This is a genomic window from Pseudomonas phytophila (assembly GCF_025643095.1).
GTDB lineage: Bacteria > Pseudomonadota > Gammaproteobacteria > Pseudomonadales > Pseudomonadaceae > Aquipseudomonas > Aquipseudomonas quasicaspiana.
Map to the genome: position 1 here is coordinate 6,465,344 of NZ_CP081201.1, position 57,671 is coordinate 6,523,014.

The window sequence follows — 57,671 nt, forward strand, 5'->3', positions numbered from 1 at the left end:
TCCGTGAAGCCGTACCGGTGATCCGCAAGAACACCACTCAGGTAAACGGCACTCCGGCCAAAATCCTCGCGGGCTCGGTGACACCTGAAGGCATGGACGGTGGCTTCGCTGATCGGCTGATCGACGCAGGCATGCTAGACCTCGTTGACGGGTTATCGATTCATCCTTACGCCCACTGCGCCGCCGACGGGCGCAACAACCCGGAAAGCTGGGTGCAATGGCTGCGCGATTATGAACAACACGTTCGCACCAGGGCCGGGCGCATCGTGCCGATCTACATCACGGAAATGGCGTGGCCCAGCCATAAGGGTCCATGCGGGAATACCCAACAAACCCAGGCGGCGTACCTGGCGCAGATTCTGTTTTTCACCCGCACCGTCCCGAACATCAAAGGCCTTTGGTGGTATGACCTGATCAATGACGGGCCAGACAGAACCGACCAAGAGCATAACTTTGGCCTGCTCAATCAGGACCTGTCACCCAAGCCAGCTTATGGGATGGTCAAAGCCATCGCCGACGTGATCAGGCATTTCACCTGGGACGCGCAGGCCAGCACTCAATCTGCCGACGCCTACCAACTGCACTTCGACAGGGGTGATGAACATGTCATTGCCGCCTGGAATGTCGGCGGGCCACGCCTGGAGCAGATCACCACTCAGCGCCCGCTGAGAGGCCCGGTCATGTTCGTCGACACGGCTGACCCGGCCAAAGGGCAAATATCCGGCGAGGCCTTCTGGCACTGTCAGGACGGCAGTTGCGCTGTTCCCGTCACCCTCACCCGCTTTCCGAAAATCATCAGCCTGAACTCCGAGACAGTGGCGCCACAGCGCCGCTGATCTCGTGCCCTGCTCCGCCTCCAGACCGGATGACGTAACGCAATGGACTTCAGAAAAGACATCAATGGACTGCGCGCCATCGCGGTGATCGCCGTGCTGCTTTACCACTTCAATCCCGACTGGTTACCCGGCGGGTTTGCGGGCGTGGATATCTTCTTCGTAATCTCCGGCTACCTGATCACGGGCATCATCCTGCGCAGCCTGCATGCGGGAAACTTCAGCCTGCTGACGTTCTATGCATCCCGAGCGCGACGGATAGTCCCGGCGCTTGCGGCGCTGTGCTTCGTGCTCCTGTTGGCGGGCTGGTTCTACTTGCTGCCGCAGGACTACAGCGAACTGGGCAAACACATCGCTGCCAGCCTGGGTTTCGTATCGAACTTCATTTACTGGTTCGAAGCCGGATACTTCACTCCGGGCGCCCACGAGAAATGGTTACTGCACACATGGTCGCTGTCGGTGGAGTGGCAGTTCTACATGATCTATCCGCTGGTATTGCTGGCGCTGAGCCGAGTCATTGCATTGCACCGACTGCGCTGGCTGATCCTGATCGCCTGTCTGGGCGGGTTTGGCTTTTGTGTATTCGCGTCGTTCAAATGGCCGGAGCCATCGTTCTATCTGCTGCCGACACGCGCCTGGGAGCTGCTGGTCGGCGCGGCCGCGTGTGCGTTCCCCATCAAGCTCCAGACGTCGCATCAACGCGCTCTGGAGCGCGTAGGGCTGGGGCTGATGCTGGCGAGTTTCCTTGCCCTCTCCGAGAAGGACGTATGGCCAGGTTATCTGGCGTTGCTACCGGTGCTGGGTACCCTGGCCGTGATCATTGCAGCGCGACAAGACTCGTTCCTGACCGCCAACCGATTCTCACAATGGACCGGCAAACTATCTTATTCGCTGTACCTCTGGCACTGGCCGGTGGTGGTGTTCATGAGTTACTCGGGTTATCTGGGCGAAACGTCCAGCCTGGTGTTGGGCATACTCTGCGCCTTTGGCCTGGGCATGGCGTCTTATCATCTGATTGAAAAATCCCCCTCAGCAGTTTTCGGAAGACGACGCTGGAGGTACGCCACTGTCAGCGCGTTGATCGGCTCGGTATTTGTCGCCGCAGGGGCGGTAAATGCTACGGAAGGTGCGGTTTCGGCGCTGCGCTCGGTGAGCATTTCCGACAAGGCGCGCTTTGTTCAGGATTACGCCAATCGGCAGAAGAATCTGTATGAAACCTACTGGCTCAAATGCGACGCCTTTTCAGCATTCACCGAGCGCGGCCTGTCCGCCATTGATCCGTCCTGCACAGAGAAACGCGGGCACGGTGGCGTCTTTCTGTGGGGCGACTCTCATGCCCAGGCGTTGTCCCTGGGTTTACGAACCTTACTGGCACACGACACACCGTTCTATCAGGTCGCTTCGGCCGGCTGCAAACCCAGCCTGACTCAGGACAATGGACGCGCCACCGCGCCACGCCTGACCTGCAACTATTCCAACCGGACCGCGCTGCAAAGTATTCGCGAGCTGCGCCCGGATGTCGTGGTGATCGCCCAGAAGGATCAGCACGACAAAACCCGCTGGAATGACATCGCCACTCGCCTCAAGCGTTACGGGGTCAAAAACATCGTCCTGCTGGGCCCGTTACCGCAATGGAGCCCTTCCCTGCCAAGTGTCATCGCCAACCGGCACTGGAAGCAGAACGAATCGCACATAAGCGACCCGGCGCTGGATCAGAGCGTCATGGCCGCTGACCGGGCAACCCACAGCCAGATTGATCCTGAGGCGATCGACTTTGTATCGCTGATCGACAAACTCTGTATCGCCAACGCCTGTCTGGCGCGGCTGCAGGATGACTCGCTGCTGCAAATCGACTCCGGGCACCTCAGTGAAGAAGGCTCGCTATACATCGTGAAAAACTTTGTTCTGCCGGAGCTGAACAAGCAGATTTCTCAATAGCCGCCTGTGCAAAACCAGCCCGCCTGCCCCTTATCAGCGCGGGCTTTTTTGCGTGTTGCGAAAATCTTCACGTGACCGCCACGTTTGGCTGCTAACTTGGGCTCAGGCCATTTTGCACGGAGGCAGAGTCGAGCATGTTTTTACGCAACCTGTGTCATGGAATATTACTGACGGCGTTAGTCCTGACCAATGCAGCGCACGCAGAGGTTTACCAGGCTGGAGGCACCCAATGGCGGCCATTCAGCTATGAAGACAAGCAAGGCAATCTGCGCGGCATATCCACCGACATCGTCCGCCGCGTTCTGCAGCAAGCCAATATCGAGGCGCAGTTCGTTTCTTACCCGGTCAATCGGCTGCAAGCCATGCTCGGCAGGAACGAGCTCGATATGAACTACGCCGACTCGGTGCAGTGGAACAGCCCCGAAGAACTTCAACATTTTGTGTTTTCCGAACCCTACCTGCGCGTCAAGGAACACCTCTACGTGCTCAAAGGGAGCCCAGCCGCCAAAGTCCCTGTGGATAAGTTACGTGGCCTGACTATCGGCACCGTCCGGGGCTATACCTACCTGACCATGGACCCGTCCTTTGCGGACAAGCACCTGGTCGAACTGGAAACCTCGGAAGACCCTGCTCTGCTTAAACTGCTACTGGCAAGACGCGTTGACGCCATCGCAATGGTCGATGATCTGTTCGATTACCTCGTCGCAGAACAAGGCATGGACCCGAATCTGTTCGAGCGTGGCGCGAGCCTCAGCGATTCTGCGATCAGCATCAAGCTACAGCCGGAACTTGTGACCCTGCTTCCGGGTATAAATAAAGCAATTCAAGCAATGATCAAGAGCGGCGAAGTGGCTCGGATTCGCACGTCATACCTCTCCTCTCATGCAACAGACGGCTGCCATTCCGAAGCCGTAACCTGTTGAAATTCCGAAACGATCACCAAATCCGAATTAAGTTCAAATGTCCAAATTTATCAAGGACATAGCTTTAAACAATTCATGAACGGCAAGACTCGTCTTTACGCTAAGGCTCTCAGAACAACCAAAAACAGAGAGAGACCTGTGATGCCCATACCTCGCTTCCACGTCGCAGTGAGTCTGATCGGAGCAAGCCTGATGGCAAGCTCCGCAGCCTACGCTGACAACCTGACCCGTGATAATGGCGCCCCTGTTGGCGACAATCAGAATTCCCAAACCGCGGGTGCGACCGGCCCGGTCCTGTTGCAGGACGTACAACTGCTGCAAAAACTCCAGCGCTTTGATCGCGAACGCATCCCTGAGCGCGTCGTGCACGCGCGCGGCACTGGTGTCCACGGGGAGTTCGTTGCGTCAGAAGGTGCATCTGACCTGAGCAAAGCCAAAGTCTTCAGCAAAGGTGAACACACACCGGTATTCGTGCGGTTCTCCTCAGTGGTACACGGCAATCACTCGCCGGAAACCCTGCGTGACCCGCGCGGCTTTGCAACCAAGTTCTACACCGCAGACGGCAACTGGGACCTGGTCGGCAACAACTTCCCGACGTTCTTCATCCGTGATGCCATCAAGTTCCCGGACATGGTGCATGCGTTCAAACCTGACCCGCGCACCAACCTGGATGACGACTCGCGCCGTTTCGATTTCTTCTCCCACGTGCCGGAAGCTACTCGCACTCTGACCTTGCTGTACTCCAACGAAGGCACTCCCGCCAGCTATCGCACCATGGATGGCAACGGCGTTCACGCTTACAAACTGGTGAATGCCAAAGGCGAAGTGAACTACGTGAAGTTCCACTGGAAAAGCCTGCAAGGCCTGAAAAACCTTGATCCAAAACAGGTTGCCGAAGTCCAGTCCAAAGATTACAGCCACCTCACCAATGATCTGGTGGATGCGATCAAGAAAGGGGATTTCCCGAAATGGGACCTCTACGTTCAGGTGATCAAACCTGAAGACCTGGCCAAGTTTGATTTTGACCCACTGGATGCCACCAAAATCTGGCCGGACGTTCCAGAACGCAAAATTGGCCAGATGGTTCTGAACAAGAATGTGGATAACTTCTTCCAGGAAACCGAACAGGTCGCGATGGCTCCAGCCAACGTCGTGCCAGGCATTGAGCCTTCGGAAGACCGCCTGCTGCAGGGCCGCGTGTTCTCCTATGCAGATACTCAGCTCTACCGCGTCGGCACCAACGTCTTCAGCCTGCCGATCAACGCGCCAAAGGTTAAGGTCAACAACGGCAATCAGGACGGTTCGCTGAACAGCGGCAACACCACAACCGGCGTCAACTATGAGCCAAGCCGCCTCAACCCGCGCCCTGCTGTTGAGGCCGCTCGCTACAGCCAGCTACCGCTGTCAGGCACCACGCAACAAGCGAAGATTCAGCGCGAGCAGAACTTCAAGCAAGCGGGCGACCTGTATCGTTCGTACAGCAAAAAAGACCAGCAGGACTTGATCCAAAGCTTTGGTGAGTCGCTGGCCACCACCGATACCGAAAGCAAAAACATCATGCTTTCGTTCCTCTACAAGGCTGATCCGGAATACGGCACTGGCGTGACCAAAGTTGCCAAGGGCGACCTGGACAAGGTCAAACAACTCGCTGCCGCACTGAAGGACTGATCAACACCTCGCTCGCTTCAGCTGTCTGGCTGGAGCGAGCCGGGCCTTCCAGAGGATTCCACCATGCGCAGAACCCTGTTCGCGTTGCTGCTGTGCCTCGCCGCCGGCACCGCCAGTGCCGCCACGACCGAAACAACAAACGAAACAACAAACGAAGCAACTACCACCGACACTCAGGCGCAATTGCGTGCGCTGTTTTTCCAGGCCGCGCGTGACGGCCGACAGGACATGCTCAACGAATTCATCAACGCTAAATTTGATCTGAACGTTCAGGACGAAAAGGGTTACACCGCACTGATCCTCGCGGCCTATCACGGCCACCAGGAAACGGTGACGCAACTTCTGAATGCAGGTGCTGACCCTTGCGCCAAGGACCTCAGAGGCAATACCGCGCTGATGGGTGCCATCTTCAAGGGTGAACTGAGTATCGCCCACCAACTGGTTGCCGCCAATTGCGCGCCAGACCAACGCAACAACGCTGGCCAGACCGCAGCGATGTACGCCGCCCTGTTCCACCGCAAAGACATCCTCGACTCCCTCGCCGCCAAAGGCGCAGACCTTAACGCCACAGACTCCATGGGGAATCAGGTGCAGAACCTTGAACGAGGCGAGTTTCAGCCGTTGCAGCCGTCGCGGTGATACCCGCGCTGGAGCGGATGACATGCGCAGCAAACACAGACCCGTAGGAGTCGCCCCTGTGTCCCTGACACCACGCTGTCGCGCAGCAAACAGAGGGCTGGTGGGACTGGATTTATCCGGGAAGACGGCATTCTTGGCGATAAAAATGCTGCGGATATAATGGCCTCTTCCCGAATAAATTCGGTCCCACCGCTTCTTTGTGAATTCAGATAGTTACGTGTTGTTTGATGAGACCGGCTTCAGCCGCGAGGACTTTGGAGCCTCCGACGAATCTTCTTCACCGAAAACACCGTCCTCCCGGCTAAAGCCCGCCCCACGTCAAACCGCCGTATTGATACGTCCGATCTTGAACTTCGCCTCAAAATAACCACCCGGCTGCTCACCGATCTGCAACCGACCGGCGCATGGCGCGAGAATCGACGTTTCCATTTTCATCGCTTCTATCACCGCAACGACCTGCCCCGCCTCCACCGACTCGCCATCTTCGACGACCCAGCTGTGCAGGTTGCCCGCAACCGGCGTCATGACTGCCTCCGGGTCGGCTTTTTCCTCAGCCACCGCTTCAGGAGCAGGCTCTGCGGAGTTCATGCTGACCCCACGCAAAAGCGCAGCGGGCAGGCCCAGTTCGTGGCGCTTGCCGTCGATTTCGACAAACGTGCGCAGCACCCCTGGATCGGCCGACGCAGCACTGCGCGGCGCAATCGTGACGTGTTCAGCAAAGTCAGTCTCGATCCAGCGGGTGTGAACGGCGAACGTATCGGGCGCCGTAAAATCGTCGTGCGCCATCACGGCTTGATGGAAAGGCAACACGGTGGCTACGCCTTCCACACGAAACTCGGCAAGGGCACGGCGCGCACGGCGGATAGCCTGTTCGCGGGTCGCGCCGGTGACGATCAGCTTGGCAATCATTGAGTCGAAGTTAGGCGACACCCGCGAGCCTTGCTCGACACCGGTCTCCAGGCGAACACCCGGACCCGACGGCGGCTGGAACAGCTCGATGGTGCCCGGTGTCGGCAGGAAACCATTACCGGCATCTTCAGCGTTGATACGAAATTCGAAACTGTGACCGCGAGGTGTTGGCGTGCCTTCAAAGGACAGAGGCAAGCCATCAGCCACCCGCAGTTGCTCGATCACCAGGTCGATACCGCTGGTTTCTTCGGTGACCGGATGCTCGACCTGCAGACGGGTATTCACCTCAAGGAACGACAAGGTGCCATCTGCGCTGAGCAGGAACTCCACAGTACCGGCGCCGACATAACCGGCCTCAGCGCAGATGTTGCGCGCCGAGTCATGGATACGCTGGCGAAGGGCGTCATCGAGATAAGGTGCTGGCGCCTCTTCGATGAGCTTCTGATTGCGCCGTTGCAGCGAGCAATCACGCGTGCCGACTACGACGACTCGACCGTGGCGATCGGCGATGATCTGCGCCTCGATGTGCCGAGGTCGGTCCAGAAAGCGCTCCAGGAAGCATTCACCACGCCCGAATGCAGTAACCGCCTCACGCACCGCCGACTCATACAGCTCGCTGACTTCTTCCAGCTTCCACGCCACTTTCAGACCGCGCCCGCCGCCGCCGAACGCCGCTTTGATCGCAATCGGCAGTCCGTACTGCTCGGCAAACGCGACCACTTCGCTGGCATCCTTCACCGGACCTTCAGTCCCCGCCACCAAAGGCGCACCGACTTTCAGGGCAATACGCCGCGCTTGCACCTTGTCACCCAATGCGTCGATGGTGCTCGGATCAGGACCGATCCAGGTCAGACCGGCATCAATCACGGCGCGGGCGAAATCCGCCCGCTCCGAAAGAAAGCCATACCCCGGGTGCACCGCATCAGCACCGGCCCGTGCAGCGACGGCCAGCAGCTTCTCGATGTTCAGGTAGGTATCGGCACCTCGCTCACCGTGCAAACCATAGGCCTCATCGGCCTGGCGCACGTGCAACGCGTCTATATCGGCATCGGCATACACCGCTACTGAGGCGACCCCGTAGTCGCGGCAGGCGCGTACGATGCGGACAGCAATTTCGCCACGGTTGGCAATCAGAACCTTTTTCATGAGTTATCAGTCTCGTCTGAAAGAGCCGGGCACACGGGCTCGAAAGCACCCAGCGGGTTGAAGCGAATGCGGGAGTTGACCGGAATCTGACCAGCAAGGTCCAGGTGATAAGGCGCGACAACGGCGATGACCGGGTAGCCGCCCGTCAGCGGGTGGTCCGCCAGAAACAGCACCGGCTGACCACTTGGCGGGACCTGAATCGCACCGACGGTGGTGCCCTCGCTGGGCAGCTCGCCAGTGATGGTCCGTTCCAGTGCGGTATCGCCCGCCAATCGAATACCAATTCGGTTCGATTGCGGCGTCACGCGCCAGGTCTGTTGGCCAAGCAAGGCTTGAGCGTCGGCAGTGAACCAGTCACTGCGCGGGCCCATGACCACATCCAGGGTAATGATCTGATCAGCGCTCGGCATATCGAATGCCTGTTGCTCGCTCACCGACACAGCCTCTCCACCTGATCGTTGCTGAATTGCCAGGCACTCACCCGAGACCAACGGAGCGGGCCCCACATGAGCAAGGGTGTCGGTGGACAGACTGCCCAACACGGGCTCACGGGCAAAGCCACCGCGAACCGCCACGTAGTTGCGCAGCCCGGCAGTTAGCGAACCGATGCTGACCTGATCACCGTCCTGCAACATAAACGGCGCGTAGAGCGCCGGGCGCAGCAGATGACCTTCGGCAGTACGCACTTCCAGCGCTGCCGTTGCACCCGTAACCGCCGCCACGGCCTGGCCATGGCAGGTAAACGTCAGGCCGGCCATCAGCACTTCAAGACAAGCATTGGCAGGATCGTTACCCACTGCCCGGTTGGCCGCACGCAACGCGCCGCGGTCCATCGCCCCGGAGGCCGATACGCCCTGCCCCGCACGCCCGGGACGTCCTAGATCCTGAAGCAAGGTCTGCAGCCCCGGCGAAACCACTTCAAGATAATCCCCGGTCAACGGCGACGGCTGCACACGGTTCGGTGCCGCCACAGAAACCGTCTTGTTCACCAACGGACCGGCGTCGTGAAAGCGAACGCGATAGCCCGGCTGAAGCAGCGCCGGTTCATCGCGCTCCAGGTCCCACATTTTGGCTTCGGTAACACCAATGATCTGCCAGCCACCAGGGCTGGCCTGTGGATAAATACCGCTGAAGCCACCTGCAAGCGCAACCGCACCAGCCGGAATACGGGTTCGCGGCGTGCTGCGGCGCGGCACCACGAACTCGGCGCCGCCGCTCAGGTAAGCAAAACCTGGGGCGAAACCACAGAAGGCCACTTTGTAATCGCTGCCGGTATGTCGCTGAATCACTTCTTCGGTACTGATACCGAGCTCGCGGGCGACATCATCCAGATCCTCGCCGTTGTAATGCACTGCGATGTCGATCAGCTTGCCAGCCTCGCGAACTTTGCCGTGGACGTCGCGCACAGCAATTTGCGCCGCCAACGCCTGACTGCTGATCGCGCTCGGACGAAAATGCACAAGCACTGTCCGGGCTGCCGGAACGAGCTCCTGTACACCAAAAATGGGCTCCTGCTGCAAGGAGTCGAACAGGGCGAGGGTCTCGTCCAGATTCTCCAATTCAACCAGAAGCGCGTCTAGGCTGGCCGGGTAGAAACGCATGATCAACTCCTATACGTGGTAATGGCCGTCAGGGACATCAGTGATGAACATATGGCCCGGCGCATGGGATACGGCAAAAGGCACCCGAGAGGCCATGACCACGGCCTGAGGCGTCACACCGCAGGCCCAGAACACCGGAATCTCGCCGGGCTTGATGGTCACTGCGTCTCCGAAATCCGGACGGGAAATGTCCTTGATACCCAGCAACGCAGGCTCGCCGACATGCACGGGCGCACCGTGCACGCCGGGATAGCGCGCAGTGATTTTCACGGCATCGGCAACGCGGTCGGCGGCGATAGGCCGCATCGAAACCACCATCTCGCCTTGCAGACGGCCAGCGGGTCGGCAGATACGATTGGTGCGATACATCGGCACGTTGCAGTTCTCGCTGATGTGCCTGATGTCGATGCCCGCATTCAACAGATCGGTTTCGAACGTGAAGCTGCAGCCGATGAGGAAGGTCACCAGATCGGTGTGTTGCGCCCAGATATCACGGACATCAGTCACCTCTTCAGCCAGTTGCCCGTCGCGCCAGACCCGGTACAACGGCAGGTCGGTGCGCAAGTCGGCCTGATCGGCCAGAAAGGTGCTGTGGCTACCCGGTTCGGTCACGTCGAGGATCGGGCAGGCCTGCGGGTTGCGCTGGGCGAACAGCAGGAAGTCATACGCCCATTCCCGGGGTAACGAAATCATGTTGGCTTGCGTCATCCCCGGCGCGTGCCCGGCAGTGGGTGAAACCGTCCCTTCGCGGTAAAGGGCGCGGGCGGCAACGGCAGCTTCACGGGCTTCTTTTATCGAGTTCATGTCAGCCTCAGGTGAATGCACGAATGGTGATATCTGCCTCAAGCAGATGCTTTCTCAGGGCGCGCGCGATGCCTACAGCGTCAGGACTGTCGCCATGCACACAGATCGAATCAGCCTCAAGGTGAATCAGCTCGCCGTTCTCGGTTTCGATGACGCCTTCATGCACCAGGCGCAGCATACGCTTGGCGATTAGCTCGGGATCATGCAACACCGCACCGGCTTTCGAGCGGGATACCAGCGTACCTGCGCTGGTGTATGCACGATCCGCGAACGCCTCAGACACGCAGGAAAGACCGGCATCACGGGCCCAGCCCAGCAGGCTGGAATTGGCCAGACAGACCAGTTTCAGCGTCGGATCAATGCGCAGAATCGCCTGAATGACTGCCGCCGCCTGCTTCGCATCACCTGCAATGGTGTTGTAGAGCGCGCCGTGGGGTTTCACATAGCTCACTTGAGTACCGGCGCTTCGGGCCAGGCCTTGAAGCGCGCCGATCTGATAAATCACATCGGCAGTCAGTTGCTCGGCAGGTACGTCCATGTTGCGCCGCCCGAACCCGACAAGGTCCGGGTAGGCCACATGAGCCCCGACCGCAACCCCACGAGCGGCAGCCGCCTCTAGGGTGCGCAGTATTCCAGCCGGATCACCCGCGTGAAATCCACACGCCACGTTGGCGCTGCTGACCACTTCAAGAATCGCCGCATCGTCGCCCATGCTCCAGGCACCGAAGCTCTCTCCAAGGTCGCTGTTAATATCTATGTTTGGCATTTCTTGACTCCTTGGCCTCTGATATCGGAATCAGACCACATTGAGGAAGGCGAAGACCGGCCCGATGGACTTGATCGCCATATACCAGGTCAGCAGGCAGGTCAGGGCACCGAGTAGCAGCAGCCAGCGCGGGTAATGGTAGCCGCCCATCATGTCCGACCGGCGCCAGCCCACGTAGATAAAGAGGCTCAATCCAATTGGCAGAATCAGGCCGTTGAAACCGCCCGCGAATAGCAGAAGTGCGGCTGGTGCAGTACCCATCAGCACGTAGACCAGCAGCGATACGGCAATGAATACCGTCGTGGCGCGGTTACGACCCTGTTCAGTGATGTCCGGCTTGAATACCGAGATAAAGGAGATGGAAGTGTAAGCGGCACCGATTACGCTGGTGATTGCTGCGGCCCAGAGTATCAATCCAAATGCACGCAGGCCGAACTGGCCAGCCGCAGCCTGAAAGGCTTGGGCTGCCGGGTTGGCACCTTGACCCGAAGTGTCGATGACCACACCACTGGCAACCACACCGAGGATGGCCAGAAACAGCACGTAACGCATGAGACCTGTGACCAGGATGCCACTCAAGGCTGCTCTCGTAACCGCCTCAAGGTTTTCTTCGCCGGTTGTGCCCCGGTCCAGCAGGCGGTGTGCCCCAGCATAGGTGATGTAACCACCGACAGTGCCGCCGACAATGGTTGTGATCGTGGCGAAATTGATCTGATCAGGGAGTACGGTCTGGTATAGCGCTTCACCCAGCGGAGGGTTAGAGGCGAACGCAACGAACACCGTCAGACCAATCATTATCACGCCTAGCCAGACAATCATGCGATCAACAGCAAGGCCGGCGCGATGGGAGGAAAATATTCCGATGGCCAGCAGTGCGCTCAAGCCACCGCCCCACTTGGCATCAAGGCCGAGCAGCGCATTCAGACCCAGCCCGGCACCCGCGATATTACCGACGTTGAACACCAGGCCACCGAAGATCACCAGTACCGCCAGCAGATAACCACTGCCAGGAATCGCCTTATTGGCCAGCTCAGCGGCGCGCATGCGAGTCAGGGTGACTATTCGCCAGATATTAAGCTGTACGACGAAGTCGATCAGGATCGACGCGAGGATACCGAACGCAAATGCGGCACCCATTTTTGCCGTGAAGGTAGCGGTCTGGGTGATGAACCCGGGCCCGATAGCGGAGGTTGCCATCATGAAGATCGCGGCGACTAACGACGCCCGCCGCGTCTTTGTGAACTCTAGCGTGGTCTGTGTCACGGCATCATTCCTACAGTGAGAGATGTTGCCAACAGAGCAATGTGTGTGCCAACACTCAACAAATGCCGCTTAAGTGTAGGTTTAACAACGAAACATTGTTGAACAATCCATCATTAATGAGTGGACGATATGCACCACTTCGTTACGCGATCACTCATGAATGCTACTTAATGAAGCGCGTAACGAGCTTCTTCCTTGCCACACCGTCAGGTCTCATGGAATATCGGCGCGGCTTTTATCATCATGGAACCCTTATGAAAGATGCGCCTGCTCTTCCCAACCGCACCCTGGGAGAGTCCATTACCCAGGAAGTCCGAAGAATGCTGGTCGAGGGTGAGTTAATCCCCGGTCAACGTCTCTCCGAGGCTGCGCTGGCAGAAAGCCTGAACATCTCTCGCAATACCCTGAGAGAAGCCTTCAGGGTGCTGACCCGTGAAGGGCTGCTCAAGCACGAACCCAACCGTGGAGTAACGGTTGCGGAACCCGACATGGCATCCATCATCGACATCTACCGTGTGCGGCGCTTCATCGAGTGCAAAGCCATCGCGCAAGGTTATCCACTGCATCCCGGAACGCTGCACATGCGCGAAGCAGTTGAGGCCGGCATACAGGCCCGGGAAGCCAAAGACTGGAAAGCAGTCGGCACCGCCAACATGATGTTCCACCGGGCCATCATCGAACTGGCAGACAGCCCTCGTCTGGTGGTGTTCTACGGACAGATCTCGGCTGAATTGAGACTGGCTTTCGGGCTGCTCAATAACCCGCAGCTGTTGCACCTGCCGTTTCTCGACATGAACGCCTCGATTCTGCGATGCCTTGAAGAAGGCCGTGCAGACGAGGCGTCTACCATGCTCGGGGCATATCTGGATCAGTCGGAACGAGTGGTGCTGGCGGCTTATGAACGGACGATGAGCCGGTAGGTAGATAGACTTACAGCTTTAAATCAAAGGCTGAGTAAACCAGGGTCACTCCTCGTCCTGACTCTTGCTGGCCCGATACCGGCCAGGAGACATTCCGAACCATCGCTCACAGGCTTTATTAAACGCACTCTGATTTTTAAACGCGACCCGGTAGCTAATTTGTTTAAGCGACAAAATACTGGTAGTCAGCAGTTGATGGCTCTGCTGCATCTTGACCTGATCTATCAGCTTCTTGACATTCTGCCCTTCCGGTTCCAGCGCCTTAGTGAGTTGATAAGGCGTCAATTGCATGGTGTGCGCAATATCTTCGATGGTCACGGGGCGATTCTGGCTCAAGTGTTGAAGCACTGTGCTCTTGGTGCGCGCGCTCACATTGTCGATGTTGATCGTGTTCTGCTGCATCGCCAGATAATCATTATGGATAGCCTGAAGCAGCACATTGCCGGTAGCTATCGGCAAGTCGCCATCTTCACGTTTGAAGGTGAGCGCGTTCACCTCGGACCTGAATTTCAAATTCGGCCCGAACAGCTTTTTGAGTTGCGTAGTATCGCTGGGCTCGTCGTAAGTAAACTCGGCACATAAAGGCGTGATTTTTTTACGGGGTGCCAACCAGTGGAGCAGTCCAAGGGTAATGGACGCCGCCGCATCAATGAAAGGTCTCGGCAACTCCGGCTCTTTGGAGTTTTCCGCAAAGCCTATGAGCTTGAGGGTACTGCCCTGCCTGTCCAGGTACATGCAAAAACCCGAACTCACGACAGAGTGGAAATCCACGATATATTTCAAGGCATCGCTTATTGTCGAACTCGACATAATCGCGTATCCCAGAAAATCCAGATTGCCCGGATGAGCGTTGTCGTAAGCGAGAAGGCCGATGTCATCACTGGCACCCATCTTTTGCGCCAGCATAAATAACTTGCTTAACTCTTTTACTGGAACCTGTCGTCCTTCGAGATCAATACCTGACAGTTGAAGATCTGGACGCTCCCGTGCACTTTCACTGTCGTTGATTGAGGCAAAGACGGCTTCAGCAAATGCTTGAGCCAAAGAAGAGGAAATAAACTGCATAACTGCTCATCGTCGAATGGGTTTTTCCTGCGTATTTTCCATAATCCATTATTACCTGTGGCTGGCCAGTAACGCCTTTATCGCCGCGCGGGTGGCGACCTCTGCATCGCATGCCCGGCCACCGGCGATTCTAGAGCCTTTCATACTGAGAATGCCAGACCATGAGATTCTCCCGAATAAAACTCCGTCACGACATTGGCAATATCATTTCATGACGATATCAATATGATACTCCTCCACCGTTTCGACCTTGCGCACACCGACGGTACTATTAAGGATCGCATGACATCAGGCACCTGATCTTATAAAGCATCACGCCTTTGTTTTCTTATCCTCAGAGGGGAAATTCTTATCCTCACCGTTCAAGCGCTGTAAGTTTACCTTTTAAAAAGGTAAACATCTCAGTGCTTCTCAAAAAACCTGACGCGATATTTTTTAACTGTCCTGGCGCATTTTTTGAGCGGCGGAACTGTATAAAACATTACGAATAGCTCGGCAGGGCAGGCATTTCTTGAGAAACGGGGGCGGGCTTATGTTGGGTGAGGATCTGACGAGCAACATTCTATATCTGCTGGACGAGATCAGTGAGCGAGCTGAAGGTTTGGATATCGTGCAACAGCTTGACGTACTGGATGCTCTCACAGCACTTCTGTCCGCCACAGAAGGATTAAATGTCCAGCTACGTGCCTTAAATGCTCACACCGTAACGAACGCCAAACCGCGTCGACATCTACACTTGGTAAAATGAAGGCACCTGCTCAAGCCTTTCGTTTGAGAAGCCTATTCATCTTGTAATGCGGCACTGATCCAGCGATCAAGGCTGGCACCATATTAGGGCACTTATTCACCGCAACCGAATATAGGCCCGTTTCTGCACTTCCATTGGGCAACGCATAAGTTTTCTCGACACTCATTGTTTTTTAACCTAGACAACACGCTGGCGTACCGGCCTCCCCTCTTATAGGACATTTATGAATTTTTTAAAACACGCCAACTTTTCCGGAAAATTGGCGATTGCCTTTGGTGCATGTGCTGTTATCACCCTGGCGGTGGGAGGGCTGGGCATGAGTGCGGTCAACAAGTTGTCCGACGCGCTGGAATCTACATTTTCAAATAACTTGCTCTCCGTCGCCAATACTAACGAAACGATGTCCGCGCTGACCACTCACAATCGTGGCCTCTATCGACTGCTGGATGCCAAAGACAGCACGACAGCAGAGAAAATGCGTTCCAGTATTTCGGCGGAACTGGAACGAGCGCAAAAGGTTTATGCGCTGTATCGCAATACACCGTTGGAAGATGATGAAAAGGCTGCTGGGGATCAGTACGACAAGGTGATGCCGTCCTATACTTCCGAAACTCAGAAGATATTTGATCTGCAGCAACAAGGTAAGTCGGTAGAAGCACGCGCTCAGCTCAACCAGTTATCTGAAGGCGACTTTAACAGTGCCCGAAAACTCCTTCAGATCATGATTGACTCGAATAAACGACAAGTCAAAGAAGGCTCTGAGGCAGCGAAGGAACTCAAATCCACTTCCACGCTGTTGCTGTCCAGCGGAATTATCATTGCATTCCTGGTGGCAATTATCCTGGGCGTCATGATTATCCGCATGATCACTCGCCCACTGGCGCAAGCGGTAAACAGTGCACAGCGTATCGCCAAGGGGGATTTGACTGAGACGATTTCCACGGGCCGTACCGATGAAGCCGGGCAACTCCTCAAGGCAATCAGCCTGATGCAGGGCAGCTTGAGAACCACTATTCGTGAGATCGCCAGCGCTTCCGATCAACTCGCGTCAGCCGCCGAAGAGTTGAGTGCGGTAACAGAAGAAAGCACCCGCAGCCTGATACGCCAGGACAGTGAAATTCAGCAAGCAGCGACCGCCGTGAATCAGATGACCGCAGCGGTGGAAGAAGTTGCACGCAACGCAGTGTCCACCTCAGAGGTCTCAAAAACCGCAGCACAAGACGCGGTTGATGGTCGCGAGCAAGTAAACGATACCGTCAAGGGTATTGGCACGATGGTCAGGGAAATCACCAAATCCACTGACTCTGTATCCGAGCTGGCGACCAACGTCAGGGATATCAGCAAGGTACTTGAGGTCATCCGAAGCATTGCCGACCAGACCAATCTGCTGGCCCTCAACGCTGCAATCGAAGCTGCACGAGCGGGTGAACAAGGCCGCGGATTTGCCGTGGTGGCGGACGAGGTGCGTGCATTGGCCCATCGAACCCAGGCGTCGACCGTTGAGATTGAAGGCATGATTGGAACCGTTCAATCAGGGGCCGATGGCGCGGTAGAAGCCATGAGTAAAAGTCTGGCCATGGCGAATGGAACCCAGAAGCTGGCTGAGAGCGCCGGTACGGCCCTTGAGAAAATCACCAACGGCGTCGCGCAGATCAACGAGCGGAATATGGTCATTGCTTCTGCTTCAGAAGAGCAGGCCCAAGTGGCGCGTGAGGTCGATCGCAACCTGCTTAATATCCAGGATCTTTCAACCCAGTCTTCGGCCGGCGCCAACCAGACCAGCGCTTCCAGTCAGGAGCTGTCGCGCCTCGCCACCTCTTTCAATACGCTGGTGGCGCAATTCAGGTTCTGATGGCTCAAGCGGCTCAGAAAGATGATGAGAGGCTAAAACTTTCTGAGCCACTGCCCCGAATCCCGACACCCCGTTCAAACTGAAAATGGCGCGCCCGGAGGCTGATGATCAGAACAGCCCGCCCAGAGAAATCGTCGCGCCACCTCCAGCCTGCAGCCCCACATTAAGGCCAGCGGCGGTGATCACGCCTTTGGCCGAACGCAGCAGGCGCACCGTGCTGTCGTGAGGCAGGAGAATGCTGCCCATCGGCGTCATCTTGGCGGCGACCATGGCCAGCAGCCCGGGGTCCAGACCGAACAGCATGGCAGAGCCGCTGGCCCCACCGACCAGACCCACGCCCGCTTCAATGAACACGCAAGGCCCCAGGAAGTCCTCACGGAGCAGACCGCGGGCAGCGATCGAGTCTGCAACCAGCACCTGACCGAACGCCGGAAAATCTTCGCTTGCTCCCGCTGCACCGACGCTCTTGCCCCGCACGTGCAAGTTGACCTTGCCGAACCGCGGCAGGCGCGCGCCGACGCCCAGGCCGACCCCAACCGAGCCATAGCGAAACTGCTGGTCGACCCCCTTGGGGTCGGTCAGGGTCAGTGCGCCGCCAGCGGCGGCCGCGAACACTACGGTCAATCCACCGCCGCTGGCAGTCTTGTAGCGCCAGTCACTTACAGTCACAGGTAATGGGATTTGCATTTGAATATCCTATATAGGCCGCGTCATACGGCGCCGACGAATCCATGCGGCTGCGTGGTAGCCGCCCCCTGCGATGAATACGATAGCCAACAGACCCGAGAACAGGCTCGCGCCCCAAAGCGCGCCCTGGTCTTCAATGATCGCGGTACTGGAGGGCGCTTCCGCGTTGTAGAACACCGTCACCGAGTCGCCCACCGCGTAGCCGAATATAAACCCGCTTTCGGGGTAGCTGACCGTCTTGCCCGTAGCATCGGTGAAATCAATTTGTGGGTGACTGCCGCCGGAGTTCAGGGCGCTGACATGCCCTTGCGCACGTTGCGCCTGAGCCAGAAAGCCCAGCCGATCTTCGACCAGCCACACAGTCAGGCACAGCAGACACAGGCCCAGCGGAATAAAAATCAGCGCGCGGAGCAGATCGCCCCGCCCGGAAGATGACGTCTTGGTCATCGCAGGTCCCTTGCACAGTCCGTAAACGCCGGTTATTACAATGATCCGGCGGGAGTCTGTCAATCGGACAGGGAAGAATTGCGCCTGGCGCTGTCCAGCGCACCGGGCTCGCTTTTTTCCTCAATACACCAATCGGTACTCATGGGCTCATCGCCGGAGCAGGCCATGCTCGCGCTGCCTGAAGGGCCCATCTATTCGTAACGCATGACTGATGGACGCCGCTACATCCAAAGCCTTTAGAGCCAGGCTCAGGCCTCTGAAATCACCGCGCGACGCTTCTGGCGCTGCGACTCCAGCCAGATCACCAGGAACAGCAAACTACCGCCGGCGATCAGCAAGCTGAGCAGCCAACCCAGGCTTTCGGCCAGTTGGGTAAAGAACAGGGTGTACAACTGGATGATCAAAAACGTTGAGCCATACCCCACCAACATGCCGAATCGCTGGCGCAGTCCCACCGTCAACACGCCGAGGCTAACCAGTGCCCAAAGCACGTTGAACATCAGCAACTCACCCTCCTCGGCAAGATGCCACGGACCGTCGATCAAGTCGTAGCTGCCAAACAGGGACAACAGCCACAAGGACATTTCGCCAACAAACAGGCCACAGGAAATCCATACCTTGGCAAACCCGTTGTAGCGGGCAAGCAATCCGGCCTCACAGCGCAGATGCAACCCCCCCGCAGCCACAAGCACCGCCGCAGCGCCGAGAAACCGCAGCGGATAGTTCATGCCAAACCAGTAGGCACCCCAGCCGGACACATATCCGCTGCGGCCACCGAACCAGACGAAGAACAACACACTGCACAATGTCAGCAGTAACACATTGCCCAAGGTATAGCTGAGCACCAGCAGGACAACGAGGTCGATCAGGAGCAGCGCCGGCCAGTTGCCCGAGCCGTCCGAATAGATCATCCCCACCACAAAACTCACGCCGATCAGGGCAAAGCCGCCGAGCAGTTCGGCGGTGCTGCCAATCATCCTCAAGCCTTTACCGTGCAACCAGCGCCCGACGACGAACAGGCCCAAGGTCAGCACTGACAAGCTGATCGCCAATTTGGGCAGGGTGAACGTCAGGTGCTCACGCATAAATAACACCAGACCGGCCGCCAGGCTGATCGCACCGAACGTCAGAAACCAGCGCCCGAGTGAGCGCCAGTCCCATCGGGTCAAGGGATACAGCTCACCGATGCGGCTGTGGGCGACGGGATCGATCTGCCCCTCGCGTAGCCATTGATCAAGGGCATCACGGACCTGTCGATTGCGACGATCCTGGCTCATGACCGATCCTCCTTTGCACGAAGCGCCGCGCGCTCAAACAACCAGCCCAGCAAAATACCCACAACACCGGCCGCCGCGAAAAAAGCCGCGACACTCAGGCGGTCCCAGGCGTGTTCGTAAAAGCGTGTGTAGAGGTTGATACCCAGAAACACCACACCAAACCCGGTGAAGCTAGGGTGTTTGAAACGAGCACCGATCACCAACTGGCTGATGGCCCCTGCGGTGAATAGCAGTATCAAGAGCCCCGATTGGGAATAGCTGTAGTTTTCAAGGCTGAGGAACCACAGCGAGCAGTTGAAGTAGAGCAGGCCGAAAATCACATACAAGCGCCCGAAACCGCTGAAGTGGCGCAACACCTTCTCTTCAGCCTGCTGGTGCCAAAGCCCCAGAAGCGCTGCCAATCCGGCAACTACTGCCATGGCTCGCGGGTCCTGAATATCGAACACATATGACCCGCTACCCGCATAACTTTCCCAAGAGCCAAAGCCGTGAAAGGCGCACAGCAGCCCCAGAAACAATGGCCAGCGCAGGTGATAACGATAGGCCGTTGCCACACTCAGCAAGGCGGTGACCAGCAGTGCCAGAGGGATGCGATCATACCCGCCCCCGTCGGAGCCAACTCCACTGAGTAACAGGCTGCCGCCGATCAGCATCAGGCCGATGGTCAAAATGGCAACACCAGCTACCGGCATACGCCCGGCTGGATCACGCGCCAGGCGTACCCCGACCCACCACAATGTCACACCGGCGATAGAAAACAGCACAACACCGAGGGCGACCGACTCGCTGAGATAACTCACGCCCCCCAGAATCGCCATACCAATCAACAACACCGCACCGATGCCCAGCCATTGCAGCACTGTGGATAACAACTGGTCGGGACGCTGATAAGGCGCGCTCAGCCGCTCTTGGGTTTGCTGGTCAATCAAGCCTCGGTGCTGCCAGTCGGCAATGTTCTGAACCATTAACTGCTGAGTGGTTTTTCTCATGGGGTTCAGGTACCGCTCCATTGTTTGGATGATGTGGGGTGTTGGGGCATAGGCTGGTGTTTACCCTGATCATCCAGGGCCGGGCCAAGGACGTCGACACACGTGGTTACCAACAACATAGTTTGACACAGCCCATCCAGTAAACCGGGGCCTGTAGCTTGATCCTGGATCCATACAACAGCAACATAGACTGACACAGACACGTCACATTTCAAATACGACGCTCGATTGGTAACAACATAGATTGACACAACAGCAACGGCGTTCATTCATGCCGGAACGCTATGCGAGAGCGACTTGGCACTCACCTGTGTGGGAGTGAGTTTTTCAGCACAGGCTCAGTGCGATGTCTAAATCTGTACGCACCCTTCGACCGGCCCCCATCAGCACATAAACTGTGTTTTTTGTTAGAAACAAGCAGTTGTGGGTGAAAGAAACACCCAGTGTTGTTTTGACCCAATCACCAGGTGCGAAGCGACCTTTACTGTCTTGGATAACGGTCGAAGCGTAAACGAGAGCAGGAATTAGCTCCCTGTCCGTAATGGCTTTCCGCTGACTTGTTGTGACGTCGAGATCCAATATTGCCCAATCAGCAACAAGACAATAGGCACGGGAAGGGAAATGCAGGCGGGCGATCGCTACAGCATCTGGTGTGGTGATTTGGCATCCGTCTATTTTCTCACCATCAGAAAGCACTGAAATATAATCTGCCAAATTCATGACTACCTCCTGCCGATCAAAAAACCCGATTCGAACGAGAAGCATCACTCAGCTTAGCTGCCAGCGGATCATCAGGTTCCGATGCCGACGGATAGCAGCAGGGTGACATCATGGCTGTTTCGTCTTCTCCCTTCATCTCACTGAACGGGATGATTTCTATCGAGCTGTCACCGGATAGAGTGGTTTGCGCCAGTACCCAGCTATGCCATTGCCGTGCGTGTATCTTTCTCAGCGGTAGGTGCCGATGTGGGTGAAACCTAGTGCTTCAATGGATGCCCGTGGATGCCGTATCGGCAAGGCAACCCCGGTATAGGCGCCTGAAATCCATGTTACTCAAGGAGCGGTAGATGCCGTTTGGCTGCGGCTGAATCAAAATGACATGCCCTCCGACACTTGAATCAGCATTTCTTCGACTAGATGTGTGCCAAAGGTTGAAGCGACCATCGACGATGGGCTTTCTCCCAAAAAGCGGGCTTTTGGTTTGGAAAGCCATTGTTTGGCCTTAACTTTGTCACCGAAGATCACCTCGGCCATGGCGGTAATATGTACAAACCGGAAAAGGCGATCGCTCACAGGCAGGGTTAAGAGCTGATTGGCTGACAGTTTTGTTTTTAGCGTTTTGGGTTGAATGATTCTGTCGCGTTCTTCGTCGCTTAGGGTTCCATCATCACAGAGCACCTTGATCAGGCTGGCCGAGAAGCCAGCTACTATCATGTCGTGAATGTCCAGATCCGAAGCATTGACGGAGATATGAAGAAGCGCCTCCAGACGCGTGCGGTAAGCATGATAGGCATCATGACGCAGGACGCCAGCAAACATGGGCCGCACTGATGCTGCATTGTCCATGGGCGTCAGCACTAATGTGCCATTCGCTACCGTTAGCTCCAGGTCGTCCCCAACACCTAACCCCATTTGGTCAAGCAACTCTGGAGGTAGGTCAATGATGATGTCGCCAGTACCGTCCTCAGTATTCTGGCACTTGACTATCCAACGCTCGCTCATGATTGTCCGCCCCTCATCCGCGATTAGAGAATGACACACATCATTATGCTCGGGCGCAGAGCTGACCAAAGGAACGTGCACTCCTCCGGTAGACATGCACTGCCGCTGCTCGAACGCCGGATAGCGAGTGCAACAGCAAAAAATGGGGCAATGGCTTTGCCGCCTTTCCACCGTCACATGGTTACGAGCTTGAGCGTGATCTGGCAACTACACGAAAAGGATATGACATGAACCCTGATGAGCTTTATGTTTCCGTCGACGTCGAGACTTCTGGACCTATACCAGGCGAATACAGTCTGCTTTCCATTGGAGCTTGTCTTGTAGCCCAACCTGAAACGTCCATCTATCTTGAACTACGACCTGACAGTCCGAAACACGACCCCGAAGCGCTGGCAGTATCGGGGCTGAGTTTGGAGAAGCTGGAGCGCGATGGCCTCGCTCCGCAACAGGCGATGCTGACATTTGATAAGTGGCTGAAGTCGTCCTGCAAAACGGGGCAAAAGGTCATTTTCGTAGGACTCAATGCACCGTTTGACTGGTCATTCGTCAACTACTACTTTCATAAATACTTGGAAACCAACCCCTTTGGTTTTACCGCTATCGACATGAAGGCCTACTTTATGGGCGCTGTAGGTTGCAGCTGGCAGGAAACAAAATCATCTAAAATGACCGCTGCGCTGAAGCCACTCAGCGAGCCGAACCATAACGCATTGGATGATGCTCGCTTTCAGGCAGAGCTATTCGCCCTGATGCTAGCGGGTAAAGCTAAACGCTGACCTGCCTTCCACCCTCACGGACTTAAAGCTCATCTGACCCAGGTTGCCTCTACATATCTGCCGTCCCTGAACGACCACGCCTTGATACCTTCGGGTTTTTCGGACTTGCCGACAATAACGGCTATCGGGCGCGGCAGATCCTGCGTGTAACGTGCAGCAAATTTTGAGAAGCTGCCGATATCTGCCGGAGAGATCACCGGAACGAATTGGGGATGCGTATGCCAATACCCCACTAGACGTAACCCTTGTTCGTTGGCAGCCTGGATCTCCTGGCGGCAACGCTCCGCATCCAACTCTAGCCAAGACCAGCCTGACCGATCGGCGCGATGAGGCACCGTGGCCAAGGCCAGCAGCAACCCTTTCGGATCAACCGGGTTGACAAATAACTGTCCCCCTCGCTCCACGCCAAAAAGGCCCTGCCGATGACTAACCAAGATGTCCGCGACAGCTTGGGACACCAATAGCTCGGAATTCACCTCCGGCCATCGCCAGCGCCATGCGATATCCGTCATACCGTTTCGTCCTTATCTTCCGGCCATCCACGCTCGAGTAGGATTTGCTGCGCCCCCTCTGGCAGTTTGGGCCCTTGGTATTGGCCTCCCAGGCTCAGCACATCTTCAGGTCTGTAAATGCTGCTGATCCAAGATGCAGTGGCGATGTTGCCAGTCAATGCGCGTAGGGCCGTGTGCGACACCATAGAGGCGATATTGGTCATCCCCAGTGAGCCACCTGGGATGAAGCTCTCCCCACAGGCGGGCAGCGGAACAACACCTCCTCCCGGCCATTCTGTGAATCTATGCACGAAATCGCCGACGTCCGTGAATAGATGACGGCCATCAAAGGTGCCGGCTGGTGCAAATAGCGCATGACCTACTTGGGTATGCGGTTCGCTCCAGGCTTGTACAAGCCCCCAAGGAGCACCGCTGGATTTGACTCGCCATACAGTGACTTCCGACTGCCAGTCTGCTGTCGTGATCACCACCAGATCTGCGTTATCGAACACTTCTGGTTTGCTGCTCATTACCACTTCGGCAAAAGTCGAATATGCGGTGCATTCTGTCGTTGGAAGATCTAACAGAATCTTGCCCCTTAACGCTGAAGCTTTCAGTCTCCCTAGACTATCCGCTCCCAGAACGTGCCTCCCCAGATTGGCTGACACCAAGGTGTCAGGATCGATGAGAGTAAGGTGGCCAACACCGGATCGTGCCAACTGTATTGCTACCGCACTGCCTAGCGAGCCAACACCAACGCAAACTACCCGAGCATTTTCGAGGCGCTGTGCTGTGCCGCTTATATCGCGGGACAGAATGGACGCTCGATCAAGCACGTCCAGGGTAGTTGCTCGAACGAGCGCCGGTGGATGTGCATTTGCGATAGCTGGCCGGCGCCGCGCTGTACGCAGGCCAAACTTTGCCCCCCGCTCCTGCTGTACGCCGAGCGAGTGCACATTCAGGCAATATGTTGGAGCATCTGCCCCTCCTGGAAGCTCCAGAACAATCCATCGACTCGCCAACGTTCCATTCTGCTCAAACCATGCCAGCAATTGCTCGGCATCGTCGGGTTTAAGGTGGGGCGTTAGCCACGGCAATAAATCTTCTGGATCCGGGGTGCGGATATCCGGATAAGTCTGAAGCTTGACGTAAAAACCGGGAGTTTCGGCCGCGCGAATGACAGCGGAACGCCCGACAACCCGTCGGTAATGCCCTTTGAGTGCAGCTACGTTCGATGCTAACCAAACCGTTTCCTGACCGGATGGCACAGCCCGGCGCGGATCGCTGAGTGCAAACAACTGCGAGGCAGCCTGAGGTCGATCCAACAGTAAAAGGTTCTGGAATGACTGACCGTGCTGAAAAGACCAGTAGGTAGTGATCTCATTCTGAAATTCGATATCGCGCGTTGCCTGGCTTGATCCCAGCTTGGACAACGAAACGATCTGTGCCAAGCGAGCAAGGCTGTCCTCTACCACAACCTCCGGGGAGCCCATGATGGGGCGTTCCTGAAAGCCATGAAGGCAAAGCCCCGACCTGGTGGCATGCGGCCAAACCAGCCATGGAGAGGGTTCGACGTTCAGCCGCAAAAGCCCACGGGGAAAATTGGAGGGGAAACCAATACGCAGTCGCCGCTCCTGCCCCGTGTAATCGATGGGCAAGGGAAAGTAAAAGGACGCCGCTTCGTCAGCCCGCATGGGTGCGGGCTGGAGCAATGCATCGGCAGCGTCCTGACCTAGGGTATTTCGCAGTGCGGCGATTCCGCGCTGCAATGGCGTCGTAATAGGATCAACCAAGGCGTCCAACTGGCTTTACGCTCGACTGAGAGGTTGCGCCACCGCTGGCCCCTCCGAAGAGCGAACCCATCGAAGCAGAGTTTCGAGTAGTGCCATCCGGTCGGCCGGGCATGGTCCAATTCGCAGGGATCTCATTGTTCACTGCCGTAATGAGTGCCGGTGCAATACCGAAATTCTTTTTCACTGCTTCGGCAAAGGAATCATTGGATTCAAAACTTTCCAAACCCAGTGATACGGATGCACTGGCGTCCGCATGCCACTTGGCAAATGCTTGGCGATAGCCTTGCCCTTCGCCTGGTCGATTCCACTTTTCTGCAAAGTTTTCGCCGTTATCGGCAGGGTTGCAGACAAAGCAATCGTTTCCTCTATGCGCGATGTGCTGCGGCATTCTGCGGACGATTTCCAAAATTGCATCGAGCGGAGCCAAAGGCTTCGACTGCGATTCCTTCACGACATCCAGATATGCGTGAGTGGCCAGGGTGGTGATGACCGCAGATATGGGGCGAGTATCAGCGCTCCTTGTGTTGATGGCCCATTCATCGCGATGCCGCTTGAGCAGCTTTATGGTCGCACGCAGGGGATCTTGATCGATGTAATCCTGATAATGCGGCAAAGGATCTTGTGTCGCGGCATCGAGCATTCGCTGGCTTTTGGCGACTACCAAGCTTTCCAGAGAGATTTCCTGGGCGGAGGCAACCTGTAACCAATTCGAGTACGGGATAGGGCTGCTTGCTTTCCACCCTGTGACCCGATCTGGAACCTCCAGCTTTCCCTCGCCGTTTGCTTCGCCATTTCCGTTGATCGCGCGGGCAGGCGTGACATCGATGTGGAAGCCTGGATTTTCGTCGGCATAAACGATGCGGATGCCCCGACGTAACTGCTTAACTTCTTCCTGAACGCGGGAGCCTTCCCTAAAACGCTGCTCAATCGCCTCTAGAACTTCCTTCGCACTAGCGCCTTGAGCGTGAGGGAGCCAGATAATCGCGTCCGCATCAATGGTGTCCAGATCCGCAGGCGCGCCGGGGATTGGCTTGATAGTCGTTTTCAGCCGCATCGAGCCTTGAACGAAGATATGGGCCTCAGCGAGCAGTGGGTTGTCGGAAGCCGAGAGGATTTTTTCCAGTTGGGAGTAGCGGTCATTGATTTTTTCGTACTGCGCTTCCGACAGCGAGATCTCCCGCGCGGCGCGAAGCAGAAAATATTCCCAACTGCTGCGCTTGGTCTGTTCGTTGCTCAATAGCATTTACCTAGCCTCCTGGGCCACCGAGCCCAATTGCAGTGTTTGCGTAAACCGATCATGGTTTTCTTTGTCCCGATCGAAGATCAGGTACGTATGTTGATGCTGCGTTGTGAGCAACGCGCCAAACTCGATGGCCAATGCCGCAGGAATAGCGGCGAAGACGTGGATAGGGTCAGGAGTCAGAGCTTCAAGCTGGCTCAGTCGTATTTGAAGTGTGTCGCGAAAGGCATGAATCACTCGACGGTTCTGTACCATCGCATAGCTTGGTTCTGGGATCGCCAGCTCTGCAATACGTGCACCGGGCAGAGCGTCAGTCACGTCGCGAACTGGGACTTGCGCAGAAATAGACAGCACCAGCGCCAGTGGCCCGTCGCCTTCGGGGGGAGGTGTAAACAAAAAAGCGGGCGGCTCTGCGGACTGATCGGGCCAGCGCAAACGATGTTCGCGGTGAAAGGAGAAGATCAAGCGCTTGGAACGGTCGCCGATACTCTGGCCCAGCATCATCAAAGCCGGGATGTCGGCCAAGCCGACTACTGCCAGCGCAGGCGAATCGCCGTAGGTGCCGCCGCGACGCTTGAGTTGCTGTTCCAGCTCATACTGGATGCTGTCTTTGACGTTCTGCCAATAGGTAGTGTCGCGGCCGCGTGGTCCGGGCGCAGGGAAAGTGATTTTGATGCCTTGATCGAAGGCGGTTAATCCCTCGGCGGACATCGCAGTCAACAGATCGCGAACGGGAATATCGTTGATCGTCTGGAAATGCTGACTCTGGACAATGAGAGGAATCGCTCTGCCACCATCAGGGGTCGTTGCGGCGATTCGGATGCGCTCTAGGTATGCTTGGTGTAAACCACTCAAATCATTTTCAGGATAACCGTCTGCGTCACGATCAATTTTGTCATGACAGCCTGGGCACAGGAGCATCAGGTTAGCAGTATCGTTCGTGTGCGCCTCAGCATCATGATCCGCGCGTCCCCGAGGGCCTTTGGGACTGGCGGGCAGGATATGCGCCACTTCGCCCCATTTCATTGGCTTGCCGGCACGATAATCGAACGTCAGATCCGTGCCGCACAGTTCACAATGACCAGCGGTCTGTGTCCATACGATCCGCTTCGTCTCATCATTTGTGTTGAAACGCCCGCTTGCGGGTTTAGCGTCTTCTTGTTCTGCCATTCCGACCGACCCCAGAGAAACATCCATGATTGAAAATGATGATGGCAAGATAAAATCATATTAAGGTCATTCGCCTCGATTTCAAGAGTGATCTGAGGGTGACGAATGCTGAGTCGGCTTTGAGCAGGATGCTGTTTTTGGCTCATCGAAACGCAGTGGCGGCAGCGTTCGTTTTTCTGGCAAGTGCAGGTGGGTAACGGCACTGACCACAGCGTATGTATCGAAATTAGCGAGTTTATGCAAAAGACATAAACTTGCTAATTTCGATACATACCGCGCGTAGGACCGATGAAAACGGGCTGTGCAGCTCAAACGAGGCTGCAAGCGCAGCCCCTTTTGTATGCATTTTTACGCGTCAGTGCTTGCCAGACTCAACGGACAAGTGTCGACGACGCATGAGGTGATAGGCCGCCGGGATCACAAACAGCGATAGCAAGGGCGCCGTAACCATACCTCCAATCATCGGGGCGGCAATGCGGCTCATCACCTCGCTGCCGGTACCGCTTCCCAAAAGTATTGGTAACAAACCAGCGATAACCACCGCAACGGTCATGGCCTTGGGTCGAACGCGCTGCACAGCGCCTTCACGAATCGCGGCCATCAACCCGCGTTCTGTGTTGTCACCGAGGTCTTGACGCTCGGCCCAGGCATTTTTCAGGTAGAGCAGCATGATCACGCCAAATTCGGCAGAAACACCGGCCAAGGCGATGAAGCCGACCCCGGTGGCGACCGACAGGTTGAACCCCAACAGATAGAGGAACCATGCCCCGCCAGTCAGGGCGAATGGCAGAGTGGCCATGATCAGCAGGGCCTCATCGAAGCGGGCAAAAGTCAGGTAGAGCAGCACGAAGATGATCAACAGCGTGGCAGGCACCACCAATTTGAGTCGTGCGTTGGCCCTTTCGAGAAACTCGAACTGCCCTGAGTAACTCAGGCTCATGCCGGGCTGCAACTTGACCTGTTCACTGACGACCCGACGCAGGTCGGCGACTACCGAGGCAATGTCCCGGCCACGCACGTCGATGTATACCCAACCGGAGGGCCGTGCATTCTCGCTCTTGAGCATCGGTGGGCCGTCGCTGACCTTGACCTTCGCCACAGTGCCGAGGGTGATCTGGCTCCCTAGCGGGGTGTAGATCGGCAACTGCTCCAGGGCGCCGAGCGAGTCACGCCACTCCCGAGGGTAACGCACGTTGATCGGGAAACGTGCGAGCCCTTCAATGGTCTCCCCGACGTTCTCACCGCCGATAGCACCGGCCACGATGGATTGCACATCGGCGATATTCAGTCCGTAGCGGGCGGCGGCTTTGCGGTCGATATCCACATCGATATAGCGACCACCGGTCAGTCGCTCGGCCAGAGCCGAACTGACACCGGGTACGCCCTTAGCCACTCGCTCGACCGCCTGAGTCGCGGCATCGATCTCCGTCAGGTTGGTGCCGGCAACTTTCACCCCAATAGGACTCTTGATCCCCGTAGCCAGCATGTCGATTCGGTTGCGAATCGGTGGTATCCAGATATTGGTCAGCCCAGGAACTCGCACCACTCGATCCAGCTCTTCCACTAGCTTTTCTTGGGTCATGCCTGGGCGCCACTGTTCGTGTGGTTTGAATTGGATGGTGGTCTCGAACATTTCCAAAGGTGCGGGGTCAGTCGCGGTTTCAGCGCGGCCGGCTTTTCCGAAAACGTGTTCGACCTCTGGAACTGTCTTTATCAGACGGTCAGTCTGTTGAAGCAGTTGCGCGGCCTTCTGCGCCGATAATCCAGGCAGAGCTGATGGCATATAGAGCAGGTCGCCTTCGTCCAGCGGGGGAAGAAACTCACCACCCAGACGAGAGATCGGCCACAACGCGCTGACAAAGACTAGCAACGCAACCAGCAGTGTTATTTTAGGTCGACGTAATACGGCGTCCAGAGCGGGCTCGTAGATCCGGATCAACCAGCGATTTAACGGATTCTGTTGCTCATTGGGAATTCGTCCACGGATCCAATACCCCATCAACACCGGTACGAGAGTTACCGACAGTCCAGCCGCTGCGGCCATAGCGTAGGTTTTGGTAAACGCTAACGGGCCGAATAGACGTCCTTCCTGGGCCTCCAGCGTGAACACCGGAATGAACGACAGGGTGATGATCAGCAGACAGAAGAACAATGCAGGTCCTACCTCGGCAGCCGCTTCAGTCATCACGTGCCAATGACGTTCACCTTTCAGTTCCTCCCCAGGATTGGCCACGTGCCAAGCCTCGACCTTCTTGTGGGCATTTTCAATCATCACCACGGCAGCGTCGACCATAGCGCCGATGGCGATGGCAATCCCGCCAAGGGACATGATGTTGGCGTTGATACCCTGATAGCGCATCACGATGAAGGCGATCAGCACCCCAACCGGCAGGGAAATGATTGCCACCAGAGATGAACGCAGGTGCCAGAGAAAGATTCCGCAAACCAACGCGACGATGATGAACTCTTCGATCAGCTTGTGGCTGAGGTTTTCCACGGCACGATCAATCAACTTGCTGCGGTCGTAGGTGGTGACGATTTCAACCCCCGCCGGCAGACTGCTTTTCAGCTCGTCGAGTTTGGTCTTGACCGCCGCAATGGTTTCACGAGCATTCTTCCCGCTGCGCAGAATCACCACGCCGCCGACGGTCTCACCTTCACCGTCGAGTTCGGTAATGCCTCGACGCATCTCAGGCCCTAACTGAATCGTGGCAACATCGCCCAACGTGACCGGCACACTGCCCGTGCCCAGTTTGAGCGGGATAGCGCGAAAGTCATTGAGCGTCTTTAGGTAGCCGGAAGCTCGTACGATGAACTCTGTCTCCGCCATTTCCAGCACGGCTCCACCGGTTTCCTGATTGGCTTTGCCGATCGCCTCGGTCACCTCAGACTGCGTGATACCCAAGTTCGCCAACTTTAGCGGATCGAGCTGGACCTGATACTGTTTGACCATGCCACCTACGGTGGCCACTTCCGCAACGTTCGGCAGCGTCTTGAGCTCGAATTTGAGAAACCAGTCCTGTAGGGCTCGCAGTTGCGCCAGATCGTGCCCACCGCTGCGATCAACCAACGCGTACTGGAAAATCCAGCCAACGCCAGTGGCATCAGGTCCTAAGGCTGGCTTAGCACTGGCTGGTAGGCGGCTTTGTATCTGGCTCAGGTATTCCAACACCCGCGAGCGGGCCCAGTACAAGTCAGTTCCGTCTTCGAACAGCACATAAACGAAGCTTTCGCCAAAGAAGGAGTAACCGCGCATAGTCTTGGCCCCAGGTACTGAGAGCATGGTGGTTGCCAGTGGATAGGTCACCTGGTTTTCGACGATCTGTGGGGCTTGGCCTGGGTAAGGTGTACGGATAATTACCTGAACATCCGACAGGTCTGGCAATGCATCGATGGGCGTACTTTGAACCGCCCAGATCCCCCATGCCGTGACGAACAGCGTCGCCAGCAACACAAGAAAGCGGTTGGCCACCGACCAGCGAATAAGGGCCGCAATCATGGCTGGCCCCCAGAGCGTTCCAGACGTTCAACACGCAGACCATCATCCGTCTGGCTAACAGCGATCCGAACCTTGTCGCCCGTTTTTAGGCCTTTCATCAGAGCTGGCGTGGCGAGAGGGAAAGTCATCGTCATGCCTGGCATACCCAATGTCTTGAAGGGACCGTGGGCGAGCGTGACTTCTTTGTCGTTGATCTCAACGATCTGACCATCGGCCTCATGCAAAGCGCCAACGGGCATAGTAGATGGCGAAACGTCCAATGAGCTTGCGACAACGCCCTTGAGACTGGCCTCCGAGTCGAGCAGGAACTGGCCAGAGGTCACCACTTTCTGCCCCTCTTCCAAGCCTTTCAATATCGCCGTCTTGCCATCGTTATCCTGGCCTAGCTGCACCTCCACCGGGCGATATCGACCAGCGTCTTCAGAGAGCATGACCAACGCACGTCGACCGGTACGAATGACGGCCTCGCTCGGCACCCACAGAACACTTTGCTCCGTTGAACGATTGAGGCTTACCTGTGCGGTCAAACCTGGTCTGAGTCGGCCATCTGGATTGGGTAACTCAACTCGAACGCGAAGTGTGCGACTGTCCGAACTGGTTTCCGGAAGAATCGCACTGACGACGCCCTTGAGCACAACTCCAGGGAATGCGGATAAACGCGCTTCAGCTGCTTGCCCTACTACGATTGACCCAGCTTCCGCCTCTGGTACAGCCACGGCCAGCCAGACACTGCTCAAACCATTAACACGAGCCAACGTCTCGCCTGCGGCCACCGTCATACCTTCACGCACACTCAGCTCTTGAAGCACACCACCAATAGGGCTGGTCAGCGTCAGGTTCGATTGAACTTTGCCAGTGCGCTCAACTTGAGCAATTAACGTAGGTGGCATTCCGGTTAGCCGCAATCGCTGCCGGGCCGCTGTCAGCAAGCCAGCATCGCCACTACGCTTGAGGGCGAGAAATTCCTCCTGAGCAGCTGCCCACTCCGGCACCAAGATGTCTGCCAAGGCGGCATTCGCTTTCAGTACATCACCAGGTGCATGGGCATACACACGCTCGACAAAACCCGCCGTACGGGCCTGAATGACTGCAACGTCCCGTTCGTTGAAGGCCAGCACACCTACCACGTTCAGTGTCGAGGCAAATACGCCTCGACTGACACTAGCCAGTCGCACACCAAGGTTCTGAGTCAGGCTTGGATCAATTCGAATGGCAGCGCTGTCCCCCTTGGTATCTGCGTATTGAGGGATCATCTGCATGTCCATGAAGGGTGACTTACCCGGTTTATCGAATTTCTGTTGTGGGTACATGGGGTCATACCAATACAGAACTTTTCGATCGGCAGAGGCTTTGGGTTCATGATCCGGTACGACACCAGCTACTCCGCTCATTCGCGGTTGGGCTAACCAGTAACCCCCGGCAACACCCAAGGCAATCGAGATGCCGATGATTAAAGTCCCTTTCCATAATTTAAAAATCATTGAGCGGACTCCCCGTAAGAGAAATACAGGCGAGCGCTGGTCAGGGCACGTTGCTCTTCAACGTCAACCTGCTTGAGACGGGCTTCGATAAGTTCGCGTCGGGCGGCAACAACCGAGTTCAAGTCACCCTTGCCGGAGCGGTAGCTGGCCATCGTGAGTTCGACCTTTTCTTTAGCCAACGGCAACAAGCTTTCCTGATTACGGTTGACTGCACGATTGAGGCGCTCGTAGTCAGCCAACTCATCCTCCAATAGCTGGGTATGCTCGCGTGACAGGGCTTCGCGCTCAGCCTCAAGCTGGTTTAGTTCGGCGTGCTTGGCCGCAATCTTGGGGTTTTGCCGAGAGTTAGGGAACAGCGGGAGATCCCATGAAAACTGCACGCTGACCATGTCACCGAATTGTTGGCCTCGATGCTGATAATCGAATTCCCAGCTCCAGTCAGATTGCTTTTCCGCCTCAGCTTCACGGATCTTGGCTTGTGCTTCACGGGTCATCGGCACAAAAGCCGCTAATTCGGGGTGATGTTGCAGCTTATGGGAGTAACCTGAGGTCTCAATAGGCCAATCAGGCAAGTTGCCTACCGGTTTGTCATCGGCGGCAGGGCCAATCCAGCGCTTGAGGGCGGCCCGGGCCTGTGCACGTTGGCGAACTAAATCATCCTGCTGCTCAGCCAGTTGAGCAGCTTCCTGTTTAGGTGTGACCGCATCGGCGGGTTGGGCTCGGCCACCCGCAACCTGAGCTCTGACGGTATCGGTCAGAAGACGGTTTTCTTTGTAGAAGTCCTGGAACAACGCATCTTTACGCTCAACCGAGTAGCTTCTGATCCAGGCTAATGCCGTGGACTGTCGGACGTTCAGACGCGCCACTCGACGCTCGGCGGACGCTCGATCAACAGCCGCATCCGCGACCTCAATACGTGCTTTGCGCTTGTCGCTGTTGGGCATCTCCTGCCTAATCCCGACCACTTGCATGGTCATGAAATCTTGGTCGATGCTCCATCTGTCGGGACCACCAATGGGGTAGTTCTGCACGCCCAGCAGTAGCTTGGGATCGGGTAGTTCGCCGGCGGGAATGGCCGCGCTAGTGGCTGCTTGAATTTTGGCGTCTTGTGCGGTCAACGATGGTGCATTGTTTTCGGCCAGCCGCAGCGCTTCATCGAATGTCAATGCGCTAGCGAAGCTCGGCAATGCCAGTACGCTTGCCGCCAGGCCGGCCAGGAAGGACCAACCTGTGCAACAGCACTTGGAGTTCATGTTCACGATTCCTGTGATGATCCACCGCGCGCTTCATAAGACATGCGCGCAGATATGCCATCCCGCTAACGCGGAATGAGGCTCAGTGTGGTACAGGAATCAAGTACGTGGGGGTCGCCATACCCCTGAAGAGGTTTGTACGAGCGGGAGATGGCTGGAGAATGATAGAGCGAGAGGACTGGACAGGGTGATAGGAGGCTTGATGATCGATACTTGCAGCATGCCGCCAGTTTTGCATTCCTGACCCGGCTTACAAGGTTTGCCATGCTCGGTGGGACTTTTCATGTCGTGGCAGCAGTCTTGCCCCATACCATCCATCATCGCCATGCCCATGGTTTTCATCGGGCATGGTTCAGTCGATGCCTGAACACCCGCCATCCCGCTGAGGGGAAGCGCCAAGCTAATCAGGAAAATTAGGCAAAACCGCAGGTAGCGTTTCATGAGCTGGAGTGTAGACGGTGCAAATGGCCCTTACAATTCACCCTTGAGACTCCTTTGTCGGCTGTCACCAACCGCTATGCCGCGCTCATTTCCATGACCGGGCTTAAAGTACCTAACCATGCGACTAGACAAACAATGATGACTGCCATCGAAAATTCGAGCTTCATGCTACGGCGCAAGGCATTGACCGCGACAGCATAGTCTCCATTTCGAACAGAACGTTCCAAGAGCGGGCTTAGGTGAAACCGGTTTAGCGTCGCTAATACGATCATCCCGGCAAATAACAGGACCTTTAAAAATAGCAACTCGCCATAAGTGCTGAGCATCACCTCATCGAGGTTTGGCCCAACGATAAATAGGTAGTTCGCCACTCCCGTAATGCTGATGATCACTACAATCACCGCGCCGGCCGATTCAAACCCTGTCAGTACCCGAGCAAGAATTCGTGCTTCCTGATCACCTTTTAGTGATTTTAAACGCAGAAGCAGGGCAAATGCCGCTAGCGCACCCAACCAACCGCCTGCGGCCAAAAGATGGAAGATATCGCTAGTAAAATGCCAGTAGCGACGGCTACCCTCGTCCATTGCTCCGTGCCCTGTCCATGCCAAGGTTGCTAGCGCAATCGCGCCACACACGGTGACAATCCACAGACTGAGTGTCGGAAAGCGCTTGTTTAGGGAAACGCCAATAATGGCCGTCACCAACGCCCCTATTCGGACCATCCAGGTCAAACCGACGTCAGTCCCCATGAGAACCATTTGAAAAATATGGTGATGTAGCTCCATGAAACCCGACACGCCACTCATTGCTTTCGCAAGCAACAACATCGCGGCAAGGGACAGAGCTACGCCTACAGCAGAAGTACTGTAAAGAAGCGACTCAAAATTCAAAACTGTTCCCGATATTCTTTCTTTTCCCCTGAGGCTATAAAGACCAAAAATTGCCAGTCCAAATAACAGCATCAGGTCGAAATAAAGAGCAAAGCGAACAACGATATTTATTGAGTCGCTCATGAATCATTTCACTTTAAAAGAAAAGTTGCCGGTAATCGGGTGAGTGTCCGAGGAAACGGCACGCCATTCGACTTTGTAAGTACCCGTGGTCAATGGCGATGCGGGTGTAATAACCATCGTTTTCGGATCACCGCCACCTGCAACGTTAGCTTTTACGCCCATAGGTGAATTCGGCATACCAGGCATATCGGTCATGATCAGTTTTGCACCAGAGAACTGAGTCGTTAGATTCTCAGAAAAGTGCAGTTCAATTTTAGACGGAGCCGCCGCATCCGATCCTTCAGCGGGAGTAGAAGAAACCAGCTTTGGATGCGCCTGAGCAACTGCACTCAGAAGCAAACCCGCAGTCAGCGCAACAGCTACGGTGGTAGTTTTAAGGAATGACATGCAAGACTCCTGACAGCAAAAGCTGTTGGTTCTAGGTTTTTAGGGAATATCTAGTTTTTTACTTTTTGACGCTCGTTAAAACCACTGACGAATACCTAGCAAATTCCGTGTCCTAGGGCCGGCTGGACAGGGAGGAATCACAAGATTTCCAACGTCACAGTGCGAGTACACGATGCCACATGAACGCAAACTGTTCGATTACATTTCAGTCAGCTTGGGGCGGGTTTTTGGCACTGATCTGCCCGGATACGGCGCCAAATACGCGACTCTCTTTGGAACGCTCCAAGAGTTTTTTTTTCATCCAAAAACGATCCTATTGAGCTAACCACATGTTGCCTGCATACATATGAACAAGGTGTCTTAGGCCTTTCTTGCATCAGCACATGGGAGTTCAATATGAAAGGCTGTTTTTCCGTTTAACGACGTACACCATATTTTTCCGTCATGCGCTTCAATAATTGATCGAGTAATCGATAAACCTAGCCCTGCATTACTTGGACTTCCTTCTCTGCGAGCTGGGTCCACGCGATAAAATCGATCAAACAGCTTTTCAAGATGCTCGGGCGCAATGGGCTCTCCCGGGTTCTCCACAGACACTGATATTGAAGTTCCTTTCTGCCGTATATCGACAGTAATACACTTTCCTTCGGGGGTGTACCGGAGCGCATTTGAGAGCAGATTAGAGATGGCCCTGTCGAGCATAAGTACGTCACCTCGGACGCTACCCCTGCCTGTAACCTTGAGGTCGATCCCTCGCTCATCAGCCAGCAAACGGTAGTACTCGAGTAATTTCTCTACTACTGCTACCAGGTCTATCGGTTTGTTTTCATGTGTAATTAGACCGTTATCTGATTTCGCTAGAAAAAGCATTTCATCAATCATACGCCCCATACGTTTCAAGTCATCAAGATTTGAGTACAGATTGTCCTCGTAGTCCTCAATATTTCTTTTTCTAGATAAAACCACTTCAGTGTGAGTCATCAAATTGCTAACGGGTGTCCGTAATTCGTGAGCAATGTCCGCAGAGAAGTTCGATAAACGAACAAACGCATCGTCCAGTCTAGATAACATTGCGTTGAACGAGAGCACCATCTGCTGGAGCTCTTGGGGAACGGGACCTAATGGAATACGCTCTTTGAGCGATTTAGCTGACATTGAAGCTGCTACCTGAGTGACGAGGCGAATAGGTCGCAGTCCACTACGCGCTACCATCCAGCCCAGTGCAGCACTGACCAGCGCGCTTATCACCAGCCCTATCCAAAACCATCGTTCAAGTGTCTCGAAGAAGGCCATATGTTGAGTGACATCAAAGATCAACATCACTGTCAATGGTTTATCCTGCCCCGTCACAATGGCTTGCGCCGTCACGCCTCGAAATATCTGCTCCTGGTCTCGCCACTCCCAGACATTGCTGTTTGTGATTGTTCGGAAGTCTTCAGGAACCACGATTGGACCTGGGTCAGCAAACAGGAGCTTACCGTCACCATCGATGATAAGGGCTGTCAAATCACGATGAGCACCAAGCAGTGCCTCCAGCTCAGGCTTAACATCACTGAACTGATCAATGCTGTTCAACCCAGTCAAAATTCTTTGCGTCGAGTGAAGCTTTTCGTTCAGCGCCTGCTGATCCAGCATCTTGAAATGATGCCGGCTGAGGTTGTTAAAACTGAGTCCAGCGACGGTGAGCACAGCCGTTACAGCTAGCATGAACATCAGGCTCATGCGCGTAGTCAGGGACATTCGCTTCATTCCGACCCCGTCCCCGAATCCGGCGCATCCAGCATGTACCCCATGCCTCGAGAGGTGTGGATAAGCTTGACCTCAAAATCATCATCAATCTTTGCTCTGAGCCTCCTGACAGCAACCTCGATGACGTTAGTATCGCTGTCAAAGTTCATGTCCCAGACCTGGGAAGCAATAAGCGACTTGGGCAGAACCTCACCTCGACGACGGAGCAGCAATTCGAGCAACGCAAACTCTTTGGCCGTTAGATCTATACGTTTGCCTGCGCGGATAACCCTGCGCTTGAGGAGGTCCACCTCCAGATCAGCCAATTTCATATGGGTTTGGGAGGGTGCAGTGGTGCCTCTACGCAGCAGCGTTCTGACGCGAGCCAGCAGTTCAGAAAATGCGAAGGGTTTGATCAGGTAATCGTCTGCGCCCAGCTCAAGTCCTTTTACTCGATCCTCAACGCGGTCTCGCGCCGTGAGGAAAAGCACTGGTACATTTTTTCCGGATGCTCTCACTTTTTGAAGTACTTCCCAGCCATCCAGCCCAGGCATCATCACATCGAGAATCAGCAGGTCATACGCCTCGCTCAATGCGTGCTGAAGCGCGTCTTTGCCATTGGTAAAGCGATCAACATTGAACCCCGCCTCAGTGAGTCCTTGCTGCAAATAAATACCTATTTTGGGTTCGTCTTCCGCAACCAGAAGTCTCATGAGGATGGCTCTCGAATAATTGTGAGGCTGAGTCTGCAATGAAATGCCTCTGCCAACCAGCAGCTGACAGAAAAGTAATATTGGCTTCAGGTAGATGTCAGCGAGTGCTGTCTAGGGTTCGAGCATGAGTACTTCCTGGTGCTCGACCGACTCTTCAGCATGAAACCTAGAGGAGCCGGAGAACAAATCAAAAGGAGCTGCCTCATGAACCGTTTAAAAGCCCTATTCTTTGTTAGTTCGATACTCATCTCTGCGTCTGCGTTGGCTGAAGGTGGTGCAGATCGGATTCTGGAGCGCATGGAAAGTCTGCGCGACAAAGCCGAAGCGACCTTGGTACAAGCTGAAAAAGCTCCTGAAGGGCAACGCCATGTGCACATGGCCGAGCATATGAAAATACTGGGCGAGATCATGGACCAGCTTCATCTAGATCATCCAAAAGCATCAATGTCACCTCAGGAACATCTCGCCTGGATGGAAAAACACGACGCCATGGTTGATGACGTTTTGAACCAAATGCAGCGCGAGCACAAACTGATGCTTTCTGAAAACCATCAGTGACCAACCAGGTCTCATTGGTTTTTTTGAACCGGTCCTCTAAACACGGCGTCATTCGGGCGCCGCGTTTTCTTTTGAAAACTTACAGAAATGTAGTGTTCAGGTCAGTTAAGTGGCAGCTCCGCCCCTTTAGCATAGCCAGTGATTCGCTCTTAACCCACGAGGTCACCATGAAAAATAAGCTTATTACCCCAGTTATTGCGGCAATCACCCTACTCTTCGGTGCTACAGCGATGGCCAGCGCAGGTCATGGGAAAGAGGATATTGGCCAGCCTGGAGTCGCCTCTGAGGTTACTCGCACGGTTGATGTGGAGATGGGTGATATTTTCTTCAAAACTAAAAACATCGACGTAAAGCCCGGTGAAACAGTTCGCTTTGTACTTCACAACAAAGGGGCGCTGCTGCACGAGTTCAATATCGGTCAGGCCGCTGCTCATGCGGCGCACCAAAAAGAAATGGCGAGCATGTTCCAGAATGGAACGCTTACACCCATCGGTGCTGGGAAGATGACGGGCAACATGGGCCACAGCATGGGAGGGATGAAGATGGTCGGAATGGAACATAACGACCCGAACAGCGTGCTGGTCGAGCCAGGAGCAACCAAGGAGTTGATCTGGACCTTCAACAACAGCGCCGGACTTCAATTTGCCTGCAACGTGCCAGGTCATTACCAGTCGGGGATGGTCGGTCAATTTGACTTGAAGTAAGCCTGAGCTGACAGCTAAAACCGCGTCGACGCGAGAGTTGACTACGCTCTGAGGCAGAGATCAGAGCAACTCGCTCACACTGGGGTCTAGATCATGAATAACCATCAGCATCCGTTTGGAAGCACCACCCCTCCATTTTGGAGGCGCAAAACAGGCGTTGTACTGATCATGCTCATCGCGATCGGTGCCTTCTACGTGGTGCGGGAACATTTCAGCCACGTTTATCCGTATTTGCCCTATCTCATTCTGTTGATCTGTCCATTGATGCATTTTTTTGGGCATGGACATGGCGGACATGATCATGGCGATCAGGCAGCAACCAACAAGGACGAAAAATAGCTATGCCCACTACACCGAGCCATCACGATCACGGTCCCGCCCACGCTGCCTCGCCCCCTGACGGTGATCTACGTGACCCGGTGTGCGGTATGACGGTTACGCCTCCAAGTAAATTTGGCGAGTCTTATCAGGGACAGATGTATCAATTTTGCAGCCAGAAATGCCAAGAGAAATTTCGGGCAGACCCAGACCACTACAGTGGTAATCATCCCAGCACTGAACCCAGCATCTCCGCTACAGAGCCTGTGCTACAAGTAGCCACTGAATTTACCTGTCCTATGCACCCGGAAATAAGACAGCCAGGGCCCGGCAATTGCCCTAAATGTGGCATGACATTAGAACCGGTCATGCCCGCGCTAGATGACGATGACAAAACCGAGCTCCGGGATTTCGCTCGCCGCTTTTGGTGGTCGCTGCCTTTAACCGTGATAGTGACCCTTCTAGCCATGGCGGGTCATTCATTACAATTCTTCCACGGCTCGGTTCAAAACTGGATCGAGTTCGCTCTGGCGACGCCGGTCACCTTATGGGCAGGTTGGCCCTTTTTTGTAAGGGCCATAGCATCTGTTAGAAATCGCAGTCCAAACATGTGGACTCTGATTGGGCTGGGGACTGCCGCAGCCTATCTTTACAGCGTCGCGGCAACCCTATTTCCCCAAAGTTTTCCCACCACCTTCATGCAAGATGGACGCATCGGCGTCTACTTCGAAGCCGCTGCGGTCATCATCTCGCTCACCTTGCTTGGGCAGATTCTTGAGCTCAAAGCACGTTCACAAACCTCCGCCGCCATTAAGTCCCTTCTAGGCCTGTCTCCCAAGACTGCACGCAAGATCAACGCCGATGGTCAGGAGGAAGACATTCCTCTTACCCATGTTCACTTGGGAGACCATTTGCGGGTCAGACCTGGTGAAAAGGTGCCAGTTGATGGCTCCGTACTCGAGGGAGAAAGTGCGGTGGATGAATCCATGCTCACTGGTGAACCTGTGCCGGTAATGAAAAGAGCAGGGGATAGTTTGATCGGCGCCACGCTTAATACTCATGGGAGCTTGGTGATGGAGGCGCAAAAGGTCGGCGCCGACACCATGCTGTCGCAGATAGTACAAATGGTCGCTCTAGCCCAACGCTCCAAAGCGCCAATGCAACGAATGGCCGACTCGATTGCCGGCTACTTTGTGATGGGGGTTATCGCGATTGCGTTGCTGACACTCTTAGGCTGGGGGCTATTCGGCCCAGAACCCAGCTGGGTCTTCGGCCTGATCAACGCTGTCGCCGTACTTATCATCGCTTGCCCCTGTGCACTGGGTCTCGCAACGCCCATGTCGATCATGGTTTCGACGGGTAAAGCCGCCAGTATGGGTGTGCTGTTCAGGGATGCCAGTGCCATCGAAAACCTTTGCAAGATCGACACACTGATTGTCGATAAAACTGGGACCCTGACAGAGGGACGGCCGGTATTTCACAGTGTGGAGGCCACACCAGATTTCAACCCACACGATGTTCTTCAACTGGCCGCTAGCCTTGATCAAGGCAGCGAACACCCTTTGGCTCATGCCATCGTCGATCACGCCCGAACTGAAAATGTTGCGCTCACCAAGCCTGAATCGTTTGAGTCCGGGTCAGGGATTGGAGTCAGTGGCCTCGTTGATGGTAAGAAAGTACAGCTGGGCAACACTGCACTGATGGAAGCTGCCGGCGTGAGCACTAAGGTCTTACAAGACCGTGCAGAGTTGTTGCGCCTTGAAGGCATCAGCATCATCTATCTAGCAGTTGACGGGGTCTTGGCAGGATTACTGGCGGTCTCAGACCCGATAAAACCGACCTCTAAAGAAGCAGTCACCAAGCTTAAGGCTGATAACGTAAAAATCATCATGGCCACCGGAGACGGGCTCACCACCGCACGTGCTGTCGCCAGGGAGATGGGTATTGAAGAGGTTCATGGTGAAGTGAAACCTCAGGACAAGGAGCGCCTGGTGGCGGACCTCCAGCAATCCGGTCGAAAGGTTGCCATGGCCGGCGACGGTATCAACGACGCACCGGCCTTGGCGCGAGCAGACGTGGGCATTGCCATGGGTACAGGGACTGACGTCGCGATGAATAGCGCGCAGCTCACGCTGGTAAAAGGCGACCTGATGGGGATTTTACGAGCACGGGCACTTTCGGTTGCAACGGTGAAAAACATGCGGCAAAACTTGGGGTTCGCCTTCCTTTACAACTCAATGGGTATCCCCCTCGCCGCAGGCCTGCTCTACCCACTGACGGGGCACCTTCTGTCGCCAATGATCGCTGCGTTAGCCATGAGCGTCAGTTCTGCATCTGTAGTTTTCAATGCTTTGAGACTGAGGAATACCCGAATAGATTGAGCGTAACCGATGCTCGCAGCCCGTTAATACATAACCCTTGACCTTGCCATTGTGTCAACGTTGATGCTGGTGTTGCGGTGAAAAGAGACCGCTCAGCACAAGAGGAATAACCATGTTCGTCTTAAACGTATCAGGCATTGGTTGCGGTAGCTGCGTCAGCAAAATCACCAAAGCAATTCAGTCACTGGACAGCAAGGCTACGGTTTCCGTGGATCGCGCGGCAGGTAAGGTAACCGTTGAAAGCAGCGAACCCCCAGAGCAGGTCCGTAAAACTGTGGAAGCACTCGGTTTCCCTTCCCAAATCAGCGCCTGAGGCGCTGATTCCCTCGCTGGGTGAGGTTTATTAGTCACCTCGTAGAGCTTTAAGTAGCCCCTTAAATGCTCCATTCAATCGAGTAAAAGCAGTTTCGAAATGAATCGAATTTTCCGTATATTTTGCCACCTCGACCTGTTGATCCACAGTATTTTGATCAATGGAAGGTTGGTTCGGCGTGCTGTAAAGCAAAGCGCCGCTGTGAATATCACTTGCTAATTCGTTTACGGCAATATGTTTTGGGTTTGTTGTTTTCAAAGAGAACGGAGTAGCAAAACCTCCTTTTGTCTGGCTAGCCAGGACAGCGGAAAAGTCCAAATCTCTGGCCTTAAAGTTAGGAGTGTCGACATTAGCGATATTATTGCTAAGCACCTCAGCTCGTTGGCTGCGAAAAAGTAATGCTCTTTCTGCGGAGCCAAGCGCTTTTTCAAAATTAATACTCACCGGTGGCCACCTTTAGTTACGCTAAGTTACGCTGCCATTTAGCATTCCCACCTATATCGAACACTCAAGTGCTTAACGTAGTGCATCCGAGTCGAGATACAATTCAAGTGCGAACGAAAAAACGTCAAACCTCCGCGAAAGTGACCGGAAGATTACACAACCGCACAGGTAAGTTTTAAAGAGTAAATGGCGGTTATGTGACGCTGGATGGCTTAGACCTTACGGACTATTCACTCTGTATCTCAAGAGAAATATCGCAACCTGACACAACTGTAATATTGGCCTAAGCTTCCTGTCAGGGGATGAGTCTTATAGTCCTATTGAGCCTCAAGCTCACCCCTTAGAGTCAACGATTGATGTGGATTCAGGGGGCATCAATACTCATCCGAGGAACCCCAAATGAATCCTATCATAACCTTGTTCGTCATCGCTGCTCTGATCGTTTCTTCTTTGGCTATGGCTGAAGGCGGTGGTGACCGGACTTTCGCACGCATGGAAGTGGCCAGGAATAATTCGATGGAATCGTACCGAGTGGCTCAAACGCAAAATGCCCAACCTCCTGTCGCTGAAAGCAAAGCCAAGGCGATGGACCACAAGAATTGCTAAATAGCTGGGCCCTCCAAGCTGACAGAAATGTAATCACTGCGGTGGTTTAAATGTGGCAATTTCTGAACTCGCTTGCCGTAAGAGTTTGTCTTTTGTGACGGTGGGCAAAGCTGATCCGGGCAACTCATGATCGGTTGTTTCGCACGGCTTCCCTTTTGACTGATTGGAAATAAACGGCATGCATTCCAAAACCTCTAGACGGACATTCGTAAAAGGCTTGGCCGCTGGTGGCATTCTCGGCGGCTTTGGCCTTTGGCGCACTCCTGTATGGGCGGTGACAAGTCCTGGTCTGCCGAGCGTACTCACCGGCAATGAATTTGATCTGTTTATTGGTGAAACCCCGGTAAACATCACCGGCTCGCCGCGAACAGCCATGACTATCAATGGATCATTGCCAGGACCTTTGCTGCGTTGGCGCGAAGGAGAGACGGTCACTCTGCGTGTAAAAAACCGCCTGGACCAAGACACCTCAATCCATTGGCACGGGATCATCCTGCCGGCCAATATGGACGGTGTACCTGGCTTGAGTTTCCATGGCATTGCACCCGACGGCATGTACGAGTACAAGTTCAAGGTTCATCAGAATGGTACGTACTGGTACCACAGCCACTCGGGCTTACAGGAGCAGGCAGGGGTTTACGGACCAATCGTTATCGACTCGAAAGAGCCTGAACCTTTTCAATACAACCGCGACTATGTGGTGATGTTGACTGACTGGACCGATGAAGATCCTAGTCGTGTCATGGCCAAGCTTAAGAAACAGTCGGGCTACTACAACCACCATAAACGCACTGTTGGTGATTTCATCGACGATGTCAGTAAGCAAGGTTGGTCAGCAACAGTAGCTGACAGGAAGATGTGGGCTGAAATGAACATGAGCCCAACCGACCTTGGAGACGTCAGCGCAGATACTTACACCTATCTCATGAATGGCCAGGCGCCCAACGGTAACTGGACCGGTATTTTCAAGCCGGGTGAGAAGCTACGCCTACGCTTTATCAACGGCTCGGCGATGAGCTATTTCGACGTCCGCATTCCTGGTTTGAAAATGACCGTTGTGGCCGCCGACGGCCAACACGTGAACCCAGTGAGCGTTGACGAATTCCGCATCGCCGTAGCTGAAACGTATGACGTGATCGTAGAGCCTGCCAGTGAAGAGGCTTACACCATCTTCGCCCAGTCTATGGATCGGACGGGTTATGCACGCGGAACCCTCGCACTTCGTGAAGGGCTAGTTGCTCAGGTACCTGCTATAGATCCACGTCCAATCGTCACTATGGATGACATGGGGATGGGCGGTATGGCTGGTATGGACCATGGCAGCATGGCCGGTATGGGCGGCGCCGAGAAGAAGTCAGGTGAAATGTCGGGCATGGCTGGCATGGACCACAGCAAGATGACCGGTATGGACCAAAGCGACATGACCGGGATGACCGGCATGGACAGCGGTGACATGACTAACATGGCGGGTATGGATCACAGCAAGATGGCGGGCATGGACAAAGGCGACATGTCCAGCATGGCCGGGATGGACCACAGCAAGATGGCTGGAATGGGTAGTGGTGATATGTCAGGGATGGCTGGCATGGGCGGTATGGGTGGAGAAATGCAGACACACCCTGCCTCCGAAACCAACAACCCCCTGGTTGACATGCAAGCCATGAATCCAACGCCAAAACTAAACGATCCTGGAATAGGCTTGCGGAATAATGGTCGTCGAGTGCTCACTTACTCCGACTTGAAAAGCACTTTCCAAGACCCTGACGGCCGCGAGCCAAATCGTACCATCGAGCTTCATTTGACCGGTCACATGGAGAAGTTTTCGTGGTCGTTTAACGGCATAAAATTCTCTGACGCCGAGCCGCTTCGCCTGAAGTACGGTGAGCGTCTGCGCATCACCTTGGTGAACGACACCATGATGACCCACCCCATCCACCTTCACGGCATGTGGAGTGACCTCGAGGATGAGAACGGCAAGTTCATGGTGCGCAAGCACACGATCGATATGCCGCCAGGTACCAAACGCAGCTATCGAGTTACCGCTGATGCCTTAGGCCGTTGGGCCTATCACTGCCACCTGCTTTTCCATATGGAAATGGGCATGTTCCGTGAAGTACGGGTTGATGAGTAAAGGAGACGATCTGTGAGCACATACCTTAATCGTAATTCCCTGGTGGGTTGCCTCTTTGCCGTTGGCCTGCTGGGTGGACTCCAGCCCATGGTGCTGGCACAAGAAAATGGCAGCGATCATTCAACCAATGTTCCTGCTACAGCAACGGACAAGCCAGCAATGACGGCGAACGATTCGAAGCTAGATCACGGGGCAATGGACAATAGCAAGATGAGCCATGAGTCGATGGATCATGACCAAAAAACCAAAAAGGCAGATTGAGATCATGACCAGTAAATTTTTACGCCCAACGTTGATGGCACTTGCAGTCTCTACCAGTCCTGCATTTTTCTTCATGGCCCAAGCTGCTGAGGAGATGGATCCGTCGATGGCGATGCCATCAAGTGCGAACGCGAAGCCTTCAACTGCGCAGAAATCCAAACCAGCCAAAGCAAAAGATGGCGCAATGGATCTCTCCAAGATGGACCACGGCTCAATGGGAACTATGGACCATAACAAGATGGGGGCCATGGATCACAGCAAGATGAGCATGGACGACGGGCAAATGGACGGTATGGAAAGCATGGCTGGAGGGGCTACGACCACAAGCCGAACCCCTGTCCCCGTACTTACCGACGCTGACCGTGCAGCCGCCTTTCCAGATGTGGCAGGTCATGGTGTACACGACAAAAAAATCAACTCGTTCATCCTTCTGGATAAGTTTGAGTACCAAGACGCTGACAACGGGAGTGCGTTGGCCTGGGATGCCAAAGGGTGGATCGGCGGTGACGTTGATCGCCTGTGGCTGCGTTCGGAAGGTGAACGTACCAATGGCGTGACGGAAAACGCCGAACTCCAAGCACTCTGGGGGCACGCCATCGGTCCATGGTGGGATGTCGTCACGGGCGTTCGGCAAGACTTCAAACCCGGGTCGCCTCAAACATGGGGAGCGCTCGGTATTCAGGGCATGGCCCTCTATAACTTTGAAGCTGAAGCGACTGCCTATATCGGTGAAAACGGTCAAACCGCTGCTCGATTTGAAGGCGATTACGACATCCTGCTGACAAATCGCCTGATCTTACAGCCGACAGTCGAAGTAAACATGTATGGAAAAAATGATCCCCAGCGCGGCATAGGATCTGGATTGGCCAACACCGAAGTAGGGTTCCGGTTGCGTTACGAGATTGTTCGCCAATTTGCCCCTTATGTCGGGGTTACCTGGAATCGCTCCTACGGCAAGACCGCCGACCTGGCCAGCGATGAAGGGGAAAAGACCAACGAGGCTCGATTTGTAGCCGGTATTCGGATGTGGTTCTGAGTGGTTTGAGCAAAAGCCCTACGATTTTTGAATAACAGGGGGGCGGCTCCCCGACTCAAATATAATACCTTCAACCAAACCTTTGCAGCGGCATTCATCTCGCCGCCGCCAAGGGAAAAGGAAATATCCATGACAGGTAGCTTCCGACTCTCAAGTCGATTTCTGCGTATCGCAACGTTCGCCGCACTGTTCATCGGTTCAACCGCTCAAGCAGCACAGGCGTTGGCCATCGATGTTCACCGAGATGCTAACTGCGGATGCTGTAAGAAGTGGATTCAGCATCTTGAGGCCAATGGCTTCACCGTCATAGATCATGTAGAGACCAACATGAGTGCTGTCAAACAAGATCTGGGGGTCGCTCCACGACTCTCGTCTTGCCACACTGCGATGATCAACGGAAAGTTTGTTGAAGGTCACGTGCCTGCCGAGCAAATAATTGCGATGAGCAAACGTGACGACCTTCTCGGAATCGCCGCCCCTGGTATGCCAGCAGGTTCTCCAGGAATGGAAGTCGACGGAGTGCATGAGGCTTACCAGATCATCGGCCGGAACAAAGCTGGCACAGATCAGGTCATTGCTGAATACCCCGAAAACTAACCCCCCCGATCCATCCCGTTACAGCATGGTCACCGTTCATGGCCATGCAGTGGGACTTGCTCTGTCGACATTATTCTCAAACAATTCGCCAAGGACGATCAGCAACAGTTGTACAGGCGCACTTAAACCACATCGGATAACCCCGCACCGCTGTCCTCAATAACAATTTTAGATGAGTTCAAGTAATTGGTGATGACGCCGTGACACGCACTGCGCAGCAGATTGCTGACCGCGATAGTGATCGGTTTGGAAATGGCGTTGCCCCTCAGCTTGCCCTCCCAAACTAGGACATCTGTCTCGGCTGAAAAAGTTGAAAATGTAAATGACGGTGGTTTAAGAGTTCTTTTTTTGCAGGCTTTTCAGGCGCAGGGTCGCCCGTTGTACAGAGGCCATTTTTTCTGGACGCTTCATTCGTTTCCATTTTTTGATGTCTTCCTTGGTGCGACCGCAGCTGACGCACAGTTCGCTGTTCAGCTGGCAAACAGAGATACAGGGATTTTCGATGTCCTTGGCCATTGTTCAATTCCTCGTCGAACTCTACGTGCTACGGGTTCATTGCGAAGCAAGCACGGCGAGCTGATCGGGTGAATCAGCGACCAACTTCGTGCGGTACTCAACTGTCAAATGAGTGATCTCATGAACCGTTGCAAGCCGTTCTCGTATGTTTTCCGCATTCACTGCTGGGCTGCCCAGAACACTCACAATCGCAGCGCGGGCTTGCGGCCCCACCTGCCAGACATGAAGATCAATGATCGAAGCATCTCCCGGTTGCTCAACCAGTTCACGAATCTCTTCAGCGACATGATCATCTGTCTGATCGAGCAATACACCCGCAGTCACCCGCATCAACGACCAAGCCCAGCGCGCAATGACAACTGCACCCACAATCCCCATTGCAGGATCGAGCCATACCCAGCCAAGGTATCGACCAGCAAGCAGTGCTGCGATGGCCAGAACCGAAGTCAGTGCATCTGCAATGACGTGAACGTAAGCAGAGCGCAAATTATTGTCGTGACCATGCGCATGGTGAGATTCATCGTGGCCGTGGTCATGCCCATGGTGATGATCATGACCACCAGACAGCAAAAGCGCGCTCACCACATTCACTGCTAATCCTACAATTGCGATAAAAGTCGCTGTTCCGAATTGCACTTGAGTCGGTTGAAAGAGACGAAATAGCGACTCTCCGGCAATTCCCAAGGAGACCAGTCCCAAAATCAGAGCAGAGGCGAAGCCACCCAGGTCTCCCACCTTGCCAGTTCCAAAACTGTAGCGCGCACTTGAGGCATGTCTTTTTGCGTAACCGTAAGCAGCTGCGGCTATGCCAAGTGCTCCGGCGTGCGTTGCCATGTGAAAACCATCTGCCAGCAATGCCATTGAGCCAGTGAGATAACCGGCAGTGATTTCAGCAACCATCATTACGACGGTCAGAGCCACTACCCACAAGGTTCGCTTTGCGTTTTCTTCATGTGATTTCCCAAGGAACATATGGTCGTGGGAAAAGTCGATGTACGCATTACTCATTTGGGTAAATCCTATTTGGAATAGCGGCGAATGGCTTCGAGAAGCTCATCGACGCCTTTCGCTCTTTCTTCGTTGCTGAGTGTGGGATTCGCGACGTGTTCACGAGCGTGATCTTCGATGATTTCATCCATCAGCCCATTAATAGCGCCACGGGTCGAAGCGACCAAAAGCAAGGTTTTGGAGCAGTCATCATCAGAGTCGAGTGCTCGCTCAATCGCCTGGATCTGCCCAGCGATGCGCTTCACGCGTTTAAGAAGATTGTCTTTGCTTGATCTCAAATGACCCATACCATACCCCCCCTGCCTATATTGAGTGCATCATCACATGCTCCAACGAACCATACAAGCGTGCCGTGGAAGCCTTCCGACCGGCAGCGTTGCTGCAATAAAATCTGCAATCGAAACAATATCGTTTTGCTGGGCAAAACCAATAAAGTCGAGGAGCAGATACGCCCCTCAGTCACGCTTAGATGGCGGGTCTCTGTAGGATTATCTGAATGCCCTAGCCTTGGATCGCGCAGAACCCCGTACAACTCAGGGATAGGCTATGAGGCCTCTCAAGCAAGACGTCATCTTCCGCAAAAGCGACTCAGTACAGTAGTTGGCCCCATAGTGCGAACACTGTAACGACGGCTAAGACAAATAAACTGTAACGACAGTCCACAAAAAAAGGCGCCACTAGGGCGCCTAAGCCGTCTCCAAAACCAAAGGAGAAACAAAGAGACGGGGTGTATCTGGTAATCGGACACCTGATGCCGAGGGCTAGCGCCCGTTAAAGGAGTTGCAGTGGATATTCGACAATCAGTCGGACCTCGTCCAAATCAGATTCGAAATCGGTGGCTCGTGTCGTTGCCTGGCGAACACGCAAAGACATATCCTTCAGAGAACCTGACTGGATGACGTACTTAGCCTCAATGTCTCGCTCCCAACGCTTTTGGTCCTGTAATGGGGCACCATCCGCTCCGCGACGCATGTACACGCTGTTCGCGTTGGAATAGTCCGCGTCCCAACCCTTCGCGTAACGAGTCATGAAGCTAAGACCGGGGATGCCGAAAGCCTGCATATCTAGATCATAGCGTAGCTGCAAAGATTGCTCTTTCGGGGAGTTGAAGTCGCTGTACTGAATAGAGTTATCCAAGAAAATCGAATCTGATTGACGTAGGTAGTCAAAGTCGTCGTTGCCATTGTTACGCTGATACCCGACGGTCACCGTATGAGCTCCGAATTTGACCCCGGTCTTGCCGCTCCAGATGTTGTTATCGAAGCTCCCCAGAAGTTTTTTTCCCTCATCAACGGCTCGGTAATAATTAAAGCCACCGATCAGCGATACGCTGTCTGAGAGTGGATAGCTCAATGTGGTGCCCGCGTAATACTGGTTCCAAACATCCTTGAATTGGCTGGTGTAAAGACTTACACCTACGTGCTCATTGACGGTGTAATCGCCCCCTAGATAAGCAATCCACGGAGCATCAACCGCCCCGGCGTAGAAAGTCGAAAAGCCATCACGCATGCCACTGGAGTTGGGTTGGCTCATCGCATGCAGCCGACCACCCTGAAGGGTCAGGTCTTTGATGCTGGTGTTGGTAAACGTTGCACCACGGAAACTTTCCGGGAGGAGTCGGGAATCCCCATACGCCACGACAGGAGTCGACGGAAAGACATCCCCTACCTTGACGACTGTATCCAGGAAACGGACCTTTGCGGCGCCGCCTACTTTTGAATAGGAGTCTTCAGGTTGGCCTTTACTGTTGTGCGGCAAGACATCGACTGAACTTCGAGCTCCCGAGCGACCATCGCCTGAGTCAAGCTTGAGGCCTTCCATTGCAAACGCATCGATGCCGAACCCGACGGCGCCTTGTGTAAAACCAGACTCAAAACGACCGATAATGCCATGAGCCCACTCTGCTGAGTAGCCATTGCCCGTAGGACTTGACTGGCCTTTTCGATAATCTCGATTGAAATAAAGATTTCGATTGAGAATACTAAAGGTGCTCCCCTCAATGAACCCTTCAGGCTTTTGTTCAACGCCCACTGCAACTTGCCCCATGCTCATGCCAAGGGCAATGAGAGAAAGACTGTAAAAGCTTTTATTGTTCATTTAACACTCCAGGCTTTAGCTTGGCAGAGTTTCTTTGTGAAATATTTTTATCATTATAAAAGCCACCGGCACGTGAGGGTTTCCTCTACGCGCCGGCAGACATAATTTCATACAATAGCTAACTCCAGCGTGACCTGAAAATTACTTCTATGTCAGCGAACAGTAAGCATGCCTAAAAATATATCGAGTAGTCTGGTGCAGACATCGCTTATCTCTACTAGCTTCCGTGCGGGCAGTTTGTGCCCATGACCATGTACTCCAAGGTGTTGATCTTGCCCGCCGAATCTTCATAAGTCATGCGCGAAGGGGCTACGCCGCAGGTTTTATTGGCCTGAGTGGTACTGATTACCTTCTGGACATCAAGGTTCATTCCATATTCATAATGAACAACTTCAGGTATCGCCTTTCCGTTTTCTAAGGCGTACTGCTCCATTGCCTGTTGGTTCTCTTGCATCATCCGACCATACACACGGTCACCGCCTCCTTCAGCCAAGGCTAATGAAGATAAGGTCAAAATCGAAGCGGCGCAAAACGCTTTCATTGCTGTCATTGCTTTCATGATTTTCTCCTAAAGCTCAATTTTCTGAGTTAAAGAGTAACAAGTGAAAGCTTTCAGAAAGCTGCCGCGAAGGTTACTAATGTGAAAGGTGGACCCTACTCCGCGTTTACGCTTTCAAGCCAGATGGCATTTTTGTTATCACCAAAGGTTGGCAGAAGCTAACGGAACACAGATGCCCTCAAAAGCTTATTGAAACCGGTGGTCCCTCCCAATTCCTTGATACGCCGGTAGATCTGAGCAAGGCCTCTGCGTCGACCCCGGTTCTGGCCAGGCTTTCCAGATCCCACTCGAAGAAACTGGAAAAAACCAGGAAAACCTTGCTTGATACCGCTGAGGTCAATCTTACCGTCGAGTAATTCACGGGGAGCTTCATCCTGATGAGTTCAGAGACAGTCCACACCAAAGTTCTTAGACGGAAATGCCATACTGACTCCTGATGAATCTTGATCTGTTGATAAGTAAGGGGGAACCTCTGCTTGCGTAGATCCAGCTCATGAGGTAACGAACCTGGGAGTAGCGATTGCAAATTCCGAATGTTCACTCTCTTCGGATCTTTCGTAACTTTATACAGCTCATCTACGCCCGCTTCGATAAGGGCTGCATAGGCGCCGTCTCTTGAGTCGACGGACTTTTCGACCGTAACTGTAGGTTTTTTAGGTGCATGGAGTTTTGCCATTAACCATGCGTTATCATTTTCTAGAATCCATTGCGTAGGTTTGTACGCCTTCTTCCAGAGGTACTCGACATCGGCGTCGGTACGCAGCGCTAAAAGCAACTCAATTTTTTGGCGATATCTAGTTTTTTGGTTAGGAAGCGATTGTTCGCCTTTGGGAACTCGCGTAGAAACAGAGGCACTCAGCAGGATAGACTCATTCTTCAGAGCCTCTTCAAAGTTATCTGCACTGGAAAACAAATGAAGAGCAATGATCAAATGCCGCGCGAGCGGCATATTTAGCTGACCTTTATCTGATTTGAGCCGGATCCATTGCTCATGCTTTCCGTTGTTGTAGGCTGGATCAATCTGCGCCAAAAGTTCATCGCCGTAAGCGCTTTGGATGCTGTCGAATAGTTTCGCAATGCCCGCATTTTTTCCGAAAATGAATCCGCGCTTCTTGCATTGGCGGACGTAGCACGAACTCAATACCGTGCTGCCTATCGGAGGAATATTGCGTTGCAAGATATCGTGTGCGAACAGAGCGACTTTCTGTTCCATCTTTGAACCCTTGTGTATTGCTGCGCTGTTTAACGGGCTCCAGCCGCATGCGCATGGCTCAGTCAGATTGGGAAGCAGTTTCAATTTACGGTAGAACGGGCGAGAGCACTCGGGGCAGGCATGGATCAATGCGTCGCCATGACGCCAACAGACGGCAACACCGGGTATCTGGTGAGATCGATGCCAGTAGGCAGAACCCCGCTCAATCAAATCTTCCTGAACGCAGGTAGGACAAAGCTTAGCCTTGCCATGGGTGGACTCTTCTCTGCGGGGCACCCGTACCACCCCGTCATAACCCAGCGGTCCTTCGTTGTTCTCCGGCCCCTGCTTAACCCCAAGAAACGGCCGGTAAGCAGGAAAAGTAGTATTGCTACTGATCAGCTCTGCGAGATTGCTCTCCGATTGCCCCGGCAGCCTGTGCGCGAGCCTCTCGATCTGCTTGGGTACGATGCCACCAATGCAAAAGGGTTTCGATGCGAACAAATCGCGGTAGGTTTCTGCCGCGGTTCTATTGCCTGACAGATAGTGATAGCGGGTGACACGAGAGTGCAGCATTTCATCCGGCATCGACACGGGAAAAAATAATAGATCAGACATCATTTACCAATTAAAGGTAGGGGTCGAAGAGAACGTGCATCCGGGGGCAGTATATATGCAACCCGTAAAATTCTGTATCCGGTCTGGATTTGGAAATGACACAGCCGCTCAACTTTGAATCGTAGTAAATTCATCTAAACCCCGCCGCGCCCGTACTGCTTGAAATACAGAACACGTATCGATAACCCGTGTAGGTCAGCCAATGGCGATTGCAAAACTATTTCGGGTGATCGCGGGTTAATACGTTTTAGATGATGATTGTGATCATCCAGCGTATGCCGGCGCTATTCTGGTGGGTGTAAATTTTCATTAACAGAAAAACAATGTGTTCACGGTGAATTGATTTAGAACTTTTTTTAGATGGAGGGAATGCCCGGCTGGATTACAGCGGGGGCCGAATGCTCGCGACCCTGTAGAGCGAAGAACGTGATATAGGCTTGCCCTCCGAGAACAATTGGCGTCTAGCCCATCGCAGACGCCTATCGTGAAAGCCTTCGATTGGTTCACATACTTTTTCGAGCATTGCTGCACAGAGAGGAAGCTTGCAGAGCTGCTTTTCGAAGCGAGAAAGAACATGAAGCTCCCGACCAATCCTGGTACGCGAAATGCGGACAGGCTTACCCGCGAGAGCATAAAGCGTGTCGGCACACTGACGGACTTCGCCGGCCAGTCTCGCATCGAGGGCAGCGAACATTTCGGTGCTATTTAGACGAGGCGTACGATGTGGGCTTGGGTTTGCAGTTGACTCCGAAAGCCACTGTCTATCGTGACGATACAGCCATGCATACCCCCTGCATGCATGTGCTTTGTAACATCGATAATCAGCCTCGAAAGCCGCGCGTCTTGCGCATAGCTCAATGTGAAATCGTGCCTCCCTCCAAGCATCTTGCCCACCGGGTACATTTCGGATGTGACGATAGACATACGCTGATGAAACGCCTAGAACGGCAGCGATCTTTTTGGCATCAGCTCCTTCAAGAGCATGTTTCCACACAGCGGCTGACGAACAGTCCAGGCCTTTACTAGGCATCACCGGAGAAAGGCGCGCGAGAAGCCGAATGTGAGCTTTCGGATCACATGCCACCGCCTGTTTCACTGGGCATTGACCATGCAGCAAGCTCACCATTTCAATGCCCAGAGCACCGGCCAATAAAATGTATTTGAGCGGATGGTGGGAGGTTATAGGCGTACGAAGCAGCTTCGTGACCCATGAGGCGGGTGTACCTGCACGAACATCTCCGAGTATAGAAAATTCCCATTCACGCGGGAGTGCGGCAAAAAAATCGGCCATGTGCTGCGCCAGCATGTGCAGGTGCAAGCGATGGTTATCAGAGGCAAGGTTGAGCTGCGTCGCCCTTTGTAAAAGCGTGTAGCGCACCGCCTCCGCCGACAAAGCATTGACTTCAGACTCTATGACCTGAAGCGAACGCAACGCTATTTCGTGAAGCGGCGGCATACACCGCAACGGGGTGTCGAGAAGTACCGTGTGTGCTTGCACATTCTCATCACTCGGCAGATTAAGTTGTCGAGAGCTGCGGCTGGACCAGCGAGGATCAAGAATCCTGAGTGACGTGCCGTGATGCGGACATACCAGCACGCCTGGAAGCATGTGTACCCTGTGCCAGTAAGCAACTCCCCGTTGAGCCTGATCTTGGGCGATACATTCTGGGCATAACCGCACTCGGGAGGCGAATCCAATACGGCTCGCGTTGACGCCCAGCTTTAACATCAAACCTTTCCCATCAGCGGTCATCAGCGTCCGAGCGTGTTCAACCTGGCTCATCCTCAAAAACGGCGCATAGTAGGGTAATAATGTGTGGCGCATGAGGACCTCGGCTACCGATAGCTCGGTACCGCTGGGTAGTGCATCGACAAAATCCCCTAAATGACTCGGGAATGCCACATTTTGCGAAAATGCTGCCGCCGATTTCAGTCCGGCAAATGCTGCTTGGCAATTACGAACACCACAAAGACGGGCATAGCGAGAAATCACGCTGTGCAGCGTCTCGTCGGGAAACGCGGCAGGGAAGAAATGGAGTTTAAGGTGCACTTCACCACCCTCCGACTCACGCTTTGTGATACATCGGTGAGAACTCAAAAAGGTCCTCGTTGAGCCAGCCCGAAGCGCGCAGAGCTTCGAGAGGAGCGTCATGTTCGCTAAGCGCTTTAGCCTCTGAGTTTTCCACAGCAGTAGCAATCGGCGATGGGTGGTCTTTCGCAAGAATGCTTGGAGATGGGTCTGCCGGCTTCTCACGGGATACAACGCTTCGAAGCAAGGCAAGGCGATCCTCTCGTGCCAAACCATCGAAGACCATCATTTCGCTCAGCTGATCCTCGATCGGCAGCAAATCGTCGAACTGTCGCATCCGCTTCGGATCTCGGCTACGCAGAGCTGAAAGGGCTGGCTTTAGAATCTGCATTTTTGAGTTGCTTACCTTCACCAGGATCTCAGCAGTCAAACACTCCGAGCCACTCTGGACCGCATAACGCTGACTCAATACCAGCAGCTTGACCAAGAAATCTGTGACGCCTTGAGTGTGCTCATACAGCGTGTCAAAAATCTCGTCGGTCAGCTCAGCAATCTGCTTGCACCACTGATAGCTCCAGAGATTTTCGACCAACAACCGCCACTCCTCATCATCCTTTTCGAATCGTTTGAATTCGAGCGTGCCGGCACCACAGACTCGGCGGGCAGTCCGCATGGCTTCTGAGAACAGGCTAATCGTCGAATTCGTGCCACTGAAAACGACCGGGATCCCAATGTTATTTACCAAATGCAGAAAAAAATTCAGCATGCTCTCCTTACCACCGGTTTTCGCCAGGTGGAGGTTTTGCAGCTCGTCGATCAATAAGGCGCCGATGAAAAACGTGCTGGCCACCTGCTCCATTTGTTGCAGCGCATCATTGATGTTTCGATGCCTGTAGCGCTTGTGGTAGTCCTTGTCTCCTAGAGCGTCACCCACCGCATAAAAAAACTGCTGACAAAATCCAGCCAGCGATCCATCCCGAGGGCAGTCAAGCTTCAGCCATGTGATTTGGGTATGAACAAACTGCTTTCCTTCATAGCGCTCATGACGGATTGTCTGTGGATAAAGGCTCAAAATGGCGTGGAGTGCCGTTGACTTGCCAATGCCGCTCAGGCCAACGACGGTAAACGTTTCTGCAGTGGACTTGAACGCATCGTGGTAACGCTGAGCCCCAGATAAAGAATGCAAATGCCGGACGGTAGCGGGCGACATCGGGTTACGCCCAACATACCCTCGACGAATGAGCAGTGAGAACAGGGCCTCCAGTTCCAAATGTAGCAAAAACGGCTGTACCACGGTTCTTAGCCGGTCGATACAGTGAATTCGAGTGGCTCCTTCGAGCGTCAGCTCTTTCGGATCCACCGGCTGAGGAAAATTCGAGATCAGCTCAACAGCCGCCGCCTCCGACAATATCGGAGGCAAAGCTTCGATAAGCGGGTTACCCGCATACTCACTAATGTCCTGTCTGACGTAATTGGCAAACGTCTGTGCACCTTTCATTTTGCCTGTCCTGGCCGAATTCTTTTGAGTAAATCGATAACCTGCGCAGTGCGCTCGCCGGCATATGAATCATGCGCTTTCGGTGTCAATTCAGATTGAAGTGAAGCTGGCTCCGCCCTAACGCCTTCAGGAACAACCGCATTTTCACGCTCACGGAGACGTTCTTCTGCGCGGTTCTCGCGGATGTTTCCAGTGGCCTCTGCCTTGGTGGGCGGAGCAGGTTCCAGTTTTCGTTCTGCGAGTGCATGACTGATGATCTGGTGGACCTGATCGCTAAGCTGCACACGGCTTTCCAGCTCGGCTCGCCGGCGAGTAGGCGGTTTTTGGCGATAGGCTTCGAGCAGATCAAAAATCTCGTCCGAGCGGTAATTCGCGTAACCGGCATCCGATCGTCGAAGATCACAACGGATAAACTGCTTGGCCTCTCCCTGAATCCAAATGTGTGCCGCCGAGTTCGGATCGAACCAACACTCTATTGACCAAACGCCCCCTTTGCGAGCCTTGGCAAACCAATCTTTCTCTATGGCCATATCACACACGTAGTGCATGCCGCGAAACATAACCCCACCCTTTTGAACGGTCGCGCGCTCGCGAGGCAAGAGATGGAGGTAAACCAGCTCGTC

General features: G+C 54.5%; 52 protein-coding genes and 1 pseudogene (2 of these 53 running past the window's edge). 19 read left to right on the forward strand and 34 right to left on the reverse strand.

Annotated elements, in window-relative coordinates:
• The 5 genes from K3169_RS29185 to K3169_RS29205 form a co-directional block, all read left to right on the forward strand.
• Positions 1-836 carry the 3' portion of a hypothetical protein gene (locus K3169_RS29185; RefSeq protein ID WP_263269334.1) on the forward strand. It extends 478 nt beyond the left edge of the window, so the window shows 836 of its 1,314 coding nt (coding positions 479-1,314); its start codon lies beyond the left edge, outside the window; it ends in the stop codon at positions 834-836.
• 42 nt (positions 837-878) lie between these two features.
• A complete protein-coding gene (locus K3169_RS29190) occupies positions 879-2,771 on the forward strand; it encodes an acyltransferase family protein (protein WP_263269335.1) in 1,893 nt (630 codons plus the stop codon).
• A 134-nt stretch (positions 2,772-2,905) separates the two neighbouring features.
• Entirely contained in the window at positions 2,906-3,694 is a 789-nt protein-coding gene (locus tag K3169_RS29195) for a substrate-binding periplasmic protein (protein WP_263269336.1), read from the forward strand.
• A gap of 141 nt (positions 3,695-3,835) precedes the next feature.
• Complete coding sequence (katB, locus tag K3169_RS29200; RefSeq protein WP_099270154.1) at positions 3,836-5,362, forward strand: catalase KatB; 1,527 nt, start codon at positions 3,836-3,838, stop codon at positions 5,360-5,362.
• A 63-nt stretch (positions 5,363-5,425) separates the two neighbouring features.
• Positions 5,426-6,001 carry an ankyrin repeat domain-containing protein gene (locus K3169_RS29205; RefSeq protein WP_263269337.1) on the forward strand — a complete coding sequence of 192 codons (576 nt, stop codon included), beginning with the start codon at positions 5,426-5,428 and terminating at the stop codon, positions 5,999-6,001.
• Between the two features lie 318 nt (positions 6,002-6,319).
• On the opposite strand, the gene K3169_RS29210 is transcribed toward K3169_RS29205, so the two are convergent.
• Genes K3169_RS29210 through K3169_RS29230 form a run of 5 tightly spaced genes read right to left on the reverse strand, consistent with a single transcriptional unit; the run spans position 6,320 to position 12,490 of the window.
• Complete coding sequence (locus K3169_RS29210) at positions 6,320-8,056, reverse strand: acetyl/propionyl/methylcrotonyl-CoA carboxylase subunit alpha (RefSeq protein WP_263269338.1); 1,737 nt, start codon at positions 8,054-8,056, stop codon at positions 6,320-6,322.
• Positions 8,053-9,657 (reverse strand): carboxyltransferase domain-containing protein, encoded by a 1,605-nt coding sequence (locus K3169_RS29215; protein WP_263269339.1) that lies wholly within the window; start codon positions 9,655-9,657, stop codon positions 8,053-8,055. Before K3169_RS29215 ends, K3169_RS29210 begins: the two co-directional genes overlap by 4 nt.
• A 9-nt stretch (positions 9,658-9,666) precedes the next feature.
• A complete protein-coding gene (locus K3169_RS29220) occupies positions 9,667-10,461 on the reverse strand; it encodes a putative hydro-lyase (RefSeq protein ID WP_122708577.1) in 795 nt (264 codons plus the stop codon).
• 7 nt (positions 10,462-10,468) lie between these two features.
• Entirely contained in the window at positions 10,469-11,227 is a 759-nt protein-coding gene (locus K3169_RS29225) for a LamB/YcsF family protein (RefSeq protein WP_263269340.1), read from the reverse strand.
• Between the two features lie 30 nt (positions 11,228-11,257).
• Positions 11,258-12,490: an NRAMP family divalent metal transporter gene (locus K3169_RS29230; RefSeq protein ID WP_099270161.1), complete on the reverse strand. Its 1,233-nt coding sequence runs from the start codon at positions 12,488-12,490 to the stop codon at positions 11,258-11,260.
• Positions 12,491-12,744: 254 nt separating this feature from the next.
• Here K3169_RS29230 and K3169_RS29235 point away from each other — a divergent pair, with 254 nt between their 5' ends.
• Positions 12,745-13,410: a GntR family transcriptional regulator gene (locus K3169_RS29235; protein ID WP_122708575.1), complete on the forward strand. Its 666-nt coding sequence runs from the start codon at positions 12,745-12,747 to the stop codon at positions 13,408-13,410.
• 45 nt (positions 13,411-13,455) lie between these two features.
• Here K3169_RS29235 and K3169_RS29240 read toward each other — a convergent pair whose 3' ends face one another.
• Positions 13,456-14,475, reverse strand: coding sequence for an AraC family transcriptional regulator (locus K3169_RS29240; RefSeq protein WP_263269342.1), 1,020 nt, complete (start codon positions 14,473-14,475; stop codon positions 13,456-13,458).
• A gap of 971 nt (positions 14,476-15,446) precedes the next feature.
• Between K3169_RS29240 and K3169_RS29950 the strand changes: the two are divergent.
• Positions 15,447-16,217, forward strand: a pseudogene (locus K3169_RS29950) (MCP four helix bundle domain-containing protein); the annotation flags it as partial.
• Positions 16,212-17,075 (forward strand): methyl-accepting chemotaxis protein, encoded by an 864-nt coding sequence (locus tag K3169_RS29955; RefSeq protein ID WP_411567062.1) that lies wholly within the window; start codon positions 16,212-16,214, stop codon positions 17,073-17,075. The pseudogene K3169_RS29950 and the gene K3169_RS29955, both read left to right, overlap by 6 nt.
• A 108-nt stretch (positions 17,076-17,183) precedes the next feature.
• On the opposite strand, the gene K3169_RS29250 is transcribed toward K3169_RS29955, so the two are convergent.
• From K3169_RS29250 to K3169_RS29275, 6 genes are all read right to left on the reverse strand, one after another.
• The gene (locus K3169_RS29250) at positions 17,184-17,762 is read right to left on the reverse strand and encodes a hypothetical protein (protein WP_231665554.1); all 579 of its coding nucleotides are present in this window, start codon (positions 17,760-17,762) and stop codon (positions 17,184-17,186) included.
• Positions 17,763-17,771: 9 nt separating this feature from the next.
• Positions 17,772-18,209, reverse strand: coding sequence for a DUF3592 domain-containing protein (locus K3169_RS29255; RefSeq protein WP_122806569.1), 438 nt, complete (start codon positions 18,207-18,209; stop codon positions 17,772-17,774).
• A gap of 248 nt (positions 18,210-18,457) precedes the next feature.
• Positions 18,458-19,486 (reverse strand): DUF2157 domain-containing protein, encoded by a 1,029-nt coding sequence (locus K3169_RS29260; RefSeq protein ID WP_263269347.1) that lies wholly within the window; start codon positions 19,484-19,486, stop codon positions 18,458-18,460.
• Positions 19,483-20,475: a DUF2157 domain-containing protein gene (locus K3169_RS29265; protein ID WP_263269348.1), complete on the reverse strand. Its 993-nt coding sequence runs from the start codon at positions 20,473-20,475 to the stop codon at positions 19,483-19,485. Before K3169_RS29265 ends, K3169_RS29260 begins: the two co-directional genes overlap by 4 nt.
• Positions 20,476-20,802: 327 nt before the next feature.
• Entirely contained in the window at positions 20,803-21,195 is a 393-nt protein-coding gene (locus K3169_RS29270; RefSeq protein ID WP_010565122.1) for a DUF6957 family protein, read from the reverse strand.
• Positions 21,196-21,564: 369 nt separating this feature from the next.
• Positions 21,565-22,197 carry an antitoxin Xre/MbcA/ParS toxin-binding domain-containing protein gene (locus K3169_RS29275; protein WP_016963488.1) on the reverse strand — a complete coding sequence of 211 codons (633 nt, stop codon included), beginning with the start codon at positions 22,195-22,197 and terminating at the stop codon, positions 21,565-21,567.
• Between the two features lie 227 nt (positions 22,198-22,424).
• Here K3169_RS29275 and K3169_RS29280 point away from each other — a divergent pair, with 227 nt between their 5' ends.
• Positions 22,425-22,973 (forward strand): 3'-5' exonuclease, encoded by a 549-nt coding sequence (locus tag K3169_RS29280; RefSeq protein WP_099456562.1) that lies wholly within the window; start codon positions 22,425-22,427, stop codon positions 22,971-22,973.
• A gap of 29 nt (positions 22,974-23,002) precedes the next feature.
• On the opposite strand, the gene K3169_RS29285 is transcribed toward K3169_RS29280, so the two are convergent.
• From K3169_RS29285 to K3169_RS29340, 12 genes are all read right to left on the reverse strand, one after another.
• Positions 23,003-23,485 carry a Mov34/MPN/PAD-1 family protein gene (locus tag K3169_RS29285; protein ID WP_150054196.1) on the reverse strand — a complete coding sequence of 161 codons (483 nt, stop codon included), beginning with the start codon at positions 23,483-23,485 and terminating at the stop codon, positions 23,003-23,005.
• A complete protein-coding gene (locus K3169_RS29290) occupies positions 23,482-25,266 on the reverse strand; it encodes a HesA/MoeB/ThiF family protein (RefSeq protein WP_099456563.1) in 1,785 nt (594 codons plus the stop codon). The genes K3169_RS29285 and K3169_RS29290 overlap by 4 nt, the downstream gene beginning before the upstream one ends.
• Positions 25,250-26,500, reverse strand: coding sequence for a nucleotidyltransferase (locus tag K3169_RS29295; RefSeq protein WP_033897209.1), 1,251 nt, complete (start codon positions 26,498-26,500; stop codon positions 25,250-25,252). Before K3169_RS29295 ends, K3169_RS29290 begins: the two co-directional genes overlap by 17 nt.
• Positions 26,501-27,667: an SAVED domain-containing protein gene (locus K3169_RS29300; RefSeq protein WP_033897208.1), complete on the reverse strand. Its 1,167-nt coding sequence runs from the start codon at positions 27,665-27,667 to the stop codon at positions 26,501-26,503. It abuts the gene before it with no gap.
• Positions 27,668-28,022: 355 nt separating this feature from the next.
• The gene (locus tag K3169_RS29305; RefSeq protein WP_034139895.1) at positions 28,023-31,166 is read right to left on the reverse strand and encodes an efflux RND transporter permease subunit; all 3,144 of its coding nucleotides are present in this window, start codon (positions 31,164-31,166) and stop codon (positions 28,023-28,025) included.
• On the reverse strand, positions 31,163-32,647 hold the full coding sequence (locus tag K3169_RS29310; RefSeq protein ID WP_020302972.1) for an efflux RND transporter periplasmic adaptor subunit: 1,485 nt from the start codon (positions 32,645-32,647) through the stop codon (positions 31,163-31,165). Before K3169_RS29310 ends, K3169_RS29305 begins: the two co-directional genes overlap by 4 nt.
• The gene (locus K3169_RS29315; protein ID WP_020302971.1) at positions 32,644-33,900 is read right to left on the reverse strand and encodes a TolC family protein; all 1,257 of its coding nucleotides are present in this window, start codon (positions 33,898-33,900) and stop codon (positions 32,644-32,646) included. Before K3169_RS29315 ends, K3169_RS29310 begins: the two co-directional genes overlap by 4 nt.
• Before the next feature lie 99 nt (positions 33,901-33,999).
• Positions 34,000-34,341, reverse strand: a complete 342-nt coding sequence (locus K3169_RS29320; protein WP_080761501.1) for a hypothetical protein — start codon at positions 34,339-34,341, stop codon at positions 34,000-34,002.
• A 74-nt stretch (positions 34,342-34,415) separates the two neighbouring features.
• On the reverse strand, positions 34,416-35,354 hold the full coding sequence (gene copD, locus K3169_RS29325; protein ID WP_016963494.1) for a copper homeostasis membrane protein CopD: 939 nt from the start codon (positions 35,352-35,354) through the stop codon (positions 34,416-34,418).
• 3 nt (positions 35,355-35,357) lie between these two features.
• Complete coding sequence (copC, locus tag K3169_RS29330; RefSeq protein ID WP_008437424.1) at positions 35,358-35,741, reverse strand: copper homeostasis periplasmic binding protein CopC; 384 nt, start codon at positions 35,739-35,741, stop codon at positions 35,358-35,360.
• A gap of 360 nt (positions 35,742-36,101) precedes the next feature.
• Positions 36,102-37,490, reverse strand: a complete 1,389-nt coding sequence (gene copS, locus K3169_RS29335; RefSeq protein WP_032905000.1) for a copper resistance membrane spanning protein CopS — start codon at positions 37,488-37,490, stop codon at positions 36,102-36,104.
• Entirely contained in the window at positions 37,487-38,182 is a 696-nt protein-coding gene (locus tag K3169_RS29340; RefSeq protein ID WP_008437429.1) for a heavy metal response regulator transcription factor, read from the reverse strand. Before K3169_RS29340 ends, copS begins: the two co-directional genes overlap by 4 nt.
• A gap of 204 nt (positions 38,183-38,386) precedes the next feature.
• On the opposite strand from K3169_RS29340, the gene K3169_RS29345 reads away from it, so the two are divergent.
• From K3169_RS29345 to K3169_RS29365, 5 genes are all read left to right on the forward strand, one after another.
• Complete coding sequence (locus tag K3169_RS29345; RefSeq protein WP_016963496.1) at positions 38,387-38,740, forward strand: co-regulatory protein PtrA N-terminal domain-containing protein; 354 nt, start codon at positions 38,387-38,389, stop codon at positions 38,738-38,740.
• A gap of 167 nt (positions 38,741-38,907) precedes the next feature.
• On the forward strand, positions 38,908-39,444 hold the full coding sequence (locus tag K3169_RS29350; protein WP_010565107.1) for a plastocyanin/azurin family copper-binding protein: 537 nt from the start codon (positions 38,908-38,910) through the stop codon (positions 39,442-39,444).
• Between the two features lie 93 nt (positions 39,445-39,537).
• Positions 39,538-39,783: a DUF2933 domain-containing protein gene (locus K3169_RS29355; protein ID WP_026140267.1), complete on the forward strand. Its 246-nt coding sequence runs from the start codon at positions 39,538-39,540 to the stop codon at positions 39,781-39,783.
• A 2-nt stretch (positions 39,784-39,785) separates the two neighbouring features.
• Complete coding sequence (locus tag K3169_RS29360; protein WP_193838673.1) at positions 39,786-42,143, forward strand: heavy metal translocating P-type ATPase; 2,358 nt, start codon at positions 39,786-39,788, stop codon at positions 42,141-42,143.
• 112 nt (positions 42,144-42,255) lie between these two features.
• Positions 42,256-42,456, forward strand: coding sequence for a heavy-metal-associated domain-containing protein (locus tag K3169_RS29365; RefSeq protein WP_010565104.1), 201 nt, complete (start codon positions 42,256-42,258; stop codon positions 42,454-42,456).
• 30 nt (positions 42,457-42,486) lie between these two features.
• Here K3169_RS29365 and flgB read toward each other — a convergent pair whose 3' ends face one another.
• Entirely contained in the window at positions 42,487-42,900 is a 414-nt protein-coding gene (gene flgB / locus K3169_RS29370) for a flagellar basal body rod protein FlgB (protein WP_010565103.1), read from the reverse strand.
• Between the two features lie 399 nt (positions 42,901-43,299).
• Here flgB and K3169_RS29375 point away from each other — a divergent pair, with 399 nt between their 5' ends.
• From K3169_RS29375 to K3169_RS29395, 5 genes are all read left to right on the forward strand, one after another.
• On the forward strand, positions 43,300-43,506 hold the full coding sequence (locus K3169_RS29375) for a co-regulatory protein PtrA N-terminal domain-containing protein (RefSeq protein WP_193838674.1): 207 nt from the start codon (positions 43,300-43,302) through the stop codon (positions 43,504-43,506).
• A 178-nt stretch (positions 43,507-43,684) separates the two neighbouring features.
• Complete coding sequence (locus K3169_RS29380) at positions 43,685-45,637, forward strand: copper resistance system multicopper oxidase (RefSeq protein WP_016963499.1); 1,953 nt, start codon at positions 43,685-43,687, stop codon at positions 45,635-45,637.
• Positions 45,638-45,649: 12 nt separating this feature from the next.
• The gene (locus K3169_RS29385) at positions 45,650-45,898 is read left to right on the forward strand and encodes a hypothetical protein (RefSeq protein WP_236326672.1); all 249 of its coding nucleotides are present in this window, start codon (positions 45,650-45,652) and stop codon (positions 45,896-45,898) included.
• Positions 45,870-46,934: a copper resistance protein B gene (locus tag K3169_RS29390; protein WP_193838641.1), complete on the forward strand. Its 1,065-nt coding sequence runs from the start codon at positions 45,870-45,872 to the stop codon at positions 46,932-46,934. Before K3169_RS29385 ends, K3169_RS29390 begins: the two co-directional genes overlap by 29 nt.
• Positions 46,935-47,063: 129 nt before the next feature.
• Positions 47,064-47,531, forward strand: a complete 468-nt coding sequence (locus K3169_RS29395) for a DUF411 domain-containing protein (RefSeq protein WP_010565099.1) — start codon at positions 47,064-47,066, stop codon at positions 47,529-47,531.
• Between the two features lie 333 nt (positions 47,532-47,864).
• Here the strand turns inward: K3169_RS29395 and K3169_RS29400 are convergent, their stop codons facing one another.
• The 9 genes from K3169_RS29400 to K3169_RS29440 form a co-directional block, all read right to left on the reverse strand.
• Positions 47,865-48,047, reverse strand: a complete 183-nt coding sequence (locus K3169_RS29400; RefSeq protein WP_010565098.1) for a DUF1289 domain-containing protein — start codon at positions 48,045-48,047, stop codon at positions 47,865-47,867.
• Positions 48,048-48,083: 36 nt separating this feature from the next.
• Positions 48,084-49,055 (reverse strand): CDF family Co(II)/Ni(II) efflux transporter DmeF, encoded by a 972-nt coding sequence (gene dmeF / locus K3169_RS29405; protein WP_010565097.1) that lies wholly within the window; start codon positions 49,053-49,055, stop codon positions 48,084-48,086.
• A gap of 11 nt (positions 49,056-49,066) precedes the next feature.
• Complete coding sequence (locus tag K3169_RS29410; RefSeq protein ID WP_010565096.1) at positions 49,067-49,342, reverse strand: metal/formaldehyde-sensitive transcriptional repressor; 276 nt, start codon at positions 49,340-49,342, stop codon at positions 49,067-49,069.
• 484 nt (positions 49,343-49,826) lie between these two features.
• The gene (locus tag K3169_RS29415) at positions 49,827-51,152 is read right to left on the reverse strand and encodes an OprD family porin (RefSeq protein ID WP_010565095.1); all 1,326 of its coding nucleotides are present in this window, start codon (positions 51,150-51,152) and stop codon (positions 49,827-49,829) included.
• 217 nt (positions 51,153-51,369) lie between these two features.
• Positions 51,370-51,702, reverse strand: a complete 333-nt coding sequence (locus K3169_RS29420; RefSeq protein ID WP_317633770.1) for a DUF2790 domain-containing protein — start codon at positions 51,700-51,702, stop codon at positions 51,370-51,372.
• Between the two features lie 187 nt (positions 51,703-51,889).
• On the reverse strand, positions 51,890-53,521 hold the full coding sequence (locus K3169_RS29425; RefSeq protein ID WP_236326729.1) for a TnsD family Tn7-like transposition protein: 1,632 nt from the start codon (positions 53,519-53,521) through the stop codon (positions 51,890-51,892).
• Between the two features lie 382 nt (positions 53,522-53,903).
• The gene (locus K3169_RS29430) at positions 53,904-55,571 is read right to left on the reverse strand and encodes a TnsD family Tn7-like transposition protein (RefSeq protein ID WP_081610198.1); all 1,668 of its coding nucleotides are present in this window, start codon (positions 55,569-55,571) and stop codon (positions 53,904-53,906) included.
• A gap of 16 nt (positions 55,572-55,587) precedes the next feature.
• On the reverse strand, positions 55,588-57,048 hold the full coding sequence (locus K3169_RS29435) for an ATP-binding protein (protein WP_017848908.1): 1,461 nt from the start codon (positions 57,046-57,048) through the stop codon (positions 55,588-55,590).
• Positions 57,045-57,671 carry the final stretch of a Mu transposase C-terminal domain-containing protein gene (locus K3169_RS29440; RefSeq protein ID WP_263269383.1) on the reverse strand. The gene runs 1,542 nt beyond the window's last position, so the window shows 627 of its 2,169 coding nt (coding positions 1,543-2,169); its start codon lies off the right edge, out of view; it ends in the stop codon at positions 57,045-57,047. The genes K3169_RS29435 and K3169_RS29440 overlap by 4 nt, the downstream gene beginning before the upstream one ends.

Bases quoted from the DNA above. Each gene is read 5' to 3' on its own strand.
- K3169_RS29210 (WP_263269338.1), bottom strand. From the start codon at position 8,056: ATGAAAAAGGTTCTGATTGCCAACCGTGGCGAAATTGCTGTCCGCATC.
- K3169_RS29340 (WP_008437429.1), bottom strand. From the start codon at position 38,182: ATGAGACTTCTGGTTGCGGAAGACGAACCCAAAATAGGTATTTATTTG.
- K3169_RS29250 (WP_231665554.1), bottom strand. From the start codon at position 17,762: ATGCAAATCCCATTACCTGTGACTGTAAGTGACTGGCGCTACAAGACT.
- K3169_RS29355 (WP_026140267.1), top strand. From the start codon at position 39,538: ATGAATAACCATCAGCATCCGTTTGGAAGCACCACCCCTCCATTTTGG.
- K3169_RS29320 (WP_080761501.1), bottom strand. From the start codon at position 34,341: ATGAAACGCTACCTGCGGTTTTGCCTAATTTTCCTGATTAGCTTGGCG.
- copC (WP_008437424.1), bottom strand. From the start codon at position 35,741: ATGTCATTCCTTAAAACTACCACCGTAGCTGTTGCGCTGACTGCGGGT.
- K3169_RS29365 (WP_010565104.1), top strand. From the start codon at position 42,256: ATGTTCGTCTTAAACGTATCAGGCATTGGTTGCGGTAGCTGCGTCAGC.
- K3169_RS29410 (WP_010565096.1), bottom strand. From the start codon at position 49,342: ATGGGTCATTTGAGATCAAGCAAAGACAATCTTCTTAAACGCGTGAAG.
- K3169_RS29380 (WP_016963499.1), top strand. From the start codon at position 43,685: ATGCATTCCAAAACCTCTAGACGGACATTCGTAAAAGGCTTGGCCGCT.
- K3169_RS29270 (WP_010565122.1), bottom strand. From the start codon at position 21,195: ATGAATTTGGCAGATTATATTTCAGTGCTTTCTGATGGTGAGAAAATA.
- K3169_RS29260 (WP_263269347.1), bottom strand. From the start codon at position 19,486: ATGAGCCAGGATCGTCGCAATCGACAGGTCCGTGATGCCCTTGATCAA.
- dmeF (WP_010565097.1), bottom strand. From the start codon at position 49,055: ATGAGTAATGCGTACATCGACTTTTCCCACGACCATATGTTCCTTGGG.
- K3169_RS29310 (WP_020302972.1), bottom strand. From the start codon at position 32,647: ATGATTTTTAAATTATGGAAAGGGACTTTAATCATCGGCATCTCGATT.
- K3169_RS29300 (WP_033897208.1), bottom strand. From the start codon at position 27,667: ATGGCAGAACAAGAAGACGCTAAACCCGCAAGCGGGCGTTTCAACACA.
- copD (WP_016963494.1), bottom strand. From the start codon at position 35,354: ATGAGCGACTCAATAAATATCGTTGTTCGCTTTGCTCTTTATTTCGAC.
- K3169_RS29240 (WP_263269342.1), bottom strand. From the start codon at position 14,475: ATGCAGTTTATTTCCTCTTCTTTGGCTCAAGCATTTGCTGAAGCCGTC.
- K3169_RS29220 (WP_122708577.1), bottom strand. From the start codon at position 10,461: ATGAACTCGATAAAAGAAGCCCGTGAAGCTGCCGTTGCCGCCCGCGCC.
- K3169_RS29435 (WP_017848908.1), bottom strand. From the start codon at position 57,048: ATGAAAGGTGCACAGACGTTTGCCAATTACGTCAGACAGGACATTAGT.
- K3169_RS29315 (WP_020302971.1), bottom strand. From the start codon at position 33,900: ATGAACTCCAAGTGCTGTTGCACAGGTTGGTCCTTCCTGGCCGGCCTG.
- K3169_RS29420 (WP_317633770.1), bottom strand. From the start codon at position 51,702: ATGACAGCAATGAAAGCGTTTTGCGCCGCTTCGATTTTGACCTTATCT.
- copS (WP_032905000.1), bottom strand. From the start codon at position 37,490: ATGAAGCGAATGTCCCTGACTACGCGCATGAGCCTGATGTTCATGCTA.
- K3169_RS29280 (WP_099456562.1), top strand. From the start codon at position 22,425: ATGAACCCTGATGAGCTTTATGTTTCCGTCGACGTCGAGACTTCTGGA.
- K3169_RS29235 (WP_122708575.1), top strand. From the start codon at position 12,745: ATGAAAGATGCGCCTGCTCTTCCCAACCGCACCCTGGGAGAGTCCATT.
- K3169_RS29955 (WP_411567062.1), top strand. From the start codon at position 16,212: ATGCAGGGCAGCTTGAGAACCACTATTCGTGAGATCGCCAGCGCTTCC.
- K3169_RS29285 (WP_150054196.1), bottom strand. From the start codon at position 23,485: ATGACGGATATCGCATGGCGCTGGCGATGGCCGGAGGTGAATTCCGAG.
- K3169_RS29225 (WP_263269340.1), bottom strand. From the start codon at position 11,227: ATGCCAAACATAGATATTAACAGCGACCTTGGAGAGAGCTTCGGTGCC.
- K3169_RS29265 (WP_263269348.1), bottom strand. From the start codon at position 20,475: ATGAGAAAAACCACTCAGCAGTTAATGGTTCAGAACATTGCCGACTGG.
- K3169_RS29215 (WP_263269339.1), bottom strand. From the start codon at position 9,657: ATGCGTTTCTACCCGGCCAGCCTAGACGCGCTTCTGGTTGAATTGGAG.
- K3169_RS29195 (WP_263269336.1), top strand. From the start codon at position 2,906: ATGTTTTTACGCAACCTGTGTCATGGAATATTACTGACGGCGTTAGTC.
- K3169_RS29295 (WP_033897209.1), bottom strand. From the start codon at position 26,500: ATGCTATTGAGCAACGAACAGACCAAGCGCAGCAGTTGGGAATATTTT.
- K3169_RS29205 (WP_263269337.1), top strand. From the start codon at position 5,426: ATGCGCAGAACCCTGTTCGCGTTGCTGCTGTGCCTCGCCGCCGGCACC.
- K3169_RS29275 (WP_016963488.1), bottom strand. From the start codon at position 22,197: ATGAGCGAGCGTTGGATAGTCAAGTGCCAGAATACTGAGGACGGTACT.
- K3169_RS29415 (WP_010565095.1), bottom strand. From the start codon at position 51,152: ATGAACAATAAAAGCTTTTACAGTCTTTCTCTCATTGCCCTTGGCATG.
- K3169_RS29400 (WP_010565098.1), bottom strand. From the start codon at position 48,047: ATGGCCAAGGACATCGAAAATCCCTGTATCTCTGTTTGCCAGCTGAAC.
- K3169_RS29375 (WP_193838674.1), top strand. From the start codon at position 43,300: ATGAATCCTATCATAACCTTGTTCGTCATCGCTGCTCTGATCGTTTCT.
- K3169_RS29350 (WP_010565107.1), top strand. From the start codon at position 38,908: ATGAAAAATAAGCTTATTACCCCAGTTATTGCGGCAATCACCCTACTC.
- katB (WP_099270154.1), top strand. From the start codon at position 3,836: ATGCCCATACCTCGCTTCCACGTCGCAGTGAGTCTGATCGGAGCAAGC.
- K3169_RS29305 (WP_034139895.1), bottom strand. From the start codon at position 31,166: ATGATTGCGGCCCTTATTCGCTGGTCGGTGGCCAACCGCTTTCTTGTG.
- K3169_RS29190 (WP_263269335.1), top strand. From the start codon at position 879: ATGGACTTCAGAAAAGACATCAATGGACTGCGCGCCATCGCGGTGATC.
- K3169_RS29390 (WP_193838641.1), top strand. From the start codon at position 45,870: ATGACCAAAAAACCAAAAAGGCAGATTGAGATCATGACCAGTAAATTT.
- K3169_RS29255 (WP_122806569.1), bottom strand. From the start codon at position 18,209: ATGACCAAGACGTCATCTTCCGGGCGGGGCGATCTGCTCCGCGCGCTG.
- K3169_RS29360 (WP_193838673.1), top strand. From the start codon at position 39,786: ATGCCCACTACACCGAGCCATCACGATCACGGTCCCGCCCACGCTGCC.
- K3169_RS29345 (WP_016963496.1), top strand. From the start codon at position 38,387: ATGAACCGTTTAAAAGCCCTATTCTTTGTTAGTTCGATACTCATCTCT.
- K3169_RS29425 (WP_236326729.1), bottom strand. From the start codon at position 53,521: ATGTCTGATCTATTATTTTTTCCCGTGTCGATGCCGGATGAAATGCTG.
- K3169_RS29395 (WP_010565099.1), top strand. From the start codon at position 47,064: ATGACAGGTAGCTTCCGACTCTCAAGTCGATTTCTGCGTATCGCAACG.